The sequence below is a fragment of the Bacillus massiliigorillae genome (assembly GCF_000380245.2).
GTDB lineage: Bacteria > Bacillota > Bacilli > Bacillales > DSM-1321 > Bacillus_AD > Bacillus_AD massiliigorillae.
Window position 1 is genome coordinate 51,311 of sequence record NZ_HG428746.1, and the last position, 57,671, is coordinate 108,981.

General features: G+C 35.5%; 57 protein-coding genes and 1 riboswitch (1 of these 58 cut by a window edge). Of the genes, 21 read left to right on the forward strand and 36 right to left on the reverse strand.

The annotated features are described in order from the left end of the window. Positions 1–69 precede the first annotated feature (69 nt). From TX86_RS23105 to TX86_RS23140, 8 genes are all read right to left on the reverse strand, one after another. Positions 70–1,029: a siderophore ABC transporter substrate-binding protein gene (locus tag TX86_RS23105; RefSeq protein ID WP_042352546.1), complete on the reverse strand. Its 960-nt coding sequence runs from the start codon at positions 1,027–1,029 to the stop codon at positions 70–72. A 13-nt stretch (positions 1,030–1,042) separates the two neighbouring features. Next, positions 1,043–1,801, reverse strand: coding sequence for an iron ABC transporter ATP-binding protein (locus TX86_RS23110; RefSeq protein WP_042352548.1), 759 nt, complete (start codon positions 1,799–1,801; stop codon positions 1,043–1,045). Beyond that, positions 1,798–2,745 (reverse strand): iron chelate uptake ABC transporter family permease subunit, encoded by a 948-nt coding sequence (locus tag TX86_RS23115; protein ID WP_042352550.1) that lies wholly within the window; start codon positions 2,743–2,745, stop codon positions 1,798–1,800. Before TX86_RS23115 ends, TX86_RS23110 begins: the two co-directional genes overlap by 4 nt. Beyond that, on the reverse strand, positions 2,738–3,688 hold the full coding sequence (locus TX86_RS23120) for an ABC transporter permease (protein ID WP_042352552.1): 951 nt from the start codon (positions 3,686–3,688) through the stop codon (positions 2,738–2,740). The genes TX86_RS23115 and TX86_RS23120 overlap by 8 nt, the downstream gene beginning before the upstream one ends. A gap of 362 nt (positions 3,689–4,050) precedes the next feature. After that, positions 4,051–4,398, reverse strand: a complete 348-nt coding sequence (locus TX86_RS23125; RefSeq protein WP_052343864.1) for a hypothetical protein — start codon at positions 4,396–4,398, stop codon at positions 4,051–4,053. Between the two features lie 106 nt (positions 4,399–4,504). Then, positions 4,505–5,440, reverse strand: coding sequence for an ABC transporter substrate-binding protein (locus tag TX86_RS23130; protein ID WP_052343866.1), 936 nt, complete (start codon positions 5,438–5,440; stop codon positions 4,505–4,507). A 161-nt stretch (positions 5,441–5,601) separates the two neighbouring features. Continuing rightward, positions 5,602–6,234, reverse strand: coding sequence for an NAD(P)-dependent oxidoreductase (locus TX86_RS23135; protein ID WP_042352555.1), 633 nt, complete (start codon positions 6,232–6,234; stop codon positions 5,602–5,604). Positions 6,235–6,303: 69 nt separating this feature from the next. Continuing rightward, positions 6,304–6,714, reverse strand: a complete 411-nt coding sequence (locus TX86_RS23140; RefSeq protein ID WP_042352557.1) for an Rrf2 family transcriptional regulator — start codon at positions 6,712–6,714, stop codon at positions 6,304–6,306. Positions 6,715–7,086: 372 nt separating this feature from the next. Here TX86_RS23140 and TX86_RS23145 point away from each other — a divergent pair, with 372 nt between their 5' ends. After that, positions 7,087–9,933 (forward strand): YhgE/Pip domain-containing protein, encoded by a 2,847-nt coding sequence (locus tag TX86_RS23145; RefSeq protein ID WP_042352559.1) that lies wholly within the window; start codon positions 7,087–7,089, stop codon positions 9,931–9,933. Between the two features lie 78 nt (positions 9,934–10,011). On the opposite strand, the gene TX86_RS23150 is transcribed toward TX86_RS23145, so the two are convergent. The 3 genes from TX86_RS23150 to TX86_RS23160 form a co-directional block, all read right to left on the reverse strand. Then, positions 10,012–11,652 (reverse strand): glycosyltransferase, encoded by a 1,641-nt coding sequence (locus TX86_RS23150; RefSeq protein ID WP_042352560.1) that lies wholly within the window; start codon positions 11,650–11,652, stop codon positions 10,012–10,014. A gap of 42 nt (positions 11,653–11,694) precedes the next feature. Next, a complete protein-coding gene (locus TX86_RS23155) occupies positions 11,695–12,783 on the reverse strand; it encodes a tetratricopeptide repeat-containing glycosyltransferase family 2 protein (protein ID WP_042352561.1) in 1,089 nt (362 codons plus the stop codon). A 338-nt stretch (positions 12,784–13,121) separates the two neighbouring features. Beyond that, complete coding sequence (locus tag TX86_RS23160) at positions 13,122–13,541, reverse strand: hypothetical protein (RefSeq protein WP_042352563.1); 420 nt, start codon at positions 13,539–13,541, stop codon at positions 13,122–13,124. A gap of 238 nt (positions 13,542–13,779) precedes the next feature. Here TX86_RS23160 and TX86_RS23165 point away from each other — a divergent pair, with 238 nt between their 5' ends. Further along, positions 13,780–14,568 carry a DUF4240 domain-containing protein gene (locus TX86_RS23165; RefSeq protein ID WP_042352565.1) on the forward strand — a complete coding sequence of 263 codons (789 nt, stop codon included), beginning with the start codon at positions 13,780–13,782 and terminating at the stop codon, positions 14,566–14,568. Positions 14,569–14,657: 89 nt separating this feature from the next. Here the strand turns inward: TX86_RS23165 and deoD are convergent, their stop codons facing one another. From deoD to TX86_RS23200, 7 genes are all read right to left on the reverse strand, one after another. Then, entirely contained in the window at positions 14,658–15,368 is a 711-nt protein-coding gene (gene deoD, locus TX86_RS23170; RefSeq protein WP_042352566.1) for a purine-nucleoside phosphorylase, read from the reverse strand. 42 nt (positions 15,369–15,410) lie between these two features. Then, positions 15,411–16,799, reverse strand: a complete 1,389-nt coding sequence (locus TX86_RS23175) for a purine-cytosine permease family protein (protein WP_042352568.1) — start codon at positions 16,797–16,799, stop codon at positions 15,411–15,413. Positions 16,800–17,236: 437 nt separating this feature from the next. Next, positions 17,237–17,464, reverse strand: coding sequence for a sulfurtransferase TusA family protein (locus TX86_RS23180; protein WP_042352569.1), 228 nt, complete (start codon positions 17,462–17,464; stop codon positions 17,237–17,239). Between the two features lie 39 nt (positions 17,465–17,503). Next, complete coding sequence (locus tag TX86_RS23185) at positions 17,504–18,568, reverse strand: YeeE/YedE family protein (RefSeq protein WP_195892945.1); 1,065 nt, start codon at positions 18,566–18,568, stop codon at positions 17,504–17,506. A gap of 164 nt (positions 18,569–18,732) precedes the next feature. After that, positions 18,733–20,352, reverse strand: a complete 1,620-nt coding sequence (locus TX86_RS23190) for an MDR family MFS transporter (protein WP_500676236.1) — start codon at positions 20,350–20,352, stop codon at positions 18,733–18,735. A gap of 128 nt (positions 20,353–20,480) precedes the next feature. After that, the gene (locus tag TX86_RS23195) at positions 20,481–21,335 is read right to left on the reverse strand and encodes a TetR/AcrR family transcriptional regulator (RefSeq protein WP_042352570.1); all 855 of its coding nucleotides are present in this window, start codon (positions 21,333–21,335) and stop codon (positions 20,481–20,483) included. A gap of 367 nt (positions 21,336–21,702) precedes the next feature. Continuing rightward, positions 21,703–22,188, reverse strand: coding sequence for a DinB family protein (locus TX86_RS23200; protein ID WP_042352571.1), 486 nt, complete (start codon positions 22,186–22,188; stop codon positions 21,703–21,705). 163 nt (positions 22,189–22,351) lie between these two features. Between TX86_RS23200 and TX86_RS23205 the strand changes: the two genes are divergently transcribed. Continuing rightward, positions 22,352–22,807, forward strand: coding sequence for a GNAT family N-acetyltransferase (locus TX86_RS23205; protein WP_042352573.1), 456 nt, complete (start codon positions 22,352–22,354; stop codon positions 22,805–22,807). A gap of 47 nt (positions 22,808–22,854) precedes the next feature. Here TX86_RS23205 and TX86_RS23210 read toward each other — a convergent pair whose 3' ends face one another. After that, complete coding sequence (locus TX86_RS23210; protein WP_042352575.1) at positions 22,855–23,163, reverse strand: hypothetical protein; 309 nt, start codon at positions 23,161–23,163, stop codon at positions 22,855–22,857. A 145-nt stretch (positions 23,164–23,308) separates the two neighbouring features. Here TX86_RS23210 and TX86_RS23215 point away from each other — a divergent pair, with 145 nt between their 5' ends. After that, positions 23,309–23,764 (forward strand): 2-thiouracil desulfurase family protein, encoded by a 456-nt coding sequence (locus TX86_RS23215; RefSeq protein WP_042352577.1) that lies wholly within the window; start codon positions 23,309–23,311, stop codon positions 23,762–23,764. 34 nt (positions 23,765–23,798) lie between these two features. Here the strand turns inward: TX86_RS23215 and clpP are convergent, their stop codons facing one another. From clpP to TX86_RS23230, 3 genes are all read right to left on the reverse strand, one after another. Beyond that, complete coding sequence (clpP, locus tag TX86_RS23220; protein WP_042352578.1) at positions 23,799–24,377, reverse strand: ATP-dependent Clp endopeptidase proteolytic subunit ClpP; 579 nt, start codon at positions 24,375–24,377, stop codon at positions 23,799–23,801. A gap of 25 nt (positions 24,378–24,402) precedes the next feature. After that, positions 24,403–25,074 (reverse strand): sigma-70 family RNA polymerase sigma factor, encoded by a 672-nt coding sequence (locus TX86_RS23225; RefSeq protein WP_052343868.1) that lies wholly within the window; start codon positions 25,072–25,074, stop codon positions 24,403–24,405. Between the two features lie 192 nt (positions 25,075–25,266). Continuing rightward, positions 25,267–26,064 (reverse strand): GNAT family N-acetyltransferase, encoded by a 798-nt coding sequence (locus TX86_RS23230; protein WP_042352579.1) that lies wholly within the window; start codon positions 26,062–26,064, stop codon positions 25,267–25,269. Positions 26,065–26,251: 187 nt separating this feature from the next. On the opposite strand from TX86_RS23230, the gene TX86_RS23235 reads away from it, so the two are divergent. The 5 genes from TX86_RS23235 (at position 26,252) to TX86_RS23255 (ending at position 31,196) form a co-directional block, all read left to right on the forward strand. Continuing rightward, positions 26,252–26,920: a lysoplasmalogenase gene (locus TX86_RS23235; protein WP_042352581.1), complete on the forward strand. Its 669-nt coding sequence runs from the start codon at positions 26,252–26,254 to the stop codon at positions 26,918–26,920. A gap of 101 nt (positions 26,921–27,021) precedes the next feature. After that, entirely contained in the window at positions 27,022–28,008 is a 987-nt protein-coding gene (locus TX86_RS23240) for a Gfo/Idh/MocA family protein (protein ID WP_042352582.1), read from the forward strand. Positions 28,009–28,528: 520 nt separating this feature from the next. Next, complete coding sequence (locus tag TX86_RS23245; RefSeq protein WP_042352584.1) at positions 28,529–29,050, forward strand: PadR family transcriptional regulator; 522 nt, start codon at positions 28,529–28,531, stop codon at positions 29,048–29,050. Positions 29,051–29,397: 347 nt separating this feature from the next. Then, the gene (locus TX86_RS23250) at positions 29,398–30,519 is read left to right on the forward strand and encodes an ABC transporter permease (protein ID WP_042352585.1); all 1,122 of its coding nucleotides are present in this window, start codon (positions 29,398–29,400) and stop codon (positions 30,517–30,519) included. Continuing rightward, positions 30,519–31,196 carry an ABC transporter ATP-binding protein gene (locus TX86_RS23255; RefSeq protein ID WP_042352587.1) on the forward strand — a complete coding sequence of 226 codons (678 nt, stop codon included), beginning with the start codon at positions 30,519–30,521 and terminating at the stop codon, positions 31,194–31,196. The genes TX86_RS23250 and TX86_RS23255 overlap by 1 nt, the downstream gene beginning before the upstream one ends. Positions 31,197–31,308: 112 nt before the next feature. Here the strand turns inward: TX86_RS23255 and TX86_RS23260 are convergent, their stop codons facing one another. After that, positions 31,309–32,043 (reverse strand): SDR family oxidoreductase, encoded by a 735-nt coding sequence (locus tag TX86_RS23260; RefSeq protein WP_439096876.1) that lies wholly within the window; start codon positions 32,041–32,043, stop codon positions 31,309–31,311. Between the two features lie 530 nt (positions 32,044–32,573). Further along, positions 32,574–32,772, reverse strand: a riboswitch (cobalamin riboswitch). Positions 32,773–33,050: 278 nt separating this feature from the next. On the opposite strand from TX86_RS23260, the gene TX86_RS23265 reads away from it, so the two are divergent. The 3 genes from TX86_RS23265 (at position 33,051) to TX86_RS23275 (ending at position 35,509) form a co-directional block, all read left to right on the forward strand. After that, positions 33,051–33,437: a MerR family transcriptional regulator gene (locus tag TX86_RS23265; RefSeq protein ID WP_042352588.1), complete on the forward strand. Its 387-nt coding sequence runs from the start codon at positions 33,051–33,053 to the stop codon at positions 33,435–33,437. 18 nt (positions 33,438–33,455) lie between these two features. After that, positions 33,456–34,136 (forward strand): zinc metallopeptidase, encoded by a 681-nt coding sequence (locus tag TX86_RS23270; protein ID WP_042352589.1) that lies wholly within the window; start codon positions 33,456–33,458, stop codon positions 34,134–34,136. An 83-nt stretch (positions 34,137–34,219) separates the two neighbouring features. Next, the gene (locus TX86_RS23275) at positions 34,220–35,509 is read left to right on the forward strand and encodes a hemolysin family protein (protein ID WP_042352591.1); all 1,290 of its coding nucleotides are present in this window, start codon (positions 34,220–34,222) and stop codon (positions 35,507–35,509) included. A gap of 144 nt (positions 35,510–35,653) precedes the next feature. On the opposite strand, the gene hflX is transcribed toward TX86_RS23275, so the two are convergent. Beyond that, the gene (gene hflX / locus TX86_RS23280) at positions 35,654–36,931 is read right to left on the reverse strand and encodes a GTPase HflX (RefSeq protein WP_042352593.1); all 1,278 of its coding nucleotides are present in this window, start codon (positions 36,929–36,931) and stop codon (positions 35,654–35,656) included. Between the two features lie 580 nt (positions 36,932–37,511). Here hflX and TX86_RS23285 point away from each other — a divergent pair. Together TX86_RS23285 and TX86_RS23290 are read left to right on the forward strand one after the other, a co-directional pair. After that, positions 37,512–38,099 (forward strand): NAD(P)H-dependent oxidoreductase, encoded by a 588-nt coding sequence (locus TX86_RS23285; RefSeq protein WP_042352594.1) that lies wholly within the window; start codon positions 37,512–37,514, stop codon positions 38,097–38,099. 292 nt (positions 38,100–38,391) lie between these two features. After that, a complete protein-coding gene (locus TX86_RS23290) occupies positions 38,392–39,006 on the forward strand; it encodes a nitrous oxide reductase accessory protein NosL (protein WP_052343870.1) in 615 nt (204 codons plus the stop codon). A gap of 133 nt (positions 39,007–39,139) precedes the next feature. On the opposite strand, the gene TX86_RS23295 is transcribed toward TX86_RS23290, so the two are convergent. From TX86_RS23295 to TX86_RS23330, 8 genes are all read right to left on the reverse strand, one after another. After that, positions 39,140–39,865, reverse strand: a complete 726-nt coding sequence (locus TX86_RS23295; protein WP_042352595.1) for an ABC transporter ATP-binding protein — start codon at positions 39,863–39,865, stop codon at positions 39,140–39,142. Then, the gene (locus TX86_RS23300) at positions 39,858–40,679 is read right to left on the reverse strand and encodes an ABC transporter permease (protein WP_052343872.1); all 822 of its coding nucleotides are present in this window, start codon (positions 40,677–40,679) and stop codon (positions 39,858–39,860) included. Before TX86_RS23300 ends, TX86_RS23295 begins: the two co-directional genes overlap by 8 nt. Then, positions 40,676–41,137, reverse strand: coding sequence for a nitrous oxide reductase accessory protein NosL (locus TX86_RS23305; protein ID WP_042352596.1), 462 nt, complete (start codon positions 41,135–41,137; stop codon positions 40,676–40,678). Before TX86_RS23305 ends, TX86_RS23300 begins: the two co-directional genes overlap by 4 nt. Then, positions 41,134–42,489, reverse strand: coding sequence for a nitrous oxide reductase family maturation protein NosD (nosD, locus tag TX86_RS23310; protein WP_042352597.1), 1,356 nt, complete (start codon positions 42,487–42,489; stop codon positions 41,134–41,136). Before nosD ends, TX86_RS23305 begins: the two co-directional genes overlap by 4 nt. A gap of 167 nt (positions 42,490–42,656) precedes the next feature. Continuing rightward, positions 42,657–43,994, reverse strand: coding sequence for an MATE family efflux transporter (locus TX86_RS23315; protein ID WP_042352599.1), 1,338 nt, complete (start codon positions 43,992–43,994; stop codon positions 42,657–42,659). A gap of 370 nt (positions 43,995–44,364) precedes the next feature. Next, on the reverse strand, positions 44,365–45,195 hold the full coding sequence (locus TX86_RS23320; protein WP_042352600.1) for a MerR family transcriptional regulator: 831 nt from the start codon (positions 45,193–45,195) through the stop codon (positions 44,365–44,367). A 92-nt stretch (positions 45,196–45,287) separates the two neighbouring features. Beyond that, on the reverse strand, positions 45,288–46,484 hold the full coding sequence (locus tag TX86_RS23325) for a class I SAM-dependent rRNA methyltransferase (RefSeq protein WP_042352601.1): 1,197 nt from the start codon (positions 46,482–46,484) through the stop codon (positions 45,288–45,290). Positions 46,485–46,695: 211 nt separating this feature from the next. After that, positions 46,696–47,544, reverse strand: a complete 849-nt coding sequence (locus TX86_RS23330) for a methyl-accepting chemotaxis protein (protein WP_042352603.1) — start codon at positions 47,542–47,544, stop codon at positions 46,696–46,698. 299 nt (positions 47,545–47,843) lie between these two features. Between TX86_RS23330 and TX86_RS23335 the strand changes: the two genes are divergently transcribed. The 6 genes from TX86_RS23335 (at position 47,844) to TX86_RS23360 (ending at position 53,902) form a co-directional block, all read left to right on the forward strand. Beyond that, the gene (locus TX86_RS23335; protein ID WP_042352604.1) at positions 47,844–49,043 is read left to right on the forward strand and encodes an NAD(P)/FAD-dependent oxidoreductase; all 1,200 of its coding nucleotides are present in this window, start codon (positions 47,844–47,846) and stop codon (positions 49,041–49,043) included. 39 nt (positions 49,044–49,082) lie between these two features. Then, the gene (locus TX86_RS23340) at positions 49,083–49,652 is read left to right on the forward strand and encodes a hypothetical protein (protein ID WP_042352605.1); all 570 of its coding nucleotides are present in this window, start codon (positions 49,083–49,085) and stop codon (positions 49,650–49,652) included. A gap of 20 nt (positions 49,653–49,672) precedes the next feature. After that, complete coding sequence (locus tag TX86_RS23345; protein WP_042352606.1) at positions 49,673–51,094, forward strand: MBL fold metallo-hydrolase; 1,422 nt, start codon at positions 49,673–49,675, stop codon at positions 51,092–51,094. Between the two features lie 301 nt (positions 51,095–51,395). Continuing rightward, entirely contained in the window at positions 51,396–52,433 is a 1,038-nt protein-coding gene (locus TX86_RS23350) for a PAS domain-containing sensor histidine kinase (RefSeq protein WP_042352608.1), read from the forward strand. Beyond that, the gene (locus tag TX86_RS23355) at positions 52,430–53,074 is read left to right on the forward strand and encodes a response regulator (protein ID WP_042352609.1); all 645 of its coding nucleotides are present in this window, start codon (positions 52,430–52,432) and stop codon (positions 53,072–53,074) included. The genes TX86_RS23350 and TX86_RS23355 overlap by 4 nt, the downstream gene beginning before the upstream one ends. A gap of 51 nt (positions 53,075–53,125) precedes the next feature. After that, a complete protein-coding gene (locus TX86_RS23360) occupies positions 53,126–53,902 on the forward strand; it encodes a sulfite exporter TauE/SafE family protein (RefSeq protein ID WP_042352611.1) in 777 nt (258 codons plus the stop codon). A 59-nt stretch (positions 53,903–53,961) separates the two neighbouring features. On the opposite strand, the gene TX86_RS23365 is transcribed toward TX86_RS23360, so the two are convergent. Further along, positions 53,962–54,210 (reverse strand): DUF3951 domain-containing protein, encoded by a 249-nt coding sequence (locus tag TX86_RS23365; protein WP_042352613.1) that lies wholly within the window; start codon positions 54,208–54,210, stop codon positions 53,962–53,964. Positions 54,211–54,331: 121 nt separating this feature from the next. Continuing rightward, positions 54,332–54,766 carry a hypothetical protein gene (locus tag TX86_RS23370; protein ID WP_042352615.1) on the reverse strand — a complete coding sequence of 145 codons (435 nt, stop codon included), beginning with the start codon at positions 54,764–54,766 and terminating at the stop codon, positions 54,332–54,334. Between the two features lie 280 nt (positions 54,767–55,046). On the opposite strand from TX86_RS23370, the gene TX86_RS23375 reads away from it, so the two are divergent. Next, positions 55,047–56,432 carry an L-cystine transporter gene (locus TX86_RS23375; protein WP_042352616.1) on the forward strand — a complete coding sequence of 462 codons (1,386 nt, stop codon included), beginning with the start codon at positions 55,047–55,049 and terminating at the stop codon, positions 56,430–56,432. A 59-nt stretch (positions 56,433–56,491) separates the two neighbouring features. Here the strand turns inward: TX86_RS23375 and mnmH are convergent, their stop codons facing one another. Both mnmH and TX86_RS23385 read right to left on the reverse strand, forming a co-directional pair. Further along, positions 56,492–57,532 (reverse strand): tRNA 2-selenouridine(34) synthase MnmH, encoded by a 1,041-nt coding sequence (gene mnmH / locus TX86_RS23380; protein ID WP_042352617.1) that lies wholly within the window; start codon positions 57,530–57,532, stop codon positions 56,492–56,494. A gap of 90 nt (positions 57,533–57,622) precedes the next feature. Then, a protein-coding gene (locus tag TX86_RS23385; protein ID WP_042352618.1) for a protoporphyrinogen oxidase crosses the window boundary here: on the reverse strand, positions 57,623–57,671 show its 3' end. 1,352 nt of this gene lie beyond the right edge of the window; only the last 49 of its 1,401 coding nucleotides appear in the window; the start codon falls outside the window, past its right edge — the gene reads right to left on this strand; its stop codon occupies positions 57,623–57,625.

Here is a 57,671-nt window from a genome sequence, read left to right on the forward strand (position 1 = left end):
ACAACTGATGGGTTTTAACATACTATCAATTTTTAAAAAAAGAGGGGTTCTTTTCATTATCATCAGGTTTTATTTACTAATACCTTCTGAAACTTCTTTCACCATTTGTGCTACTGATTCTAAACCGCCACCAGCTAAATACCAAATTTCTGGATCTAAGCTAATGATCTTATCATTTTTAGCAGCGTTTGTTTTACCAACGATTTCGTTTTGAACTGTTTCTTTTAATGTTGATTGTTCACCAACTGCTGCATCACGATCAATTACAAATAAGTAATCTGGGTTTTTATCCAATACATACTCAGCTGTTACGTCATTACCGTGAGTAGATTCTTTAATATCTTTATCAGCAGGCGTTACACCTAATACATCATGGATTAATCCAAAACGAGACCCTGCGCCATATGCGCTAAGTTGTTTTGCATTTGAAAGAACGATTAAACCTTTTTTATCAGCTGGTACTTTTGCTTTTGTATCTTCAATTGCTTTATCAATATCAGCAAGTTTTGTTTTTGCTTCATCTTCTTTACCGAAGATTTCTGCTAAAGTTTCAACGTTTTTCTTAAATGAATTGATATAATCTGTTGTATCTACAGCTTGATAAATAGTTGGTGCGATTTCTGCAAACTTATCATATGAATCTGCTTGACGTCCTGAAATGATAATTAAATCTGGCTCTGCTTCTTTAATTGCTTCAAAATCTGGCTCTTTTAAACCACCAGCATTAGCAATCTCTTCTTTATCATATTGAGATAAATAGCTTGGGATATTTTGTTTTGGTAAACCAACTACTGAATCACCAACGCCTAAAGCATCCATTGTATCAAGTGAACCGAAGTCAAAAACAACTACTTTTTTAGGGTTTTTCTCAACTTTTGTTTCACCATATTCATGCTTAACTGTTACTACTTCTTCTTTCTTGTCATCACCTGATGTTTTTTCGTCTTCTTTTGATGTATCGTTGCTGCCACAAGCTGCAAGTACAACTGTAAATAATGCTAATAAGAATACTAACAATGATTTCTTCATGTCTTCTACTCCTTTATGAAAAATACACACATATTTTTTGACAATTGAAATTCTGGATAGATATGTCCATATCATAAATCTCTTTCAAAATTGGCGAGCTTATAATTTCATCTGCAGGTCCTTCTTTGATTACCTTGCCATCCTTTAGGGCAACAATATAATCAGAATATACAGAAGCAAAGTTAATATCATGAATAACGATAATAATCGTCTTATTTAATTCATCCACGAGCTTGCGAAGAATTTTCATGATTTGTACAGAATGTTTCATATCTAAATTATTTAAAGGCTCGTCTAATAAGATATATTCGGTATCTTGTGCAATAACCATTGCAATATAAGCACGTTGTCGTTGACCACCGCTCAATTGATCCAAGTATTTATTCTCAAATTCCTCTAATTCCATATAAGCGATAGCTTCATCTACCTTTTCCCAATCCTCTTTATTCAAGCGACCTTGAGAATATGGGAATCGCCCAAAGGATACTAGCTCGCGAACGGTTAATCGAACATTGATATGGTTAGATTGTTTAAGAATCGAAATCTTCTTAGCTAACTCACTGCTTTTAACTGTGCTAATATCATTACCTTCAATGATTACTTCACCTGTATCCGCTGCAATTAATCGGCTAATCATAGACAAAACAGTACTTTTCCCCGCACCATTCGGACCGATGAAAGACGTTATTTGTCCTTTTTGAATTCTAATCGATACATCTTCTACAACGCTCTTTGACCCATACACTTTTGTAAGATTCGATACTTCTATCATTTGCGATTCTCCTTTAGTAAAAGGTATATAAAATAAACTCCACCGACAAAGTTAATAATGACACTTAAAGTTGTTGAGAATGTAAATACTCTCTCAACGAGTAATAAACCACCAACAAGAGCGATTATACTCACCAAAATCGAGCCAACAATGACATAAGAATGCTTGTAAGTATGTATCACCTGATACGCCACATTCACAACTAACAAACCTAGGAATGTGATTGGACCTACAAGTGCTGTACTGATGGAAATGAAAATCGCTACAACAATGAGCAATCTTCGTACCACATAATCATAATTCACACCTAAATTAATAGCGGTGTCTCTTCCTAATGCCAAAACATCTAAATATTTCAAAAAACGCAATGCATAAAGTGTTACAACAACAATACTTATGACAGAAATCCATAGTAAATCAGTCTGTATATTGTTAAAGCTTGCAAACATCTTTCCTTGAATCGATTGATATTCATTTGGATCAATCAATACTTGCAAAAACGTCGACATACTAGAGAATAATGTTCCAAAAATCAAACCTAATAATAAAAGAAAGTATAGGTTTTGTCCTTCTCTTTTAAATAGTAGGCGGTAAAGCAAACCAACGAACAAAATCATAATCGCAATTGTAATAAAAAAGTTCACGTTCTTATTTACAATGGTTTGACTTGTTGAACCTAATATAAAAATTAAGGCTGTTTGTATTAACATATATAGCGAGTCTAAACCGATAATACTCGGCGTTAATATGCGGTTATTCGTAATCGTTTGAAAGATTACTGTTGAAAAAGCAATACATCCACCTGTAATCACGATAGCAAAAATCTTCAGCCCACGTTTAGGCAAGACATAGTCTGGAAATCTTCCCACGTCTGTAAACATGAAGACGCCTACAAGGGCAATTGCAATAATTGCTAATAATCCAATTCTAGCTTTATCATTCATACGCCTTTCTCCTCAAAAGTAAGTAAGCAAAGATGGCACTTCCAATTACACCTACTGTTAGACCAATAGGAACTTCATATGGATAAATAATTAATCGCCCAAAAATGTCACAGCCTAGTATGAAGATGGCCCCTAACAGTGCTGTGTGAGGTAAATTGTTCTTCAAATGATCACCTCGATAAATAGAGACGATATTCGGAATGATTAATCCTAGAAACGGAATACTACCAACAGTTAAAATAACAACAGCTGTTACCATCGCTACAATCGCAAGACCGATATTAACTACACGCTTATAATTCAAACCTAGGTTTACTGCAAACTCTTCACCCATACCAGCCACTGTAAATTTATTCGCAAATAAGTATGCAATAATCATTAACGGTACGCTAATATAAATGACTTCATAATTACCCTTCATCACACCAGAAAAGCTACCTTGCAGCCATGCTGACATGCTTTGCATTAAATCTTGCTTATATGCAAAGAAAGTAGTAATGGATTCAATAATTCCGCCAAACATAAGTCCAACTAACGGAATAAAAATCGCATCTTTAAACTTAATCTTGTCAAGAATCTTCATGAATATAAAGGTACCTAGTAACGCAAAGAAAAAGGAGATAAGAATCTTTTGAGTCATTGTTGCTGATGTAAACAGCATCATACTTACTAAGATTCCTAATTGTGCTGAATCCATTGTTCCAGCTGTTGTAGGTGAAACAAACTTGTTTCTCGTTAACTGCTGCATAATTAAACCACAAACACTTAAGCTAACCCCTGCAACAATAATACTTATTAATCTTGGAATACGACTAATAATTAATACATCCCACTGATCATTACTCAAGTTAAACAAATCAAGTGGAGAAATATTTGTCACACCAATGAATAGGCTTGTTATTGATAATATTATAAGTAGTACAACTAGATATCTCTTCTTCATAGGTAGCCTCTCTTTAACATTCATCTCTTGACTAGGATGTTTAATTCATTTAGTAAAGATTATCATTCTCAATTACTTTTGTAAAAAATTTAGGCTGCTATAGCGTTTAATCGCGAAGCCACCATTTTTCACGTGTGTATACTGAAAATATAACTTACATATCAAATGATAATGATTATCATTATAGTTTGTCAATGATTATTTACTTATTTATCAATAATTTGAATAAATATTCTTTCAAATCCCGACTTATTTAACACTAAAAAGAAGGCTACCCAAAAGTGATTTCCATTCACTTTTAGATAGCCTTCATCTAATATTGGCTTGTAGTTAAAGAAAATAATTCTTTTCTCCCTAATACATTACTCATCATAATGCGCCATATTTAATTCGTGACTTCCTAAAATATTCATTGACTCAATATAATTCCGAGTTCCCTCATCTCCTAATTCATAAAGCTTTTCATATAACTGAATTAAAGAGTGATCATATTGATCATTTGCTTTATCATGATGATATTCTAAAAAAGGTATATGTGATCTTATATATGTTTGCACATCATGATGATAAAGTTCATTTACAATTTGATTAATCTCTTCATATTGCTCATTTGTTGCATGAATAACAAAATGTCCACCTTGTTCTGGTGTGTTCACCGAAATCCTTCCACTCTGAACATCCACATAATAAACATTCTCGTCCTTATCCAAAACCAACATCTCCTTTATTAAGAAGATTTACTATAGGAGTATATTTTACACCTTTTACTTTTTGGTAAATAAACAAGATATACAAATACAATACTTTATCTTTACTCTACTGGCTTTGGGTCAAATCTTTTACGATTTTATCCATCATTTTATCAAGAGTAATCGGATCAGAGAAAGAAGCAGTACGTTCATCCAAAAGGAATACACGATTGTTTTTAACGGCTGGTAAGTTCATCCAAATTGTACTATTCTGGACTGGGTTGTTATTCGCATCAGCACTGGTACTTAAATAGATATAATCTCCAGCATAATGAGGGATACTTTCTATTGGAACTTCCAATAAAGGTACCCTATCAATGATATTGTGTTGAACAAGCTGAGGGGCTTTCAATTCTAAAGCATCATAAATCACTTCTCCCCCATGCCCTGCTTGATTTCCATATACATTTACTCCATTAGCTGTTTGTTGCATAATAGAAATCGTTTTGTTCCCTATAAACTTTTGCACGATATCTTTATTGATGGTTACTTTTTCTTCCCATTTAGCCAACCAAGCTTCTGCTTCTTTTTCTTTTCTGACTAAGTGCCCAAGTGCCATCATTTTCTGAAGATAATTCCTTTTATCCCAATCAAAAGCCACAGTAGGAGCAACACCCTGAAGGTCTTCTATACTTTCATCTGATATTTCTGCAATAATTAAGTCGGGCTCTAGCATCATAATCTCTTCTAATGCATCGCTTGAAACAGCTTCTGTTCCCTCAAGCATCCCTTTAAAATATGGATTTTCAAACGCTAGTTTCGGTACAGCTACTGGGTGAATACCTAATTGCAAAAGATATCCAACATATGGCGTTGATAAAACGACTATCTTTTGTGGATTTTCTGGTACATCAATAATTCCATTATCAGCTTCGAATGCAAAAAATGGATTTTCTTTCTTTACATCCTCAACTTCTTCTTCATCCTTCTTATTACTACAAGCACTCACGGTTACACATATACATACAAGCAGGAATATCCATGCGTTTATTTTTCTTTTCATAACTGCGTTCAACCTCTTCTATATAACTCACTGCCCCTATTGTATAGTAACCTTAACGCTTATTCTAATGTGAAACTTTGGAAAAATTGAATAAAAATCAGAAAAACCGATTTCTCATCTAGGAAGAAATCGGCTTTTAATATATTCGGAAAGATATCTATTTAACTCTTCTCACTAACAACAGTGAAGCGCTTATTTACATATGCTGCATTTTCAATCTCATCTACTAACGCAATAGCAAAATCAGCATAACTAATATAGCTATCACCTGTGCTGTTTACTAATAAATGATCTTGACCAATTGAATAACTGCCTGTACGAGCACCTTCTGGATCAAAGAATGCAGACGGGCTAATAAACGTCCACGTGATGTTAGCTTCTTGTAAATCCAAAAAGTTTTTGAATTGATTTTTTGCTGTTGGGACGAATATTTCTGGAAAATCAGGAGTGTCAACAAGACGTATTGTGTTAGCTTTATCAACAAATAGACTGCCTGCACCACCAACCACGATTAAACGAGTAGAAGCACCTTCAAAAATGTCAATTAAGTGTTTGCCGACTATAACGTGCTGTTCCTCATGACCAATTGGTGCACCAAATGCATTAACGATCACATCAAATGCTTTAACATCATCTTTCGTTAAAAATAAAATATCTTTTTCAATATATGGCACATCTTTCGTTAGTTTTGATGCTGAACGCACGATAGCTGTAACATCTAGCCCCCTTGAAAGTGCCTCGTTTACAATTTTCGAGCCTGCTTTTCCTGTAGCACCAATGATTGCAATTTTCATTATAAATGCCCCCTATTTTATTTTTTGTAACAATAATTGTTACATAAGTGATGAAATGAAAACCAGTTATTAATCAAACTGGTTTAACACTTGATTTAGCGATTGCTTCGCTAGATCCTTTTCTGTATTTTGTTGAATGTTTTGAAACATGGTTCCAAGTGTTGATTCAATTTGGCGACCAACATTGCAATTCATGTTCGCATTTTGATGTACGGAAAAAAGCGTATTTTTCGGATCTACTGCACGCAAAATATCTAAAAACGAAATGTCTTCTGGCGATTTACACAACTCAAGTCCTCTATTACCGTGAACAGCTCTTAGCAAACCTGCCTTTTTTAAGGCACTAATCATACGGCGAACGACAACAGGGTTCGTTTGAATACTGCCTGCAATCCATTCAGAATTGAGCCTCTCCGAATCATTCGACAAAGCGACTATTGATAAAATGTGTATACCGATTGCTAATCGAGTATTAACCATTTCATCCACCACCTTCTGTAACTATTATAGTTACTAATGTTGCAACATGCAAATCTTTGGATCACTTGCGGAAATAACTTAACCATAAAAATTCTTTACATATTATTATACAAGGTAGTATCTTACTATGACTTTCTTCGTGATGCTAGAAAGTAATAATACCTCTATCCTAAAAGACCTTTTTATTTTTATCAATAAAAGAACGATTTCAAGAATAAAGGACTAGGAATATGGATGCGTAATAGCAAGAAAAAATATTTATAAAAAGAAGGATTTTTCTTCATTTGTAAGAATATATACATTTAACAGATAAAATGAATGACCATTCATTTTATCTGTAGCTTTATCAATCTAACTAAATGGAGGTTATGTATGAACGAATTTGCTATGTCATTAGCAGAACTTAAAAAAAGGAAAGGAGTGTTTATTGCCCTAATAGCTGTATTACTTGTTCCGCTAATATACGCAGCCATTATACTAACTCCATCATGGGGACCTTATGACAACTTGTCTAATTTACCTGTTGCGGTAGTTAATAAAGACAAAGGAGCTATGTCAGGGAAAGATTCAATTAATGTTGGAGAAGATTTAATAGCTGATTTAAAGCAAAGCAAATCGTTAGGTTGGCATTTCGTTAGCCAAGTAGAAGCTGACAAAGGGATGAAAAATTTAAAGTATTACATGGTTATTGAAGTGCCGGAAAACTTCTCACAAGATGTAACAACAGTATTATCGGAGAACCCAAAAATTCCAGAACTAATCTACACGCAAAATGAAGGACTACATTTCATGGCAGCACAAGTAACCAAGAGTGCAACTGAAAGAATTCGTGAGCAATTAGCAAATAAAATTACAGAAACCTATGCCAAAAATATGTTTGCTCAACTGAAACAAGTTGCAAATGGATTCAAAGACGGTGCTAATGGTTCTACGAAGCTACATGAAGGTTCTGTTGCTCTCCAAAAAGGTACTGGACAAATCTTACAATCTCTTCAATCAAAGTCCGGTGATATTAACAAACTAGCTGCTGGTACACAAGAATTAAAAGCTGGCACTGGCACTCTCCTACAAAACCTTCAATCAAAATCAGGTGATATCGCAAAACTAGCTGCTGGTACGCAAGAATTGAAGGCTGGTACCGGTACTCTCCTACAAAATCTTCAGTCAAAATCAGGTGACATCAACAAATTAGCTGCCGGAAGTGCGCAGCTCCAAAATGGTACATCACAATTATTGAAGGCTATGCAAGATGGCTCGGGCAATGTAAATAAATTAGCAAATGGTGCAAAAGATTTAGCAGCTGGTTCAACTGGATTAGCATCTGGAGCACAAAGTTTAGCTACTGGTGCTGAAACGTTCGCTAACGGAGCAAAGTCATTCACATCAGGTTCCAAAACCTTCGTTGATGGTTCTAAATCATTTGCAACCGGTGCAAAATCATTTGCCTCAGGAGCAAAATCTTTCGTTGATGGCTCCAAAGGACTTGCAACCGGTGCAAAATCTCTGCAATCTGGTTCAACTCAAGTATTAGAAGGATTAAAACAATCTCAATCTGGAAGTAATGAGTTAGCTCAAGCACTGAATAAATTATCCCCTGGTAGTAAACAAGTAGCCGATGGTGTCGCAGCTGTTAACGCAGGAGCGGATCAACTTGCTGGTGGTGCAAATCAAGTAACAGCTGGTTTAGAACAACTAGCTAACCACCCTGAACTAGGAGCTATTCTAAGTAGTAGCCCTGAATTTCAAAAGCTATTGCAAGGAAGTAAGTCTGTATCAAATGGACTTAATAAGTTAGCTACTGACTCCAATACGTTAAAAGCTGGTGCTAACCAAGTTGCAGACGGTCTTGCCAAAGCTTCAACTGGAGCTCAAGCATTAAACGATGGAATCGACAAACTAGTAGCAGGGCAATCTCAAGTTACACAAGGCGCAAATCAATTAGCTTCTGGAGCTGGACAATTAGAAGCTGGTGCTGATAAATTAGCTGCCGGCGCAAACCAATTAGAGCCAAGCGCCTCACAATTAGATACTGGTGCTAATCAACTTGGTACTGGAGCTACTCAATTGGAACCAGGTGCATCTAAATTAAACGAAGGTGCTAATCAACTAAATGTTGGCGCTTCTAAATTCTCAGAAGGTGCTACTACACTCGCTAATGGAAACGCTTCCTTAAATGCCTCTTGGGGTACAATTACTAAATCTGTAGCTGCAATTGATGGCAGTATGAAGACCGTTAGTAATGGTAATAAAACAGTAAGTCAAGGTTGGAGTGCGCTAACAGATGGGGCAAGAAAGTTAGACAGCGGCATGGTTCAAGTGAATTCTGGAAACCAAACTGTGAAAGCCGGTTGGAGTGCACTAACAGATGGGGCAAGAAAATTAGACAGCGGCATGGTTCAAGTGAATGCTGGAAATCAAACTGTGAAAGCTGGCTGGGGCACTTTAACAGTTGGCGTAAAACAAGTAGATAACGGTATTGGCAAAATTGAAGGTGGTAGTCAAGAACTAGCAACAGGATTAAAAGGCGGCGCTGATCAAGTAGGCGCACTACATGTAACAGACAAAAACATTACACAGTTCTCATCACCTGTTGAATTGAAAGGTAAAGCAATAAATACATTCCCATTCTATCGATATGCCAATGCACCATATATCCTTTCTTTAGCTCTATTCGTAGGAGCATTAGCATTAACATTATTGTTCAATGTTCATAAACCTGAAGATAGTGCTCTCTCTAGTGCTAAGTGGTACGGAACAGTCTTTGCGAAAATGGCTGGCTTTGCTGCTATTCAAGCAGTAGTTATGAGCATCTTTACATTATTCTTTATAAAATTAAGCGTTATGAATGGTTTCTTATTAATTCTCTTCTCCATCTTAGCGAGCATCACGTTCCTTGCAATAACCTTCTTCCTTGTAGCGCTAGCAGGCAATATTGGTCGCTTTATCGCTGTTGCCTTCGTTGTTCTGCAGCTATCAACAACTGGATCAAGCCTTCCAGTTGAGATGCTGCCGGAAAGCCTACGAAACTTAAGCAATTTCTTACCAATGAGGCATTCGATTGCTAGCTTTAGATCACTCATTTCGTTAGACAATACAAGCGCTGCATGGAGTAGTATTACAACGCTTTCCCTGTATCTTGTACTTGCAGCTGTGCTTATTGCCATCGTAGCTGTCATTCACGCAAGAAAAAAAGAATCTAATACTTCAATTGAAGCATAATACTATTTAACAAAAGATGGGGAGTTCAAACAATGATTAGAAATCACCGTTTGAACTCCCCTAACACTTTTTATCCATTCAAAGTGATTTTGAATAGGAAACAATTTCTCTCATATACTCTTCTAATTTTGGAATAACTTGATCATAACTAAATTTTCGTGCAGTTGCTCTTCCATTTATACGCAAACGATCTTTCATTAAAGGATTACTTAATACTTCAGTCACGCTTTTAGTTAAGCCTTGCACATCACCAGGTTCATTGAGTAAACAATTGTAACCATGAAGTGCATATTCTTGAACTCCCCCGCTATTTGTAGCCACAACCGGCGTACCACAACTCATAGCCTCTAATGGTGGCATGCCAAACCCTTCATACCAAGAAGTGAATAAAAGCACATCTGCCTGCTGATAACATTCTACGATTTCTTCCTGTAACGGTTGAATCATATAATGTACTGGAAACACTGTATTAACCTCTGACTTCTGCTGACAAATCCATTTCACTTGAAAACGCAGTCCATTTGCCCACACTTGCTCTAATGCCTTTAGCGCAGCAGGGAAACCTTTAAAACGTAAAGATGGACTTCCAACTAAAAGGACCACTGGTAATATCGCAGGTACGCGCTCTAAATCTGGCTTAAATAAAGATATATCAATTCCATTTGTAATGACAGGAGTATCGATCCCATATCTTGCCTTCAACACTTTCGCAACGAATGACGAGACACTAGCAATCGGTATTCCGGCATTATAACAAAGATCTAAACTACTTCTAATTCCTGGAATATACGCATAGTCTGGAATATCCCCAAATAAGGATTCGTGTCCTTGCTCCCAGTAAAAAACGTTCGTGTCCTTCCCTTTAAACTCTAACAATTGATAAATCCATCCAACTACTACAATGTCACATTCCTTTGTATGAGCCTCTAGTAACTCTAACGGTGAAACTAGAACCTCTTCATCTACTGTAATCTCGCTCCAAGCAGGTAGAACTCTACTCCCTTGTTCTCCTTTAAAGAAAGCTGTTATATGATGTCCACGTTTTCTCAACATTTGCATTTGTGTAAGAAGCATTTTTAGTCCGCCTGTTAAGCTATGGTGCGGCAAGACATAACCGATTTTTAATGGTTCTTCACTTGTGCTAATTATTTCAACTGGTTTTTGAACTTTCCGAGGATATATTTTAATAATATTTGCACCGTTGTCACCCACATTGACTTGACTAAAGTGGTAATCAAAATCAACAAAGTCAACAACTGTCCATCTACTTTTATGTCTTTCTAATGTATTGCCTAAATACTCTTCTTGAGGTGCTGGATTAATTGGTGTAGAAACGATTAAAGAGGTATTTGTTATTTTTAATAGGTCTTCTAGTAATTTCAGACCTTCCTGTTTGTCGAAATGCTCTAGTACATCAATAAGAAGAACTGTATCATATTTTTGTTCTAATTTAGGCAATATCGTATAAATTTCACCATAGTACATTTTATTGTATACATAATCATGGATTGGATTTTGATAAGCCTCGAATCCTTCGATACCATCAATTTTTACAATCCAATCTTTCTTCTCATAACGTTCATACGGTATGTCAAATGCTTCACGTAATAATACACCATATTTTCCAAAGCCGATGCCAATATCCAAAATCGACGTTGGATGATCGAGTAATACTAAATCAATTATAGCCGGAGTAGCTTGATACCAGCTTGTTGGCATTACTTGTTCACCTCATTTATTCATCATTTACAAGTAGAAAGACTATTCTTTATGCTGTAATAACGTTTCTAAATAACGTTTATTATGCAAAACACTTTCATGACCTGGATTGTAAAGTCTCGCCATTTCATTATGATAAAACGCTCTTTCATGCTGCTGTAGGGTATCATAGCAAACGCATAATTGAAGATGTGGAAGCCAAGTGTAATAAGCATAATCTACTAAACCACCTGTACTTTTCACTTTTTCAACATCGCATTTTAATGCGGCTTCATACCAATAAACCGCTCGGTCAAATTCTTTTTGTTCCATATATAAATACCCTAGCTTACAACAAAGATTGGCACGAGGAATAGCATATGAAAAAGACCTTAGAATGAGCATAATTGCTTCCTTAGTGTTACCTAATCTGATGTAAGCCTCAGCTCCTTGGTCACATGCCCTAATACAATCATCAAACCAACCTCGTTCCGTATCTAAAAACTTCTTATAATAAGTAATCGCTTCTTCATTCAAGTTATGCTCATAGCATTCATTCGCGTAGTAAAATAAATCTCTTGGGGTAAACTCTAATCCTTTCTCCATTTGCTTGCGATAAATTTTGATATTACGATCCGTTTTTCCCGTCTTTATGCTTTGATGTGTAATACAGATTTCACTCAAAATAATATTTCCGCCTACCTCTACATACTCATGTACAGCCCCAATCCATTTGAACTTGTTCGATGTTTTTAAAAGACGATTTCTATTTAAGCTACTAATAATGGCGCCATGCTCATCCTTCAACAGAACATATTTCATCTGTACAGAATCAACCGAAGAATCTAGCGTTTTCTTTAACTCTTTAAACTTCTCTTGATCCGGTTCCAATATGACATCATCTGCATCAAGCCAAAGTGTATATTCCTTACTTGCCTTACTGAATGCAAAATTTCTCGCCTTAGCAAAATCATCTTCCCATTCGAAATCATAGATTTGATCTGTAAATTTTTTCACAATTTCTTTAGTACGATCACTTGAACCAGTATCTACAATAATAATTTCATCAACTAAAGGAGCCACACTTTCTAAGCAACGTGCTATCACTTTTTCTTCGTTTTTCACAATCATACATAAAGAGATCGAAACCACTTGATCCCCTCCTATTTGCTATTCATTTATATGTATGCAAGAAGCATAGTATTATTTCCTGTACAATTTTCATATGTGGCTTTTACATAAGAAAAAAAGTCATCGGTCCTTTTTGATTTAGAATTTACTTCTTGTTTTAGCTTCTAATTAAAAAGGAGACCTGTGGCATAAGACGAGCTGTTCTCGAAAACCTGCTTTTAGTTTTCAAAACAGAACGGCTTATGACCGAGTATGTCAGGTGTAAGGTTAGACAACACGAAAAATTATTTATTTTCATATCTTTTCGGAAAAACGTAAAGAGGCTGTTTGAAAATATTTTTTCAAACAGCCTCTACCTCTTATTTATTAAGTTCCTTATAAGCCAGCACTTTCAACGCCAGAATTTCTTCATCCGTTAATTTATCCTGGACTTGATTCATAATTTCTTCTTTAGAAGCAGTTCCATTTTGAACTTGCTCTTTTATATTATTAAGCTTACTAATTCCTACTTTTCGAACTAGCACCCTAGTAGCTTCTTCTTTCGTAGTAAACGGTAATTTACTTTCATCTACATTTGCGCCCTCTTTAACCATCTTCTTCAAATCTGGGTCCTTTTCGATTTCCTTCTTAACAGCCTCTATTTGCCCACTATTCTCTAATTCTTTCGATACAGCATCCATTACCTTCTCAGAAGCCATATTCGTTCCAAAATAATATACACCATATCCGATTCCCGCTAACACGATGACAATAACGGCTAATACTTTTATAAATTTCATGAGTAAAATAAACCTCCCTATATTGGTCAGATGCGATTAAACAGTTGATTCAAAGAGGAACCTATATCTACTTTAACGCTAATTAGAATTCACCTATAAGTTATTCCATAATACCATATTTACACTAAACTCCGCTCAAGATGGTTACTATCTTCATATCAAAAATGATATATTCATAGCTTTATAGCCTATAGCCCTGTACAATTAGTGTTAACATAGCATGCTAGGAGTGACATTCTTGGAAACATTACTCATTTATAATGATGATTTATCCAATAAATTTTGGAAAATCCATGTATCAGGAAACACTTTTACCATAACCTACGGAAAAATTGGTACGAGTGGATCGGTGAAAACAAAGAAATTCGAGACTAAAGAAGATTGTAAAAAGGAAAGCGAGAAACTAATCAAAACTAAGATTAAAAAAGGTTATAAATTTTCACAATCTTCCCAATTAGTCGTGAAAGAAAGTTCTATGACGGAGGCTCTCTTCTGGGAATTATTAAAGAAATGTAAACTCAAAGGTGAATATGCAGAAGAACAAATCGAATGGCTTATCACTCATTTATCGAAAAAATCTATTAAAGATATTGTTAAATTCGATTATATATTCAACACCTACTATAAAACATCGTACACATCAGAACTGTGGGCTGCCGCTTATATTATTTTAGGCGGATGCTCAGATGATTGCTTTGATTATTTTCGAGCATGGGTGCTTTACTTAGGAAAAAAAGAATATGAAACTGCCATCAATGATCCACAGACATTACTACCTTATTTACAACAATTGAATGGATATGATGATATTCCCCAATTAGAAGAATTAATTTCGGTAGCTATCTTAGCTTATGAAGAAAAAACAGGATTAGATGATGAATCGTATTATGATATATATAGTCAGCTAACGAATGATAGTCATGATAATCCAGATATTGATCTTGATTGGGATGAAGATGATGAAGAACAGTTACGCAGTATGTTTCCTCTTCTATGGGATGTCTATGGTGAAAATCCCTTAACATAACTCATTCAATAAACAATCATATACAGCAAAAGGCTTCCCCTTAAAGTGCATAAATTACATTTTAAAAGGGAAGCCTTTATCTTTATGATTTATTCATTAACTAGCGTTTCTAACGCAACTGTAATCATGTCATTGAACGTTGTTTGGCGCTCTTCTGCAGTTGTTTCTTCACCAGTAATAACGTGATCACTTACTGTCATAATACTTAATACATCAACACCATATTTCGCACCTAATGTGTAAAGTGCTGATGTCTCCATATCTACACCAAGTACTCCGTAATCCGCTAGCTTGTGAATCATTGTTTCATCATCTTCATAGAAAGAATCACCCGTAAATACGTTACCTACACGAACTGTCATATCCTCGTATGCTTTCGATAAGCGATAAGCTCTCTCTAAAAGAGTGAAGCTAGCATTTGGCGCATAATTAATTTGTGGGAAAATGATATTTTGCATTTTCGAATCATTTGTTGCAGCCATTGCCATAATGATGTCACGGATTTTCACTTCACGCTTCATTGCGCCGATTGTACCGATACGAATGATGTTCTTAACACCATAATCTTTAATCAACTCAGTAGCATAAATGCTCATTGATGGAGCACCCATTCCAGATGATTGGATAGAGATTTTCTCTCCTTTATAAGTTCCAGTATAACCATACATTCCGCGAACTGTGTTGTGGCATTCTACATTTTCTAAAAATGTATCTGCAATATATTTCGCACGAAGTGGATCTCCTGGCATTAATACTTTTTCTGAAATTTGTCCTTCTGCTGCATTTAAATGAATACTCATTGTGAATAACCTCCTAAAAATCCGTTCCTAATTCTTCTATAATTAAGCTACTTTTCCGCCTTGTTTTGCTTCTGTTGCTTTCAATTGTTTTTGAGAATAAATCCAACTGAAAACAAATCCTACTGCGAATGTTAATAATACACCTAAGCTATTTCCTTCAAAAATACCTTTTGCAAATGGTGCTGGGAATAATGGATTTTCTGTAAATAATAGACCTGTAATAACACTTGCAAACCAAATGATTACATTTCCTTTATTTACTGCAATATTTTTATCACCAGAAATGATTTCTGGATCATAGCCTTGTTTCTTACGTAAGATGATGTAATCTGCTACGAATACTGCTGTCCAAGCTGCTAAACCGATACCAACTACTCCTAAAAACATTTGGAAAGAACCTAAGAAATCACCGTTTATGAATAATACGTATGTTGGTAATAAAATCATTATCGCACCATGGAAAATGATTGAAGTACGATCTGATAATTTAATGTTAGTTGCTTCTAATGCCGTACGACCTGAGCGTAAAGAAATTACAGCTGGAGGAATAATTCCACCTAATGCCGTAATGAAGTATGGAATTACCATCCATTTAGGCATTTGTAATGCTAATGCAGCAATCGGGTCAGCTGAACTTACTAGCTCTGGATTTGTTGCATTCATAAGAATCCCTAAGAACATAATTACGAAAAGTGGTGTTGCAGACGCTAACGTCGTTGTAATAAAAATAGATTTATTAGATGAATTTGGGCTTTGGTAACAAGAGTAATCACTCGCACACATTGCCCAACTTAATGCCGAACCTGCAATGATAATAGAGATTGCTGGTAATACGCCACCGATCCAATCACCGTTTGGCATATTTACTAGTGCACTCCAATCAGTTTGTGGAACTAAAATGAATAGTACTACTACTGTAAGAGCACCAAAGATATATGTGAAAATTGTTTGAGCTTTAACTAATGTTTCTTGCTTCACAAGTGATAATGCCATAATTGCAATTGATAAACCAATTAAACCAATGATCTGCGTAGTTGTTGTAACTTCAAAGCCTGCTGCTGTTACGATTGCATTAAGTGAGAAGATACCTGTCGGAACGTTACCAACACTTAACCAACCAATTAAACAAATCCAAGCTAAAACGGCAGGAATTAAATTCCCTTTCGAGCCAAAAGCCGCACGTGATAAAACGAAGGTTGGAGCTTTACCTAACTTACCTGGTAAGCTTAAGTAACCAATCAGTGCAAATGAAGCTGCACCCAATACAGCTGCTACAACTGATTGCACGAAGTTTAAGCCATAGCTTACGATAATACCTCCGTATACTAGACCCATAACACCAATATTTAATGAGAACCAAATCCAAAATAGCTGTTTCGGGCTTCCGGTTCTTTCTTGTTCAGGAATTAAATCTGGATATTTTTTACTCATCGTCTCTTCCTCCCTTTCACTCTCATTTGCTAAAGAATAAGTATTCCGCCACCAGCTGTTGACTTTGTGAATTACTATTAATTGCAAACATTATGAGTAACTTTTATCTAATCTGTAAAATAATGTAGTAGTATGTCTGATGTCAGACATCTTAAAATATTAAAAAAATAATAACGCATTTGTAAATGCGAAGTACATCTTGTAGGACTAGTTCTTACCTTTATTATAACTAGCCTATCCTCTTAATCTGTAAGCGGTTTCAGCATTTACAAAACAATCATAACATCTTAATTAGTATTTTGGAATAGTAATTTACGCAACCTATAATTGAAAATAAATTCTAAATATTGAGATTATAACTCATTTACTTTGTAATAAAGTAAAAAGTCTACCCAAAGTGATTCGCATTCACTTTGGGTAGACTTTTTGCTCTCTTTCTATTTACCCTTCTTCACAATAATCTGCCAGCTTGCTTCACTCAATTGCTCAAATTCTGTGATTTCATGACCAGCTGTTGCTGCCCAACGTGGAATACTTTCAGTTGCCTGTGTGCAATCAAAGTTAATAATTAGTTCCTCTCCGATTTCCATTGTCTCAATCGCGTTTTTTGCCTCTACTAGTGGAAACGGGCATACCATACCTGTAGTTTCTAATAGTTTTGTCATTTTAATTTCCTCCTTCAAAATCCTTTAAGTTTTCTTATATTAAGCCGAAACTTTTGTAGATGAACCAGCTTTAGATTTTTTATTTTTACGAATAATTGTAAAATATACTGCAATCCAGCTTCCTAATAAGAAGCAAGCCATCGCTACCCAGCCTTGCCATGCGAAAATCGCAGAATTTACAAGACCATTACCAATTGTACATCCCCCAGCAATACTCGCACCGAAGCCCATTACTAAACCGCCAATTGCGTTATTTCTTAATGTTGCTTTATCTGGTAAACGGAATCGGAATTCTCCACTTCCTTTTGCCGCAATGAAAGAACCAATAAAAATACCTAATACTAAAAATACACCCCAATCTAATAATGCATTGTCACCTGTTACTAAAAATTGAAGTGTTTTTGCTGTTGGTGTCGTAATTCCTAAACCAGCATTACGACCTGTTGCCTCACTTAAAGGCCATGCAATTATAGCAATTAAACCAACTAGAGCAGCCGTCACAAATGGATGCCAAGCTTTCTCAAATAAAACATGAGAAAGACCTGTTTTCTTTGGCTTCAATCTTGCAACAAACAATTTTGGCTTTCTCAATTCACGAATTACTAATGCACCAACAATACCAACCAACAATACAACTAAATACCACTTTGAAATTCCCAATGTTTCGAAAACATAAGCATCACTTGCCTTATAGGACGTTAACTCGTCAGCTACCGGCAATAAAACCCCAAACTTTGTCATCGCCGATCCTAACATATAACCAAATAAAGCAATCCAACTTCCGATTAAACCTTCACCTGCTCGATACCATGTTCCTGTAGCACAGCCGCCAGCTAACACCATACCTACTCCAAATATTAGCCCCCCAACAATTGTGCCAAGCCATGGAAACAGACCTGTTTCTAGTACAAGGTTTCCTGTATCCCACAACAGAAACACACCGACACTTTGAATTGCAATAACAATGAATGTTGCTAAAAACATTCTTCCATCTCTAGCTAAAATCAGGTCGCGATAAGCTCCTACTATACAAAATCGTCCTCTTTGTAAGACGAATCCTAATAATATCCCACATATAATTCCAGTAATAATCATTTGAGCCATGTTATTCCACCTCTTTTGCTATTTTTTACAATATTACTACAATTCTCATGAAATTACTAGGATTAAATTCAAAATAATTGAATTGTCTATTTTTTTACCACTTTTAACTTAGATAGAACAAAAAAGACTGTTCCAAAGTCTTATCTTCAGAACAGCCTTTTTACCTATTGTGCTTGTCTTTCTTCTATCTCAACTTGAGGAGTCTCCTCATCATGAATATCTAATTTATCTTTTAGTTCTTTATCTCTCTTAATACGACTTTTGCCCATTGCAAGTGCTGCAAATACACCTGTCACGATAAATACTAAGCCTGTTAAGAACACTAAAGAGAAGGATTCAGTCCATGCTGTAGCTATTCCCTTTACCACTAATTCCTGTAGCTCTACTGGAAATGGTAATGCTGATGGATTAATTAACAAACCAAACAATGCATCTGTTTTTTCAGATAGTGCATGAAGTGCTTGTTGTACAGCAGGTTCCGTTGCTGCTTTACTTGCTTCACTCATTTTTGTAACGATTGATTGATTCATAACACTATTCAAGACAGTAACACCAATCGTTCCTCCAATTGAACGGAAGAATGTTGCAGCAGATGTTACTTGTCCTAACTGAGAAGTTGGAAATTCATTTTGAATAGCAATTGTAATAGTAGGCATAACTAATCCCATACCAAGACCTAGAACAATCATGTATAAATACACTTGCCATTGAGTAGATTCTAATCCCATTGTACTCATTAAATAAAAACCAACTGAAGCAATTACCATACCAGTTGTTAACACCGTACGGAAACGCAATTTTAATAATAATCTTCCACCAACTACACTTGCAATAATAAGTGCAATCATCATCGGTGTCATAGCAGACCCTGCTTCAGTTGGTGAAACACCTAATATACCTTGCATAAACATTGGAACGAACATAATCGCACCAAACATACCAAGACCTAGTAAGAAACCAAGCAAATTCGATACCGCAAATACACGATTTTTAAAGAAACGGAAATCTAAAATCGGATCAACCGCTTTTCTTTCAATAAATGCAAAAGCAACTAATAAAACAATGACTGCACCCATAATGGCCATTGATGTACCTGATGCCCAAGCAAATTTATCTCCACCGAAAGTTAACCATACTAAGAAAAGAACGACTGCCGGAATCAATGTAGCTATTCCTAAATAATCGATACTTACTTTTCCCTTCTTAATTGGTTCATGCTTCATACCTACATAAATTAAGATGGCAGATAATAACCCAAATGGTAAATTAATAAGGAAAATCCAATGCCAACTTACGTAATCAACGATTACACCGCCAAGAAACGGTCCAAAAACAGAACTTAAACCAAATAAAGCACCGAAAACACCTTGCCATTTTGCTCTTTGTTCAGCACTAAAAATATCACCGATAATTGTTTGTGATAGTGGCATAATCATACCGCCACCGATACCTTGTAATCCTCTATACAGTACAAGCTCTTCCATTGTATTGGCAGTAGCACAAAGTCCTGAACCAAGAATGAAAATAATTGTACCGAGCAAATATAGCTTTCTTCTTCCATATAAGTCAGATAGCTTACCTACAATTGGTACTACTGCAGTAGATGCAATCATGTAAGCTGTTGTAACCCAAGCAAAAATACTAAATCCATTCAGTTCCGCTACAATCGTAGGCATAGCTGTACCTACAACAGTTTGCTCTAAGGAACTGAAGAACATTCCTATCATTAAACCAGCTAGCACTAAGTTTTTCTTAATGCCTATATTTTGATGACTTAGTTCCAAAGCAATCACCCTTTACTATAACTTATGTTACATTTTTCACGTAAAAGAATTATAGTTAAGAGTGACCAGTCAGTCAACGTCCAAAAAAAGGAAGCGTCCATTATCTAAATGAACGCTTGAATAGTTCTCTATTGTATTTGAAAAAACGCAGCAATCTTATTTCGATATACTGTTAGTTCTGTAATTTCATTAAAATTAGAAAGCATTCCTTGAATAACAGGAATTCTAGGCTGTTCCTTTTGAAGCTCTTGTTCTAATACTTCTAAAGAAATCATTAAATCTTCTTTAGTATCAAGCTCTGCAATGATGCTCTTCATTTTCGATAACACATCATAAATATCCGTTTGGAAACAGCTATGTTTACTATTAATGAGCTCTTGCATTAAGCTTTCATCTAATAAAGGCTTATCGTTCATTAGACCACTCACGATATCATCCATACGACGAATCATAAATTCCATTACAAAATCTACTCGAATCATCTCATTATTAAAAAACATGATTCTTAAATAGGAATGAAGCATCCCTTCTAACATTAATGAAAGATCCCAAATAAAAGGTTTAACACGTTCACCATATATATTTAATAGCCCTTGTTGTAAGAAATGATGCATTCTAAGCTGCATGTTATACAACTCTTCCTTAATTCTTTCATTTAAAGGGATAGCTTGCTCTCGTGTTTGCATAATCATGAATTCTTTATTAGCGATAACACTTTCTAGCACCGATTGAAGTTGTTTTATGAACTTTTCACGAGATGGTAAATCCTTATTCTCATAGAACAACATTTTATTCTCTAATTGCTCAGAGTAATGTTGGAAAATAGCAAGTAACAACGCATCCTTCGACTTAAAATATAAGTAAAAAGCGCCTTTTGATATTCCACTTTCTGCAACGATTTCGCTTATAGAAGTAGAAGAGTATCCTTTAGCAGCAAATAATTTAATAGCAGATTTAATGATTATTTTTTCTTTTTCTTTCATGCTAATTCTCCCTATCCTCTATAATCTTTCTCTACAAAAATGAATACGTTATCATTAGTCCAAGCCACAGGACCGACTAGTCAGCATTTTACAGTACAGGAACATTTCAGTCAAGAAAAGGTAGAGCGTCAATTTCATCAAGTACCAACTAATTAATCGTTTGATTAGTAAATAGAGGTAAGCGCCCATCTTCCTTTAGCGCTTACCCTTCCCATTATTTATCCCGTTCAAACTGGCGCTAAGACTCCCACTTCAAAACGTAGCGTAAGCAGAGACGTTTATGTGGGGAGATCAAGCACCAATAAGAACCCGATTGGTTCAACTAATGCTCAGTTGGAATAAGCACCCCACCGAGCAAAGTTTCACTTTATTTTCGTTCATCTTTATCGTCTTTTGATGGTCCATAAATACCCGGTACCTTCACACCAGCTTGATGCATTAGTACACTCATTTGACCACGGTGATGGATCTCATGAGAAACCAGCATAGACAAAGTAGCACCATTTGCTTGAGGCTGTCCAAAAATTGCGCTTTCTGCAAGTAAATCTCCATCTTTCCATTGTTTCTTCACTGCTGCCAAAATGCCTTGGCTCATTTGCTGATAGCCTTCAGCTATTTCTTTTGCTAAAGCTGGAATAGGCGATTCAGGAGATGGAGAATTAAAATCAAGCCCTGTTTGTTTGGCGATAAGTCCTCCAACAACTACGATATGCCATGCTGTTTCACCTAGTGACCAATAGCCAGGTGCAATTTCTTGTTTTAATGACTCATCAGTAAGTTGATTCATTAATTTCTGTGTAAGACTAGATTCCATTTGCCATACATTTAAAAATCCTTCAACAGTTTGATACATATAAACTCCTCCTTCTTTATTTACTCTATCATTATTACACATAATAGTCTGAAAACCTTTTAACTTTGTTCACCCTATCCTGAATTATTCAAATACTCTAATAGTAATTATGATGAACATGTTACAATTAAAACAGTATTTCACTCTAATTAAGGAGACTGCTATGATTACACCAATCGATATTACTCAAAAAGAAATTGCGTCAGTTGTTTTATCAATTCAAATACCTGCTTATCAAGTGGAAGCTGAGCTACTGAACGTTCCAGCCCTTCCTCCCTTACAAGATACAATTGAGAGTTTACAAAATTGCGGTGAAACATTTTATGGTTATTTCATAAACGAAACATTAGCCGGATTTATATCGTATAAGTTTGAAGATCATATGCTCGATATTCATCGTCTTGCCGTTCATCCTACATACTTTCATGAAGGCATTGGAAAATCACTACTACATTTTATAGAAGAAATAGAACCATCTGTAGATAAAATTCAAGTTACTACTGGCACAGGCAATAAACCTGCTACTACGCTTTATAAACAATTCGGCTATCAAGAAGTAAAACAAATTAAAGTTTCAAACCAACTCTCTTTAACTAATTTTGAGAAAGCACTAACTTAAATAAAAGAAATGATCCCAATTATGTGTGGGATCATTTCTTTTATTTATTAGTATGTCATAGCTTTTTGATTTTGAGCTGCATCGAGTAAGATAAAAATCGCTGATAAGATATGAAGAATCATGCCCACGATAGGAATCCATCCGATACATGAAGTGACAATTCCAAGAATGTTTCCACTTGCTTTTACACCATTTCTAGAAGCAAATACAACGATAACAATATGTAGCACTAACATAATAGCTAAAGGCGCCCACGCTAAACTAAGAATAATAGTACCTCCCAGAATAGGAATACCAAGCAATGCCTCCAGACCTCCAGCAACCCATTTCAATGTGTTCAGATCCTTAGGGCCCATCGTCTTTTCCTCCTCTTAATCTATCGTATACATTTCTTTTTTCCTTTTTCTAGATTCATTAAACATTCTCTATATATTGAGGGGAGTTTTTCATTATGTTACATTAGCCATAGAAACATATAAACCATACTAAAGGAATGATTGCATGATTCTCGTTAGCTCCTGCTTAGCAGGATTATCCTGTCGTTACGACGGAAAACATCAACTTCAAGAGAAGATTCGCATTTTAGTAGAGAAGAAGAAAGCTATTATGGCATGTCCTGAATTATTAGGTGGATTCACTACTCCTCGTGAACCCGCTGAAATAGTGGATGGTACAGGAGCAGATGTTATTCTTGGCAAGGCAAAAGTGATTTCTCGCTCAGGCGAAGATGTAACGAAGCAATATGTAGATGGTGCCTATCAAACACTAGCTATAGTCCAACAAACACAAGCAACAACCATTGTATTAAAAGAAAATAGCCCTTCATGTGGAAGTAAACAGATTTATAATGGTACATTTTCTGGAGCAAAGATTGCAGGTGAAGGCGTGACAACCGCCTTATTGCGTAGTAAAGGGTTTCAAGTTATTTCCGAAGAAGAATTTATGGCGAAATATTAAAAGAGGCTACCTTGTGCGATAGCCTCTTTCTTCACTATTGACCTATAATCTGATCTACAATTCCATATTTTTTTGCTTCATCCACACTCATAAAATAATCTCGTTCTGTATCTTCACGTATTTTTTCAATCGGCTGTCCTGTACAGTCGGCTATTATTTGATTTATATGTTCCTTCAACTTTAAGATACGACGAGCTGTAATTTCGATTTCTGTCGCTTGCCCTTTCACGCCACCTAATGGTTGATGAATCATAATCTCACTATTAGGTAATGCGAATCTTTTTCCTTTCGTACCAGCTAGCAACAAAAGCGCTCCAAAGGAAGCAGCCATTCCTGTGCAAATGGTACGAATATCAGGTTTTATATAATTCATCGTATCAAAGATGGCAAAGCCAGCTGAAGTTGAGCCACCAGGGCTATTTATATAAATTGATATATCTTTCTCTGGGTCCTCTGCCGCTAAAAAAAGCAACTGAGCAATAATATTGTTTGCCACTTGATCATTAATTTCATCACCAAGCATAATAATCCGATCTTTCAATAGGCGTGAATAAATATCATATGAACGCTCACCTTGCTTCGTTTGTTCAATTACATAAGGAATCGTAGCCATTTGTAAAACCTCCTATAATTATTGGTTATGCAACCATAGAGAGTGTAGGAGAAGTTGATATCTTACTAGGCTTGCAAGTAAATCTCACAACATTTGCCTCTGTAGCAAGTGATGGAATCGATGGTATGTGCTGGATGAGTATTGTTGGATCTTGTTGCTCAATTGCATATTGTAGAAGCTCTAATAAGTTACTCCGATCTTCCTCATCACCTTGTTCAAAATCTGCCGCCTCTTCATTCATATCCGCTATTCTTTTCTTCGTTCGATGCAATGAAGCCTTCACAGCCGTTTCTGTCGTTACCATCATCAGCGCAATTTCTTTCACTTGATAAAGAAACACTTCTTTCAAGATAAAAATAACCGATTGCTTAGGTGTTAATTGATGCAACAGCAATTCCAGTGTTTCAGCCAATTGAGATGCTGAAGAAACTTGTTGTTCTTTTTCTTCTATTATATCGCTATCATTTACTTCAAATCTTCTCTTACGTGTCCAATCAATCCATTGGTTATAAGCCATTTTGGTCAACAATGATTTTGGAATATGTCCTTGATCTGCATAATGGTTAATGGCCTTCAATATGGCTTCTTGTGCAAGATCGTCACCATCCCACGTATTTTTTGATAAATAACGGCAGTATTTAATCAGATCATTATAATGTTCAAGTATTGGGCTGTATTCCAATTCCAGCTTATTCATTTCCATCCACTCCTTAAATACCCTCTCTACCTTTAAAACGAATTAGGATTGAAAAAAGATACGGGGGCCAAAAGTTTTTAAAAAGGAATTTTTTTGAACTTCACTCTTATTTCATCGTACCCGAATGCAAGAAAAGTAAACAATGATATCTATACATATGAAAAAAGCATCGATACCGATGCTTTTTTTCACTTATTGATAATCATAGTAATCTTGTGTTTGATAAGAAACAAATCCGCATTTCTCATATAAGGAAAGCGCATTTTCATTTTCTGTTGCTACTTCTATATAAACATCATTATTCTCTTCTAATTGTACAAGCTGTGTAAGCGCGCTTCTACCATAGCCATTTCCTTGATATTGTGGATAGATAACAAACCCATAAATCCAACTTTGATCTTGTTCACATCGAATATGTATTTTTCCAACTGTCTTTCCTTCAACTTCTATTATATATACGGTTCCATCTTCTACTTCTCCACGATATTCTTCTTCATCATCAAACTCATAACCGAATCCAATTACATTCAATTCCATCATTGCTTTCATATCAGTAACGTTTCCAGCACGCAATTGAACTAATGAATTATCTAGCAACAATTGTTTCTCCCAATGCATTTGATGTTCTGAGAATGCATAGCTGCAAGGAATCGTATTCAGCCAATCTTTAGCAGTCTTTGATTGAGCAGGTGCATTAAGTAAGATTGGCTCACTTTCATCAATTGTAGCAAGTGCCTGCTTCCATAACGCTGTAAAAATTCCTTTTCGGCGATATTGTGGATGAACCATTCCACACATTTCATATTCTAGCCCTATTTTATACACTCCTAAAAAACCAACAAGTACGTCATCTTCATAATGTAAAAAATCAAACTGCTCATCCTCTTCTCTAGTCTTAAGAAGATCCCAGTTCAGTTTTAGATTCAAATTATCGTAGCTTTCACAAATATCTTGTAGTTGAATTAACTCTAAAAGTTGAATGTCATTCAAGCTTGTTTTCCTCCTTTAAAAAACTTATATGTACTATACAATTTTAACATGATACTAAATCATTATAAGTAATATGACCTAAGCCAAAACTCCTCTAAATTAAATGAGCCTAAAAAAAGAGAGGTAAATCCTCTATTTGCATAGAATATACAAGAAATACTTTTTTGTCATATAAGGGGGTTTTTTGATGAAACGCTTCATATTACCTTTAGCAATTATTCTTTCAGGATTATTATTTATTTTTGTTATCCCAAAAGATAATGAATTTATAAGACTTATCTTTAAGCTAATTCCTATGGTACTCATCTTAATTTATGCATACAAACGGCAAAATACCTACTATACAATTATACACGAACGACTAATTCTAGCTGGATTATTCGTTTGTATGCTCGGAGATGCGTTTATCATTTTTTCATTTCTATTGGGATTAGTGGCTTTCCTAATCGGACATCTCTTCTACATCGGAGCATTCCTAAAACAATGGAAGTTCTCAAAGCTACGAGCTTTAGCAGCTCTACCAATCATTATATATGGAATCTTCTTTGGTAATAAAATTACCACAGCACTTAGCCTTGATGGTAACACTGCACTCATAATCCCCGTTATTATATATGTAATTGTATTATCGATAATGGGCTGGACAGCATTTATGACAGGCAATAAGTGGGCTATTATCGGGAGTATCTTGTTTATTGCTTCTGACACCATTCTATCTTGGAATCTATTCGTTTCAGACGTTACCTATTCAACAGCACTTATTATGCTAACTTATTATAGTGCACAATTGCTCATAGCCAAAAGTCTAATCTATCGTAAGCCTGCGTTATACGTGTATCCATCTAGGCCATATTAAAACTATAGAGGAAAACAATGCTTAAAGAGTAGCTTTGTTCTCCTCTAAAACCATGCTAACATGGTAATACATATTATTTATGACCACTAGGAGGATGCATCATGATTAAGTTCGGTATTATCGGTACCAATTGGATTACTGAAAGATTTATTAATGCAGCAAAACAAGTAGAAGGTTTTTCACTTACCGCTGTATATTCTCGTACTGAAGAAAGAGCAAATGATTTCGCTTCACAATTTAACATTCCCTATACTTATACAAGTATCGAGGACATGGTTCAATCAGATACAATCGATGCGGTTTATATTGCAAGCCCCAACTCGCTACATGCAGAACAAGCTATTCTTTGCATGAATCATGGTAAGCATGTCTTATGTGAGAAACCACTAGCATCTAATGTAGTAGAAATCCAAGCTATGGTTGCTGCCGCCAAGCAAAATCAAGTATTACTAATGGAAGCGTTAAAGACAACATTCATTCCAAACTTTACAATTATAAAAGAACACTTACATAAAATCGGCCCAGTTCGTCGCTATTTCGCAAACTTTTGCCAATACTCCTCTAGATACGATGCTTATAAAGGGGGCACGGTATTAAATGCTTTCAACCCTACCTTCTCTAATGGCTCATTAATGGATATCGGCGTTTATTGCCTTTACCCACTAGTTACGTTATTCGGTGAACCTATGAAAGTTCAAGCTAATGGATTGATGCTAGAATCAGGTGTCGATGGTCAAGGTAGTATCACTTTACAATACAAGGATATGGAAGCAATCATTATGTATTCGAAAATCTCAGAATCTCAACTTCCAAATGAAATCCAAGGAGAACTAGGGCGCATTGTTATTAATAAAATTAGTTCCCCTTCACAAGTTCAAATCGTTTACAACGATGGAACAGTCGAAGACATTACACAGCCGCAACTAGAAAATACAATGTTCTATGAGGTCCAAGAATTTATTGATTTACTTCATAAGCAACAACTCGAATCAACAATCAATACTTACGAAAATTCTTTTATCACAATGAAGATAATGGATGAAGCTCGCAAGCAAATTGGCGTTACATATCCTGCTGATCAAAAATAGTTAAAAAATAAAAAGCTCAGAGTCTTTTTGAACTCTGAGCTTTACATGTGTATATTATAAAAGTTCCAATCTATTGTTGGGATTTTTTTTTTCATTCGAGAAATATTTGCACATCCAGTAAGGTATGAATAAAAGTGATGCATAACCGCCAATATAAATTGTTGAAGCAATAATTTCAATAACTCCTGCGCTCGTCATCTAATCACCCCTAAATATTTACTTCTTTTCCTTATTTTATGACAAACTTGTGAACTTTGCAAGCGCTTTCCTTCTAAATTTTGTAAAAATATAAAAAAAGTCAGTTCAAATCCTTGCTTTTTTTATATTTTTAATACTTTATTACTATTTCCAAGTGAGTTAAATAACATACATCATCTTGTTTCCTATTATCTCAGCCCCTTCTCTAGCATTTTCATTAAATATAGAGTGAGCTATTAGTCAATAATGAATAATCAATTTAATTAATCTTTTAAAAGATGTTATACTAATAGGAAGAAAAGATGAAAAGGAGGTTCACACTATGGATCACCGATCGTTAGTTCTATTAGGATTGCTAATGGCTCAAAGCCAGCACGGCTATCAAATAAATGAGTTTATTGAAAATAATTTAGGTATGATTACCGATATGAAGAAACCTACTGCATATGCCACTTTAGATAAATTAAGTAAAAAAGGATACATTGAAGTTCACATGGAACAAGAGGGAAATAGACCTCCACGTAAGGTGTATACAATCAATGAGAATGGTAAGAAGTATTTCTATGAATTACTTTACGATAATCTTTCTTCAGCCGAAACAGTGCATTATCAAGGAGATTTAGGGTTAATGTTCATGGATCATCTACCACTGGATAAGGCACTGGATGCTTTGCATAAAAGATTAGAAAGAAACCACAATCTACTTGTTGCCTTAAAACAAACGCCTAGTCATGGAAAAGCGACAGCTGTTGACTTAGCCGTCAAACATAAAATAAAAATGGCAGAAGCAGAAATAGCCTTTCTAGAATCTACTATCGAAGATTTCTCTATTAACCATTCATAAACCTACTAAAAAGGGCTGTCCCAAAAGTGATTTTCAATCACTTTTGGGACGCCCTTTTACGCTTTTTGTACCATTCGAAGTTGTGTTCATTTCAATCGCATTTTTGCTTAGTAAACTAAAAAAGCTGGTTTTTAGCGCTTTTGGTCAAGATGAAACTCAAATGACTCCTTAAAAAGTCAAAATATTCTTTACTTGCACACTAAATGATATAACGGATTCAACTGATTGAATATCCCCCTTTTTTTTGCACCAATTAGTCAAACTTGACTAATCATATATATTCTAATTATAATTTGTTTAAATAGTCAGAATTGACTAATCATACTGAAACTAAGGGGTGACTATCAATGTTTCTTGCTTTAAAGGAATTAAAGCATGGTAAACTACGTTTCTTAATGATCGGAATCATACTAATCTTAATCTCCTGGTTAGTATTTATTCTTTCTGGTTTAGGAAATGGACTTAATACGCTGAGTGCTGCTGTATTTAAAAATATGGATGCACAATATATAGCATTCGAAGATGGTTCTCGTGCATCGCTAAGTCGTTCTATCATTGGCGAAGAACAAATTGCAAAACTAGAAAAACAAAAAGATGTACAAGCTGCCGCTCCAATCGGGAACAAAATGGCAACCATTCAAAAAGAAAAATCTACGAAGGATGAAGATAAAGTAGATGTTGCTATTATTGGGGTAAATCCAGGTACATTTGTTGAGCCAAAAATTATTGAGGGATCTGCATTATCGGAGAAGAACTCTACTAACATCATCGCAAATATAGCATTGAAAGATAAAGGCTTTAAAATTGGAGATACAGTAAGAATCGAAGGTTCACATGAAAAAATGAAGATTGTAGGCTTTGTAGAAAACCAATCTTATAATCACGTATCTGCTGTTTTTACAACGATGGATAAATGGCGTGCTATTAACTTTGCTGCACCTGGTTCGGACAATGGGGTCCAGAATCCTGTTAATGGTATTGCTTTAAAAGGAGAAAATATTAATCCTGACAGCATCAATAAACACCTTGATTCTACGGAAGTTGTTACAAAATCCGAAGCTATACAAGGTATGCCCGGCTATAAAGAGGAAAATGGAACGATTACAATGATGCTTGCATTCTTACTAGCCATTTCAACATTTGTCATTGCTGTTTTCTTCTATGTATTAACATTACAAAAATCTAATCAATTTGGCATTATGAAAGCAATCGGTGCAAGTAATGGTTTTCTAGGAAAAGCCATTGTATCTCAAGTATTCGTCCTATCGCTATTCAGTATCTTAGTCGGAATGGGATTAGCTTATGGCGTTGCAGCCGTATTACCTAAAGAAGTGCCATTTCTACTAGATATTAAGCTTGTCATGATTTATGGACTTGTTCTTTTAGTTGTTTCTCTTTTAAGTTCATTATTATCTGTCCGTAAAATTACAAAGATTGATCCACTTCAAGCAATTGGGAGGGTTGAATAATGTCTGGAATAGCATTAAATCACGTATCGAAATTCTATCATGAAGGTGAACATAAAGTTGTAGCTCTTAATGATGTCTCCTTACATGTAAAACCAGGTGAATTCGTGGCTATTATTGGCCCATCTGGTTCTGGTAAAAGTACATTCCTATCAGTTGCTGGCGCCTTACTACAGGCTTCTGAAGGTGATGTTATATTAAATGATAAAAAAATTGCTGGATTATCTCCTAAAAGTCTATCAAAAGCAAGATTGGATGAAATAGGATTTATTTTACAAACATCTAATCTAGTTCCTTATTTAACTGTTATTGATCAGCTGTTATTAGTTAAGAAAATGACAGGCACTGTTACACATGCAGATAAAGTATTCGCTAGGGAGCTACTAACAGATTTAGGTCTTGGAACAAAGCTGAAAAAATTCCCTGATCAACTTTCTGGTGGTGAGCGCCAACGTACAGCTATTGCTAGAGCATTTATCAATGATCCAACGATTATTCTTGCAGACGAGCCAACAGCTAGCCTAGATACGAATCGTGCTCATGAAGTAGTTAAACTAATAGCGAAAGAAGTAAAAACAAGAAATAAGGCAGCTATCATGGTTACGCATGATGAACGGATGCTGACGTACTGTGATAAGGTATATCGTATGGAAGATGGTTGTCTTACTTTACAATCATAAGACATTAAATAAATTAGAAGAGCTGTGTTCGAATTCACTTCGAGCACAGCTCTTTTTATATTATCTTCTTGAAGACAGTTTTAATATTAAGTTCCCAACCCGCTTAGTATTCTTATTCTTCATATATCATTTTCTTCGTCATTCCACCATCAATTACAAGATTTGTACCTGTAACGAAGTCATTCTCTGGAGAAGTTAAATACAAGCAAGCTCGTGCAATATCATCTGGCTGCCCAACTCGTTTTGATAAGTGTTGCTCATGGTCACGTTCCGTTAACTGCTCATAATCCCCTGTTTCAATCCAGCCTGGAGAAATAGCATTAACTGTTATGAAATCTTTACTAAAGGAAGCTGCGAAAGCATGTGTTAAAGCAACAATTCCACCTTTCGAAGCAGCATATAATTCTGTGTATGGTTCCGACATAAGTGCTCGTGTAGATGCTATGTTCACAATTGAACCGCCCTTCTCATTCAACTTCATATATTTTGCAGCTTCACGTGATGCAAGAAAGACACTTCTTAAACTCGTTTGTAGCATGTCATCCCATTCTTCCAACTCAATATCATAAGGAGATTTATAAAGCATTTTACCGGCATTATTAATAAGAATATCAATTCTTCCATATGTATCAATTGTTGTTTTCATGAGATGAATAAGATCGTTTTCTTTCCTAACGTCACATTTCACAAAGAGAACTACTTTCCCGTCCTCCTGCCACTGTCTTACGAACTCTACACCTCTCTCATCCACATCAGCAACTACAACACAATCTCCTCTACTTGCAAATGCGAATGCTACAGCACGTCCAATCCCATTTGCCGCTCCCGTCACAATGACTACTGCCATATTCATTCTCCCGCCTTTCATTTGTTTTACTATACTTACATTATTATCATACAAGAAAAAAGCCCACTCTATTGAGTAAGCTACATGCATCGTTATTATTATATATCTACATGCTCAGCTTAACCTCAAACGATAAGTTGTTCGATACAATTTCATAAACTTCGTCAAACTGAAGGATCCTCTTCATAATATGTTCATGGCTCATGTGGGAATGCTCTTTACACTTACGATACCAAGTCACCGCATTGCTTTTTCAAAAGAGAGTAATATGGTTTTAGTTGAATGGAGAAATAAGAAAGAAGAGCAGCAGTTCCCTTTTATAGCCTCTATCTAAAGTGGGAAGATTGAGCTGTTAGCCTGGGGGAGGCCTCTAGTCATGATGGCAGAGAACTGCTACTAGTCATAAAAAAAAACAACTTCCAGTGGAAGTTGTTAATTCACGTAAAAAAATAAAATCCACATGCACATTTATTCAAAAATGTTCATGCTCCAATACTTCGAATTAACATCTCCTATCCTCGTAGGTACTTGATGCATCTAATAAATAGGCAGGTCTCCTGGCTTATGATCATCACAATTCGAACCTTCCCATTTCTATTCCCTAGAAACAGTGGTATATTCCGAATGGCTCCCAAATACAGTTGCGGGACAGCGTCGGGCTCTAACCGACTTCCCTTTTAAGCAGATAAAATACAAACGATTATCTACACCTAATTATTCATTTATTCAATTTCTCATTTAATATATCAGATTATTTTAATTATTACAATTAAAAACCTTCTTTTCATCATTAGATACTCTCTTTTTAAAGTCCATACCACTTTATTAAAAATCTTAAGCTTTTTTTAAGAAAACTTGTTTAAGATGTTATTAATAGAAAAAATTTATATAAAAATGAAACTTATATCATACTTCTACGTATTGATTATCAGCAGATCTATTCTGAGAAATATTTTAAACAAACCATCACGTGACAGTTAGGAGGCGCTTTAGTTGGGATTGGTAGAATGCGAATTGGAGAGTTAGCGCAGTTATCAAATGTTTCTAAGCGAACCATTGATTATTATACGAATATCGGATTAATTGAAGCAGAACGCACTGCTTCAAATTATAGATGTTACACACAAGAAGCTTATCAAAAGCTAAAAATCATTAAAGAACTTAAAAATAAGAATATGTCACTTGATGAAATAAGAGAATTTTTTCTTGAACAAGATACTCATAATCTTGATTTAAACAAGCTAAAACAAAAGCTAGAAGGATTAGAGAAAGACGTTTCAGAAATTGTAGAGCTAATTCAAAAAAACAAGTTAGATAAAACAGATTTGGTAAATAAACAAATTTCACACGAAACAATCACTTTAATTCAAACTCTATTAATATTATTGCTATAAAATAAAGGAGGATTTACTTTGGGATACATTGTGTACTTTATTATCATCATGGCTGCACCACTATTGGTACAACTGTATTTAAAGAAAACTTATTCAACCTATTTAGAAGTGCCAGCTTCTTCAGGATTAACAGGTGCTGAAGCTGCAAGAAAGGTACTAGACGATAACGGCTTATATCATGTAGCTGTAGAAGAAGTTCACGGTCACCTTTCAGACCATTACGATCCAAGAGACAAAGTTGTTCGACTTTCAAGTGCTAACTTCCATGGTACTTCTATTGCTGCCATCTCAGTTGGTACGCATGAAGTAGGACACGCTATTCAAGACCAAGTTGATTATGCACCATTACGTTTTAGACATTCTTTAGTTCCAGTTGCAAACTTCGGTTCAAGCATGTCTTTCATCGTTATACTAGCAGGTATCATCCTACAAAGTGCTAACTTCATTTTGCTTGGTATTGTCTTAATGGCTGCGGCAGTATTATTTCAAGTTGTTACATTGCCAGTTGAATTCAATGCATCATCTAGAGCTCTATCACAAATGGTGGGTTCAGGATTAATTAGAAATGATGAAGAGGGTGGCGCACGAAAAGTATTAAATGCAGCGGCTCTTACGTATGTTGCAGCTACTGTAGTTGCGATTGCTGAACTCCTTCGCTTTGTTCTAATGTTCATCGGTATGAGAAACGACGATGAATAAACTAGATTACTAAGTTACTAAACAAACACAATAACTTCACACATATAACAGGAGGTGTACACCTTACTAAGGTAAGGTAAAATTTGGACATATTAAACTTAACACTAGTAGCCATACTAATTGCTCTTACAGGCTTTTTCGTAGCTACCGAATTCGCTATGGTAAAGGTCAGGATGACGAGAATTAATCAATTGATTGAGGAAGGTAAACCAGGTGCAATTGCAGCAAAGAAAGTAGTCACTCACTTAGATGAATACTTATCAGCCTGTCAGCTTGGTATTACTATTACAGCTTTAGGTCTAGGTGCATTAGCCGAGCCTACAGTTGAACGCTTATTACATCCCGTGTTTGATAGCATGAATCTCGATCCGACATGGAGTAGCGTATTATCTTATATCATTGCATTCGCATCCGTAACGTTCCTGCACGTAGTAGTTGGTGAATTGGCTCCAAAGACTGTAGCCATCCAAAAGGCTGAAACAATCACATTATTATTCGCAAAACCAATTATTTGGTTCTACAGAATTATGTTCCCTGCTATTTGGTTACTCAATGGCTCAGCTGGTCTACTAGTTAAAATGTTCGGATTAAAGCAAGCTTCAGAACATGAAGTTTCGCACTCGGAAGAAGAATTACGCATGATTCTTTCAGATAGTTATAAAAGCGGTGAAATTAACCAAACTGAATTAACATACGTGAACAATATCTTCGAATTCGATAATAGAATTGCTAAAGAAATTATGGTTCCTCGTACTTCTATCATTGCCGTATCCATAGATGATACATTAGGAGATGTGCTTGACTTAATGGACGCAGAGAAATACACGCGTTATCCAGTAGTTGATGGAGACAAGGATAATATTCTAGGAATCATTAACGTAAAAGACATGATGAAAGCTCAAAGAAAATATGCGATTACAGATTGTCCAATGCGTGAATTAATGAAGCCTGTCATTAGCATTATTGAAACTATCCCTATCAATGAATTATTGTTAAAAATGCAGAAAGAACGTACACATATGGCTGTCCTCTATGACGAATATGGTGGTACGTCAGGTATTGTAACGGTTGAAGATATTCTAGAAGAAATCGTCGGTGAAATCCAAGATGAATATGACACTGATGAAGTGGAAGATATTCGTAAAATCAAAGAAAATCATTACCTTGTAAGTTCTATGGTATTAATTGAAGACGTAAATGATTTACTTGGAACACATCTTTCTGAAGAAGAAGTCGATACAATCGGTGGCTGGATTTTAACAAGGAAATATGAAGTTGAAGTTGGCGATATCATCGAAGAAGAAGGCTTTGAGTTCACAATTAAAGAAATGGATGGGCATCAAATTCTATTTATTGATGTGAAAAAAGTATAAAATAAAGGTGTCCCGAAAGTGATTGTAATCACTTTCGGGACGCCTCTTTTTGATTAATTCTGTCGAGTATTGTCCGGGAAATATATTCAAAATGAATTTTCATTGAGAAATTTCCCATATTCACGAAAACATTGTCGAACAGCCTTAATCCTGCACTTCATATTCCTTATATTTCTCATAATCAGCTTGCTTACACTCTACCTTTATCATTGTTCCATTTTCTTCGTAGCTTGTTTGAACTACATGTGCATGTTCATTGAAATATGAAATCAGATTTCCTTTTTCATACGGAATTAATAAATCACATACGACATAATCCTTAAAGATATGCTTACGAATGACATTAGTTAATTCTGTTATACCTACCTTTTGCTTCGCTGATAAATAGACAATATTACCTTCAACCTTAGGATAATCATCATCCACCAAATCGGCTTTATTAAAAGCAAAAATAGTTGGAACGTCTTCAACTCCTATACTTTTCAAGGTCTGGTTTGTCGTTTCAATCAATTGCTCATAATGTGGATTTGAATAGTCTACAACATGAATCAGTAAATCTGCATTGGCTGCTTCTTCTAAAGTCGAACGGAAGGCTTTCACCAAATGATGCGGTAGCTTCTTTACAAATCCTACTGTATCTGTAAGCAAAAATGATTTATGATCTTCTTGCTCAATATGACGAATTGATGTTTCAAGTGTGGCAAATAACATATCTTTCTCAAAAACTTGTTTATTAACAGCTTTATTAAAAATTTCAAGCATACTATTCATGACAGTCGATTTACCAGCATTCGTGTAACCAACTAATGAAACAACGGGTAGTTCATTCTTCTTTCGTTGTCTACGCTGTACTTCTCGTTGTGCTACAAGCGTTGCTAATTCTTTGCTTAAAACTGTAATTTTCTCTTCAATTCTTCGGCGATCTAGCTCTAATTTAGTTTCACCAGCCCCTCTATTCTTTAGACCAGTTCCTCCGCCACCACCTTGGCGACCTAACGATGCACGAAGACCTACTAAACGCGGAAGCATATATTGAAGTTTAGCCACTTCTACTTGAAGTTGAGCTTCTCTTGTTTTTGCACGTCTTGCAAAAATATCTAGAATTAAAATTGTACGATCAATTACTTTACAATCTAATTCAGCCTCTAAATTACGTATTTGTGAAGGGGATAATTCATCATCAAATATCACTGTATCCGCATCGAACATAGCTATTAGATTGACGATTTCCTCAATCTTTCCCTTCCCTACATAATGAGCTGTATTAAATCGCTCTAGCTTCTGCGTGATTTGCCCAACAACTTCAACATTACAAGCAGCGGCTAATTCGCCCAACTCCTCCATTGAATACTCAAATTCAATTTCGTCTTCACTTTTTAAATGTACTCCAACTAAAATCGCTTTTTCACGTTGTTCCATCATATATATTTTCCTCCTCTTCTTATAAAAACAAAAAAAACACAAGTAGGGTACCTGTGTTAAAGATAAACGGATGATGATACGTATAAGCCAGTGAATAGTACATACTCTCTGACAAATAAGAAGCGGTCTCCAAACTAAAAAGTCGACATATCGCCTATCATCATTTGTAATGCATAACGAATGATTCTAAAGATGGCGTACTTTTAGTTGAAATATTCTCTTTTCCTTTTTTAAAGATACAAAAAAGAGGCAGAATCGTCTCCCCCTCTTTCCTTGCATTTGCAAAAGTAGGTACCTTAAAAATAGGCAGACCAGTCCCGTTTACCCTGCACACAAGCAGAGCCTTTGAACACTATTCAGTTAGCGCCGTTCAAAGCTTGGAATCGTAATCTGCAATAATACATATTAAGGATACCCTCCGTTCAATTTTAAGTTACTGCCATGATACCATTTACAACTCTTAATTACAATATAATCATTTCACAAAACCGTTATTTAGCGATTGTATATAACATGCTGTTTTGTGTTAATTTAGAATATATGTTCATTTTTTCACATTATTCAAGGGAGGGAGCAACGAATGAACCATCTAATCGTTTTTGCGCATCCTACTGCTAATAGTTTTAATGCAGCAATTAAGGACAGCATTATTAAGCAAGTAAAAATGCACAAACAAGAATTTAAGATTCGTGATTTATACGCAATCAATTTCAATCCCATTCTTCAATATAATGAGATACTTGATTTCCAAGATAAACAATATAGTCCAGACATTGCTTTTGAACAACAACAAATTCAGTGGGCCGATGTTATCTATTTCATCTACCCAACATGGTGGTACTCTATGCCCGCTATATTAAAAGGCTACTGTGATCGTGTATTTGCACACGGCTTTGCATTCACCTCAACTCCAGATGGACCAAAAGGATTATTACATGGCAAGAAAGCTTTCATATTTGAAACTGCCGGTGATTCTGAACAGTCATTAATCCAGCGAAATTTAAAGCAATCCATGGTGCAGGTACTAGATGTTGGTATACTACAGTATTGCGGTATCGAGGTGTTACAACATAAAATAATGCCCAGTATTCATGAAATTCATACCAATCAACATGAACAATACTTACGAGAAATTGAAATTACAGTACAACAGCAAATTAATTTATAACGGCTGTTCGACAATTGATTTACAATCACTTGTCGAACGCCCCTTTTTATTTAATCGTCTAACGCTCTCATAATTGAATTAGGATCGTATCCTTCAACCCATCTGCCATTTATCTCTGTTTGTGGTACATTATTCCCCCCCGTCATTTGAATAAGTTTCTGAGCTAATTCGATTCACTGCGCACCTTTAATTGATAAACATTTCCAATTACCATCAAAAGAACATCGAAAATTCTCAAAAATAACACAATTGGTTGTTATTCTGATAGAGAATAAAGGATGGAGGGAAAAAAATGAAGAAACTCGCAATATTATTTTTATCTGCCATATTAATGATTTTTATTTCAGCTTGTGGTGATAAAGAAGCAACTAATAAAGAAACGGACAAAGCCACTGATACACCAAAGGTGGAAAAAACAGCGCATGAAAACGATCCTCAGGAGCCACATGACCAAGAAAAATGTGCTTTCTGCAACATGAAGGTATATGCACGAGATGATGAAATGGGGGAATTCACTACTCAAGCTCTTACGAAGGATGGAAAGCATTTATTTTTTGATGATTCTGGCTGTTTATTAAATGGCCCAAGAAAAGCAAATGAACAATATGAAAAAACATGGGTTAGAGATGCTAACACAAAAGATTGGATTGAATCTGATAAAGCTATCATCGTTAAATCAGATACAATGACACCAATGAAATACGGCTATTCCTTCTTTAGTACACAAGAAAGCGCCGATAAGTTTATAAATGACAATAAAGATAAAAATGCTGTAATTGCCACATGGGATGATGTTGAAAAAGTTTCAAATGAACGTTACCAAATGAAAATGCAAAATATGAAGCAACACAATACAAATCATGAATCTGAATCCATGCACCACGATTCAGAAACTCAACATAATTAAAGGGCTATGCAAAAAGTGATTCAATATCACTTTTTGCATGCCCTTTTCTCATTTATCCCGTTCAAACTGGTGCTAAGGTTGGTTCAACTAATAATCGGTGGGGATGAAGGCCCTCACCAATTAAAGTTTCACTTTATTGCTTTTGTAGCATTTGTTTTTCAAAAAATACCTTCTCTAATGAGACCTTTTCGCCATCTCTCATCACTAAATCTTTCACACAATCAAAATGAAGAAGTTCTCCACCTTCGATAAAAGCAGCTTTATCAGCTATTTCTTCTACGAGTGTAAGGATATGCGTTGTAAACAAAATGGCCTTTCCCTTCGCCTTCTCATCATGCATAATTTCTTTAAAACGATATACCCAATACGGATCTAACCCATTTGTTGGTTCGTCTAAAATGAGAAGTGGTGTGTCTGCTAGCAAGGCTTGTGCAAATGATAGTCTTTGTTGCATCCCTTTTGAGAAATGTTTAATCAGTCTATTTTTATCTTCATACAAGCCAACAATCTCTAATACTTCTCCTACTTTTTCCTTTGATACCTTGCGCAGGTTAGCAAAGAAATTCAGTACTTCTACAGCCGATAGTTGACGCGGAAATAACATATCGTCTGGCATATAGGAGAAGCTATTACGATAATCCATGCTAATCGTATTAACAATATTTCCGTCTATTTCGATATGGCCACTTGTTGGTTTAATAATTCCTGTAATCATTTTAATAAGTGTACTTTTCCCTGCACCATTCCCACCACATAAAGCGACAATTTCACCTTGGTGAATGGGAAAACTGATATCTTCCACTCTACTTTTTTCTGAATATATCTTTGTCAGTGCGACTAGTTCTATTACTTTATTCATTGCCTATTCTCCTTTTCAACACAAAGCTACTAGCTAATAACGGTACCGCTAACCATAATAAACTTGAAGCGATGAATAGTACTTGCCCCTGAAAGCCGCTTGCCCAAATCGTTAAATCATAAAGACTTGGTCCAAAGATAGCCGACCCATCTAATGATAGAATCGACCAAACTCTCACTAGCTCGACGGGATTAATAAAAATAGAAATAGACAACATTGATAAAACATATTGCTTGGGAATAATTAGACTAATACCCATTACTAAAAATTCAAAGAAAAGCACTGTAAACGCCCAAACAATTAGACTTGAGCCTAATGCCTGAAATCTCGTCTTCGCTAATAAACCTACTAACATTGAAATAGCTAGAAAAATAGCCGCTAACAGTAAAGAAAACAAATAGAATTTCAGAATAATAAGTAATGATACATCTACTGCAGCAACATACATCATTAATAGAGCAGCTCCATACCCAAATGTAACAACAGACCATAGTGCAGTTAGCAATCCTATGTATTTTCCGATAACAACTGAGTAGATAGGAACGGGATAAGTGAGCATAAGCATTAGTCCTCTGTCTTCTTTTTCCCCAGATAGAAAGAGACCACCCACTAATAAAGAAATAAGGGGAATGAGCAATAGGTTTAAGTTCAGCAAACTCGCCGTCATCCGATTAAACCCTAAATATCCAGACTCACCCGAGTTCCCAAAATAACTAATGAAAATAGCTAAAAAAGCAAATAACAATCCAAATGTGATTAACCATTTACTTCGGAGAATCAGTGTAAATTGTTGTCTAGCAAGATTTATAATCATTTTTCCCATCCCCACTTATGTTGTGATAACTGTTTGAAATCGTATAATTCTCCTTTACCTTGTTCTTTCAAATATTTCTCTGCATCAGCTTGTTTTTCAAATACAACGACCCCATAAGCCATCGGTGTCCAAAAACCTTTATTATAGGCATAATGTGCTTCTTTCGCTTCAAGCCATTTGCCGCTTTCCATATCACGTACATATTGTTTCGCGATATCTTTCTCTGCTATTCTTTTATCTTTATAGATAAATTCGTACATACAACCAATATCATCGAACTTATATACATCTCCATCTTTGGAGAATAATTGTGTCGCAAAGTTTTCTTCCGCAATGCTCATATTACAAATTTCACAAACATCTACTTCTGGATTAATTTTAGCCGGCTCAAAGGACTGTTCCTTCCCACACGCCGCAAGTAAAAACACTACTATTAATAAACTACTTAGTTTTTTCATGATAAACGCCTCCCTGACCAAATGACTAAGATTGAGAACCAAAGAAATGGCAACGCCAGTAACAATGCACCTATATTCCGCTCACTGCTCGTCTTTGCAGAATCCTGACTTAACTTTACAGGCTCAACTAAAGGTTTCTCATCATATACATCCGCAACACCTATAGATGGAAATAATGTCTCTGCCTTGCTCCACAATTTAATAGACGGACTTTCAAAGAAAAATTGCCAATACGGCTCTCGATCAAGCAATTGATCATAGAGAGAACCAGCTTTATACGTAATTTCTCCTATCCCATCACCCGTTACATCATAGCTTGAATAGTCATCCCAATAGTTTCCCCGTACCCCATTGTCTAATTTCATCTTATTATTAGTAATTTTTGATTGTACAACATTACCGATAAAGTTGTTTTCCGTAAAAATATTGTTCTTATTTTCACCAATAAATTCTAACCCTACTTGATTACCCGAAATAACATTTCTATTAATTTGTACATCTACTGTTTTTTCTAATGATAGCCCTGTACTATTTTGTTGAACTTTATTACTTTGTAATAAAATAGATTTACTATCATAAATTAGTATACCGAAGCCGCGAACATGAAATTGACGACTTACAGAATTATCAATAATTTTAACATTTGATGAATCCATAATCATAAGACCCGTAATATTAGCTACCAGTTCGTTTTGGTTAATCTGAATATCTTTACTGAACATGAAGTGAAAGCCATATCTAGAACCAATGACTTTATTCTCCTTCACCTTAATATTCTTTGTATGATCTAAATACACACCATCTTGCACTTGGACAATTGTGTTCTTTTTAATTTCGTGACCTTCTCCATTATAAAGATGAATGCCACTACCTCTTTTTGAAAAATGAACAGCGTAGCTGCTAATATTATTATTAATGATGTGGTGGCTTTCCCCATCTTGAACATAAATACCATACATAACTTCATGAATCATATTATTCTCAATAGTATTGTTTCGGCCATCCTTTAAATAAATGGCACTTTCATTTTTTCCCGTACCACTTTTCTGAATGGTTAATCCTTTAATTGTTACGTCATCCGCCCCAACTGTAATTACATGCCCTTTTCCTTCACCATCAATGATTGCCCCTTCTTCGCCTTCTAACGTAATCGATTTCTTGATAATCAATGAACCTTCATACTTCCCTTTCGCAAGCTTAATTACATCTCCTGGTGCTGCACTGTCAATAATAGATTGCAATGATTGTTTATTAGGAGAAACTTTTATTTCAACCGCTTCAGTTGGTCGAGGAACAATTGTACATATGATGATGACCCCCAAAAGTATAAATCCCTTTAACACTGTTTTCATGCCACACCACCCTTTTTACTCCTAATATTACCAAGTAAATGTGTGATAATTTTGAAAAGTAAATGTTATTTTGATTGAATAATGACATAAATATGAACAAAAAGGCGTTTACTTGCCAAAAGAACCTGTTTGAAACAGTAAATTTCAAACAGGTTCTTTATCCTAATCTATGCAGTTTGTGGGACTGGACTTCTTCCACGATGCCATAATACTAAACATAATGTTGTGATTCCTTCAGAAACTGGGAACGCAAGCCATATTCCGTTTACTCCAAGTAGCTTTGGAAGTAACCATAATAGAGGAATTAACAAAAAGATACTACGTGTTAATATAATGATGATTGACAAGCGAATATTTCGGATTGCTTGATAATACTCTGCATAAACCAAATTGTATGCGAGGAACAAATAGCTAATAAAGAATAAAGCAATTCCTTTCACTGTAAAATCACGTACTTCCTGTGACTCTATTCCAAACATGGATACTAAGAAATCTGCGAACAGCACGCCCAATGCAAGTGTTATAAGCCCGAATACAATACCTGTTCGGACAGATAATTTCAAACAACTACGTAATCTTTCGAATAGTTTCGCACCGAAATGAAAGCTCGCAATTGGTTGTAATGCTGCACCTACACCTAGGAACAATAACAGGAACATAACATGAATATAATTTACAACCGCAAAGGCTGTCACACCAAGTTCTCCTGTATAATGCATGAAGGTAATGTTATAGCCCATCGTAAGAATAGCAGCTGAACTTTCGACAATAAAACTTGGAAAGCCAATGGTCATAATTTGCTTTACAATCTCATACTCGAATTTCAATTTCACAAACTTTAGCGTACTATTTTTACGTAAGAAATGCGTTAACATTACTAGGAAACCAATAAATGTCGCTAATACCGTCGCATAAGCAGCACCACTGATGCCTAAATCCATGATAAAGATAAAGACATAGTTAAAGATAATATTTAAAACCGAAGTGATAATTAAGCCAATCATCGCTAATTTTGGGTTACCATCATTTCGAATAAAAATACTTAAAACATTCTCAAATACAAAAACGATTCCGTACAATAAAATAATGTGCAAATAATCCAGCACATACGGAAGAATACGCTCATTTGCTCCAAAGAAATAGGCTAATTCGGTTTCCTTCCATAAACTTAAAAGTACAAGTACTCCAACAATTGAAATAGCTAGAACAAATGACTGTGTGAAAATCGATTGAGCTTTCTTTATTTCATTTCTACCGAGTGAAATCGAATATAGTGTCGCCCCACCCATTCCAATCCACAAGGATATAGACAAAAATATAGAGAATATTGGCACAGCTATATTCACGCCCGCTAATGCATCTTCTCCAACTCCATGACTAACAAATATACCGTCCACTAATATGTTAACTGACATAAGTAACATTCCTAGAACAGAAGGAATTAAATAAGAAAGAAATAATTTAGTAACTGGTGTTTCTCTAAGTTTTAACGATGTCTCCGTCATGAGTGAACCTCCTTCATCAACGTTATTCAGTTTAAACTTTAAAGTAACTTTAAGGTCAATAGATTATTTTAAAAAAGTAAAAAAACCTTTACTAATCACTTTTGAATATAGATGAAATTCGCTCAAAAACCTAAAGAATAGCTACATCTCATTTCTGATAAAAAAACCATCACCAGTCCTTTTTAATAGGCTCTTATTCCTTGTTTCACTTCCATAAAAAATAAGCCATACTATGAGCGTAAGACAAACTGTTCTTGAAAATCCATCTTGATTTTCAACAATAATTGACTTACGATCGAGCATGGCTTTGAGAAGGTTGAACTTATATCGCTAACACTAATAGAATTCCTCTAAATATCACCAACATACGTTATTTTACAATTTTTTTCACTGGAATTTGGTATTCTGTTATAAACTCTGTTTCATCCGCTATTACAGAATGATCGACAAGACCTATTTCAATCGCATCTCCAATTGCCTCATAACCACTTTTTTGAATATCCTTTATTAACCGTTTAAGTGCTAGATGCGTGTCATTATATGAGCCTTTATGATAGGTGCATGCATAATATCCTTCACGTATATAAGAGTAATTTTCCACTGCTGTTTGCATATCTTCCATCGAAATAAACAGGCCATTATAATCATAGTAATTACCTTTTAGTATGCTCTTGATGGAAATCGTCGTTCCAATTTTTTGTGAAATAGAAGCAGGTGCTGCAACATGCATTTTTGTCTGTAATTCATTTAAGCTCATAATGAATAGCTCATCTGATAAATCACTTTCTACAGGCATAAAATGAATTGGCCTTTGTTTTATTTTTTGATAAAAAACGCTCGAATAATCTTGCTGGAGTCCTTCTTTAATGATTTCGATTTTCTTTTGCATCATCGAAGTCATATATTCGATTTCTCGTTGCTTTTGTAAAAGAAGTTCTGTTTGTTTTTCAAATAATTGGAGTGCCGTTTCAGGTGTTCGATGCTCTACATATTGCTTTACTTCACTTAACGATATATCCAAATGCCGTAAAAATTTGATAATTTCCAACATTGAAAATTGATCAATTGTATAGTACCGATATTGTGTTTGTGGATCGACCGTCTTTGGTTGAAAGATTCCTTTTTGGTCATAATAGCGAAGGGTGGATTCAGGGATATTATGTAACTTTGCGATTTCTCCAATCGTAAATCGTTGCTTCATGGTATTCACCTCTTTTTGAATCTAAAATCTCAAAATTACATTAAAGCGAATAAGATCGGATGAAGTGTCCGATCTTATTGTTACTGTTTTAATTATTTCTTAATTCGTATGAAAACAACTTTTAAATAATCGCCTTCTGGAAAAGAACGGAGTGTGCGAAAATCACTAGGCAGGCTATATTCTTCAAGAATAGAATAAGAAGTTTGTGTTTCTTTACAAGCTGTTTGAATAAATTGCTTAAAGCGTCGCATATTAAAAGCACTACTATTCGTTGAAGCAACAATAACACCTTCATCCTTCGTAATAGCAATCGTTTCCTTTAACAATTCTGTATAATCCTTAGCTGCGCTAAATGTACGTTTTTTCGTTTTTGCAAAACTTGGTGGATCTAATACGACTAAATCGAATAATCGACCTTTTCTAGCTGCATATTTAAAGTATTGAAACACGTCTTCTACTACGATTTGTTGTGTCTCATAATCAATATTATTCACTGCAAATTGTTCATTCGTTTTTGCACGGCTACGGTTAGCCACATCAACGCTCGTTGTCATACGAGCACCACCAAGAGCCGCATTAACAGAAAAAGCCCCTGTATAAGAGAATGTATTAAGCATTTCTGCACCATTTGAATATCGCTTACGAATGGCTTGTCTTACTTCACGCTGATCGAGAAAAATCCCCGTCATTGCTCCATCGTTTAAGTAAACTGCAAATTTCACACCATTTTCCTTAATAATTAGTGGGAATGTACCACGCTCACCTGTTACAAAATCATCTTCTTCGATATATTTTCCTTTATCGTCAAAGCGTTTCTTTTGATAAATACCTTTATATTCTACAGTTTGCTCTAGTGCTTTTATAATATCTTCGCGGAACGAATAAATTCCTTCACTATACCATTGAATGACATAATAACCATCATAGTAATCAATGATGATTCCGCCAAGGCCATCGCCTTCACCGTTGACGACACGAAATGCTGTCGTCTCAGGGTCTTCAAACAGTGCTTTACGATGCGTAATAGCTGTTTCAATTTTATTAGCGAAAAAAGCGACATTTATTTTTTCATTCGCTTTTCTACTTAAAACCCAGCCGATTCCTTTATTTTGCGAACCGTAGTATCCAATACCAATAAATTTATTTTGCTCATCCATTAGACGTAATAAATCGCCTTCTGTCAGCTTTAATTTTTTATCTACAACAGCATCCTTTTCAATTAAAGGATAATCTTTTTGCATTTTAGCTGCATATTTTTGTTTAATAATGATGTTTTGAAGTTTTGTCATATTTCCTCCATAATGCCTTCTTCTATAAGTACATATAATTACTATCCTTCTAGTGTATAGCTAAGTTTAGCATTATACAAATTTACCTAATAGAACTATCTGCTCAACTATCATGAGCCGCAAAAAAAATGTCTAATCTTAAGGATTCCCCTCTTAATTAGACTCTATAACTTCAACATTTATACCATTTTGACAACAAGCGTACCTCAAACTATTGTTTGTTAAATGAGGTGCCTGCAAGTTCAGATAAATTTTGTGCGTTTCTACTAATTTCATTAATGGTAGAAGAGATTTCTTCAATCGCTGCCGCTTGATTATCCGACAACTGATTGATGCCCGAGAATGCATCATTAAGATTTTGGATAGAACTTTGAATCCTTCTAGTTAACTCATCAATTTGAGTAACATTTTCCTTTGAATTATTGGCTAGCTTACGTATCTCATCCGCTACTACCGAAAAGCCTCGTCCTGCTTCACCAGCTCTAGCTGCTTCAATAGCCGCATTCAAACCTAGTAAATTACTTTGATCAGATACCCCTTTAACGACCGTAGAGATTTGACCAATTTGATTAGCTCCAAGGCTTACTTCCTTCATATGAGAAGAAACCTCCGTTACTCGACCCGCTAAGTTTTTCACAGAACCTGTAATATCATCAATAGAAGCCGCTGTTTCTTCTACTATCGCAGATAGGTTTTCAGCCACTTCATAAAGTTGATTAGACTTTTCCAAACTCACACCGATGCCAACGCCGCCTATCACTTTATTGTTAAAATCATGAATTGGAATAGAGTTTGCAACAATCGGGAATCCAAATACTTCTTTCGGTACGATATCCATAACTTCACGATTTCCTCTTACAGCAGCTGTAATTGCATCTCCCTCTTGCAATGGACTGCCTAACTTAATATTTAGAGAAAACGTTTCTCCCGGTATATAACAAACTGCCTTTTCCGTATCATAGATCCCTACAGTTATATCCTCATGAATTAATTTGTTAAGATAAGGTGCTACTTTAATGAAAGCATCTAATAATTCATGACCCATATCTTTATTACTCATTTCCCTCACCTATTCCTTTCATTCCCTGAATCAATATATGCCACATTCTGTCTTCAAACAACGATTATGATGACAAATTATATCATAAATTTTCAGATTTCAACTTATTAGCCATGACATTTCTCCTATTTTTACAATAAATGTGTCGAGATAATCTACAACCAAAGGCCTAATCAAGAGCCTATATTGCTAGTTAGGGGAAAACCCCTATAGAAACTGTAAGCGTTTTCCACTATTATTAATTTGAAAATTCAGTTAATAAATGTTGTTATCAAAAAGTCATTGCCTTAAGGGAGGATATGCAATTGAACAATAATTACAAGGTTGTCATCGTCGGAGGAGGTTCTGCAGGCATTTCTGTAGCAGCTCGTTTATTACGTCAATCGCATTCATTATTCAACCAAATTGCTATTGTTGAACCTGCTGATAAACATTATTACCAGCCATTATGGACATTGGTTGGCGGCGGTGCAGCAAAAAAAGAAGTTACAGAACGAGAAATGCAATCTGTCATCCCAGAAGGTACAATTTGGATTCAAGAAGCAGTAAATACATTCTTGCCAAATGAGAATGCCATTACTACAGATCAAGGAACACTCATCACATATGAGTACTTAGTAGTGGCAGCTGGTATCGAAGTTAATTGGAACGGTGTAAAAGGCTTGCAGGAAGCACTTGGACAGCATGAAGTATGTAGTAATTACTCCTATACTCATGTGGACTATACATGGGAAACCATTCGTTCCTTTAAAGGCGGAACAGCTCTCTTTACTCATCCCGCAACGCCAGTTAAATGTGGAGGCGCTCCACAAAAAATCATGTATTTAGCTGAGGATTATTTCAACCGCTCCGGAGTAAGAAATCAAACACAAGTTGTTTTCGGCTCCGCAAATCCAGCTATTTTTGACGTAGCTAAATATCGTGCAACATTAGAGAAAGTACTAGAGAGAAAACAAATAGATGCTCGTTTTAGAAGAAATTTAATAGAGATTAATGCAGAAGAAAAAATAGCAACTTTCGAACATTTAGATACAGGTGCAAAAGAAACTGTAGCTTATGACATGATACACGTTACACCTCCTATGCAAGCTCCAACTTTCATTAAAAATAGCCCCCTATCAGACGCAGCTGGGTGGCTAGATGTTCACAAGCATACACTGCAGCACAATCAATTCGCTAACGTCTTTGGCTTAGGCGATTGCGCTAATTTACCAACGTCGAAAACAGGTGCAGCCATTCGCAAGCAAGCTCCTGTTGCAGCGACTAATATCATCTCTTTAATGCGTGACCAACCACTAACTGCTAGCTACGATGGTTATTCCTCTTGTCCAATTGTTACAGGCTATAACAAATTAGTTCTAGCAGAATTTGATTACACGAAAGAACCTTGCGAAATGATGCCGTTTAACCAAGCGGTCGAACGTCAGAGCATGTATATATTAAAGAAAGATTTACTACCTGTTATGTACTGGAACGGTATGTTAAAAGGCACTATGTAATGAATTCTAGCAAGTCTTGAGAGAAGGAGGTTCTTAAGGATGATAGAAGCAGACACACAACATAACAATATGACATTAGATTGGTTAAACGAGTTGGAAGATCCGCGTATTCAACAATCTATGATTGAACTAATACGCAAACTACCTGAAATTCAAACAACACTACAATCTGTTGAGGACATAGTTTCATTTGGTAAAGCAACTATTCAAGATAAACAAACGACAGCCATGCTTGAAGAAAAACTCTCCACTTACAATGTGAATGGGGAAACGTTACAAGCTCTTTTCACGCTCTTAGAAAAGCTCCCTGCCATGGTGAAAGTTATTCAGCAATTCGAAGAAATTAGCGCTTTTCTATTAAGCATTGTACAAGATAAAGAATCTTCCGCTTACTTAATAAATAACTTGAAAGAATATGCTGACCCTGTTCTTCAAGGAGGAAAAAATGGTCTAGCGTTTATCCAAGAAGTAAAAGAACGAGCAAATTGTAATCCTCAGTCCATTACGATTTTCTCTATTGTAAGATGGCTGAAAGAGCCCGCTGTTCAAAAATCTTTATGCTACGTCCAAGCTGCCATAGATGTTTTGTCAGACAAAAAAACACGTTAAAAAGAAAGGAGAAATAAACTATGCTATTACGCTATTTTTATGATGAGAAACTAGCTCATGCATCATATCTTGTTGGATGCCAAGCTACTGGAGAAGCAGTAATTGTTGATCCAATGAGAAATATTCTACCTTATATCGCTACAGCAAAAGCAGAGAATGTCAAAATCGTTGGTGCTCTTGAAACTCATATCCATGCAGATTTTGTTTCAGGATCACGAGAATTAGCCAATCGTTTTGATGCAACGCTCTATATTTCTGATGAAGGAGGCGAAGACTGGACTTACCAAAACCTTGATACTATTAAACATCAATTATTAAAAGACGGTGATGTTTTCAAAATTGGTAACCTCGTATTTGAAACGATGCATACTCCAGGTCATACGCCTGAAAGTATTTCCTTCTTATTAACGGACCGAGGCGGTAAAGCAGATAAGCCAATGGGTATTTTCTCAGGTGACTTTGTATTCGTTGGTGATATTGGACGCCCTGATTTATTAGAGAAAGCAGCAGGCATGACGGGTACGGCAGAAGCTGGTGCCAAAGTTATGTATCACTCCGTAGAACGCTTTAAAGAATTACCTGACTACTTACAGGTATGGCCAGCTCATGGGGCAGGAAGTGCTTGTGGTAAAGCATTAGGTGCTGTCCCTTCATCTACAGTAGGTTATGAAAAACGATTTAACTGGGCTATGCACTATGACAACCAACAAACATTCATGGATGATCTATTAAATGGTCAACCAGAGCCACCTTATTACTTCGCTATTATGAAGCATGTAAATAAGGTTGGAATCAAATTACTTAAAGAATTACCATCATTAAAAACCATTTCTTCTTTTAAAGAAGTGCAAGCTTTAATCGAACAAGGCGTACAAGTCATTGATACTCGCCAAGCAGGTTCATTTGCCAATGCTCATATTGAAGGAACCATTAATATTCCTTTCAATAAATCCATTACGAATTGGGCTGGCTGGCTTGTTAACTATGAACAACCGCTTTATTTATTAACTAATCCAAAGCACTTAGACGAGATCTTAATCGCTCTACGCTCCATTGGAATTGATAATGTAATGGGCTATGGAGATATCACAAATATTCTCCTTAATCTCCCTGCTCAACCTTCTTTAGAGTCTTATGATAGCGTGACTCCATTACAAATAGCTGAATCAGTGGCTAATGGTGATGTGCACGTACTAGATGTGCGAAATCAATCTGAATGGAATCAAGGTCATATCGAAGGTGCCCAACACATTATGATAGGTACTCTTATTAAGCGAATGAATGAAATTATTGATGACAAACAAATCATCGTTCAATGCCAATCTGGCGTTCGTTCCGCTATCGCTACAAGCGTATTACAAGCACAAGGCAAGAAGAATTGCGTAAATCTCTTAGGTGGTTATAATCGTTGGCAAAAAGAAGCTCAAACGCAAAATGTATAAATAAAAAAATAGAGGATATTTGATGAGAGAGATTAATAATATTAGTTAGTTTGTAAGAAATTCTTTGTTTTAGTAAGTAGCCTATGGGGTTTCATCTAAATCAAAAGCGCCAAAAATGAACTTCTTTAGTCTACTAAGTAAAAATGAGATTTCGTTGAAAACAATTTGGAATGGCAAAAAAAGTGTAAAAGGGCGTCCAAAAAGTGATGAAAATTCTCTTTTCGGGCAGCCCCTTCTTCGTTAATATTCCAATCTTGTATTAAAATGTAATTATTAATTACATTTCGAGGTGTTCTAACATATGATTGAATCTCTCCATCTAGAAAATAAATATTTAAAACAAATTTTTCAAAGTATACAAGATGGCATTATTATTATGAATCAAGAAAGAACCATTCTGATGATGAATCCTTCCGCTGAACGATTAACTGGTTGGAAACTTCAAGGCAGTGTTCCCTACTGCTCTTTCTGCGAAAATCGCCAGCTACATAATAACGAGAATAAGTGCTATTTAATTCAAAATGATGAAGTACCTTATTTCTTGTCTGAAATGCCTACCTATCATGGGCAGAAAATAGATGTAGAAATGAGTACGGCACTTATGTTTCAAGATTCGACTAAAGAAGAAAAAGAATATTTACTCGTTTTACGAGATCAAAGTGTTAAGAAAAAAGAAGAAGAAGCACGCATATCAAAACTCATCATTAAGAAGCTTATTGAAGCAAAAGAAGAAGAACATAAGCGGCTCGCTCAAGAGCTTCATGACGGTGTTGGTCAATCATTGTTTACCGTATCTGTTGCACTCCAAGCCATAGAATCTTATGTAGATGATGAGCGCCTGAACACTTATATAGTAGAAGTACGCCAAGAATTAGAGAAAGCGATGAAAGATATCAAATCCTACTCCTACGAACTACGACCACAGAGCCTAGATCAGCTCGGACTTGTCGCAACCATCAAAAGTTTACTTACTTCCGTAAAACGTACTAATCGAGAAATTGATTTTATCTTTGAATCAAATACGGAAGAACGTTGTAATTCAACGGTTTCTATTAACCTATATCGTGTTGTACAAGAAGCCATTTACAATACGATTAAATACGCGGAAGCAACTAAAGTAACTATTACTCTCCAAGACTCTCATAATGGTTTACACTTAACGATTTCGGATAATGGCAAAGGCTTCAATATCGACACGATTACGAATGAAGGGCTCGGACTTAAACATATGTCGGAAAGAGTACATCAAATTGCTGGCGAATTTCTCATTCAATCTGAGCTAACAATTGGAACAAAAGTACTAATTACTATTCCCAATTGGAAGGAAGAGATCCCGTGATAAAAATTATGGTTGTGGATGATCATGTTCTAATTAGAAAAGGAATTGTATTACTATTAGAAAGCTATGCGAACTTTCAGATTGTCGGGGAAGCAGGTGATGGTGAAGAAGCCATTCTTGCTGCCGTACGCAACAAACCAGATGTCATACTAATGGACATATCTATTCCGAATGGATTGGATGGATTCACAGCTACACAGGAAATATTGAAAGAAGTAAAAAATGTAAAAATTGTTCTTTTAACAATGCACAATGAAGAAGTATATATTCAGAAAGCTATTGAAATTGAAGCACATGGTTATGTATTGAAGAATAGCCAAGGAGGCGAATTATATGAAGCTATTACATCCGTGTATAACGGGAAACGCTATTATAATGTCGGCCTTCCACAAGAGCAGTTGGAGAAGTTATTTCTCAATAAACGAAAAAGAAAAACATCTATTTTATCTGCTCGGGAAAAAGAAGTTGTACGCCTTACTATCCTCGGCTATACAAATAAGCAAATGTCCGAAAAACTACTCATCAGTGTAAAAACAGTCGAAAATCATAAAGCAAATATTATGCAAAAGTTAAATTTAAAGAAGAAATCAGAGCTCATTCAATACGGTCTCAGCAATAACTATATCCAATTAAGTCAGTAATCTTTGGCTACTTCTCTTGGAAGTAGTCTTTTACTTAGAAAGGAGGATATGATGGATTTCACATTCATACTTGTTATTTTTCTCATTGGATTTATCGGTTCATACATTTCTGGAATGGTTGGAATCGGGGGCTCAATTATTAAATATCCAATGCTATTATATATTCCTCCCCTACTTGGCTTTGCGGCCTTTAATGCACATGAAGTTTCAGGAATAAGTGCCATTCAAGTATTCTTCGCTACAATTGGTGGCGTGTGGGCATATCGTAAAAGTGGTTTTTTAAATAAGAATCTTATCATCTATATGGGTTCAGGAATATTAATCGGAGGTTTATTAGGAGGATATGGCTCCACTTATTTATCAGAAGGTATCATTAATATCGTCTATGCTATTCTTGCAACAATCGCTGTTATTATGATGTTCCTACCTAAGAAAAACAACGATGATCAGCCCATTGGAGAGATTCATTTTAATAAAGCTCTAGCTGCTCTAATTGCTTTCATCGTGGGTGCTGCATCTGGAATTGTCGGAGCTGCTGGAGCATTTATTCTTGTCCCTATCCTTCTCGTTGTATTTAAGATTCCAACGAGGGTAACAATTGCTACTTCTCTTGCTATTACATTCATCTCTTCAATTGGCTCTACCATTGGAAAGATTACAACAGGGCAAGTATTAGCAATTCCTGCAATTATCATGATTGTAGCAAGTCTTATCGCTTCTCCTCTCGGGGCAAAAGCAGGGCAAAAAATGAATACAAAAGTTTTGCAATGGATTTTATCCCTATTAATCTTGGCAACAGCGATTAAAATTTGGCTAGATATTTTATAATGAAAAGCGTAAAAGTCGCCCCAAAAGTGATTTTCAATCTCTTTTGGGACGACTCCTCTCTATAAAATAATATCAGATTTTCTTAACTTATTCTTATTCTTTTTCTTATCGTCACCCTGTTCATCATCTTCCGCTAGAACTTCTTGCTCTTCATGAAACGATACTGCCGTTTGTCCAGTTAATTCATCAAATGGTGTGTAATAAGCCGTAATATTTCTTTTTCGCACAAACAAATTAAATAATCCGATACATGTTAATATGAGAATGGCTAAAGGAAAACCAAGTAAAGCTAAATTAAGGCTATCCACAAAATCAACTCCTACCCGAGTCTATTGTACTAACCTCTATTATATCATTTCCTCAAGATACCAGTTAAAGCCTTCAAGCATCATTCATTTCCACTAATCGTTTGATTAACAAGTAAATAACTTATGCATCTTTGCTTTTATTCTCATTTTGAAAGGAAGGATTAACTGCCGCGTTGGATGAGATAAAAAATGTCGTAATCAAAAATAAAACAAAGCTAATGAGAAGAATAGAACCACCTACTATATAGAAAACAACTGCAAAGCTTTCAGGTACATTAAAAGGCTTTAGATTATTCAAATACATGCCTGCTGTCAATCCAATGCTCCCGATAATTGCCGTCCACACATGCCATTTCGCAAGCCTGCTTGCTGTCACTTGAAACACTTTATAATACACACTCCAAGCAAATAATGTTAACCAACCTACTACTAGAATATGAGCATGAATAGGTCGGAAGGCATACGCACCCGATCCTGCCATGTGAGAGCCTAGAAATGCACCGATTACTGCAAAAACAGCGGAAAAACGGACTAATAATACACTTTCTTTATTCATCAAACCTCCCCTTTCAACATCATAAATCTTGCAAAAATTCTCCCACTAAAATTCTCGTATTATTATAAGAATTGAAGATGAACGGAATATGAACAAAATATTACAAATTTAGTTTTTTATTACATTTATAGTGTCATTACCCACACTCCTAAAATAAAATATTCTAAATTTTATATTTTTCACTAGTAATTAATATAGAGATAGTGTTAAACTATAAAATAATTATTCCAATAAGTTTTATCGGAATAAGGTCCATCATTATGAAACAGGGGGTTAGAAAATGACTGGTTATGTTATTTTAAACATTGCAATTATGATTGTTCTTTTATTCGTGCTTTTCTTTATGCAAAAAAAGCATATTTCATTTACAAAAAGAGTATTTACAGCTTTAGGATTAGGTATCATTTTTGGATTATTACTGCAAACATTCTATGAACCGCAATCCGAAGCAATTGTTAAATCAACCGACTGGTTTAGTCTTGTCGGTAGTGGTTATGTGAAGTTTCTTCAGATGATTGTCATGCCGCTTGTTTTCGTTTCAATTGTATCTGCATTTACTAAATTGAAACTAACAAGCAATATCGGGAAAATAAGTGTACTTATCCTCGGTATATTAATTGGAACTACAGCAGTTGCGGCAGCAGTTGGAATCACATCAGCGACAATTTTCAATTTAGAAGCTGTTCAGATTGAACAAGGAGATGCCGAATCAGCACGTGCTGATCAATTGGAACAAACATTTGGCACTATTAAGGATCAAACCTTCCCGCAACAAATTCTAGAGTTGATTCCTTCAAATCCATTCTTAGATTTTACGGGAGCAAGACCAACTTCAACAATTTCGGTTGTAATTTTCGCAGCCTTTATTGGATTTGCCTATATCGGAATTAAACGTAAACAACCTGAACAAGCAGAGTTTTTTGCAAAAATCATTGATACTTTATATAGCATTACGATGAGAATTGTCAAATTGATTTTACGCTTAACGCCTTATGGTATTTTAGCAATCATGACAAAAACAGTAGCGCTTAGTGATTTTGATTCAATTATTAAGCTTGGCAAGTTTGTAGGGGCTTCTTATGTAGCCTTACTAATAATGTTCCTTATCCATTTACTATTGTTATCATTAGGTGGACTAAATCCACTCACATATATCAAGAAAGCATTCCCTGTTCTATCTTTTGCCTTCACATCTCGTACGAGTGCAGGAGCTCTTCCACTTAATATTGAAACGCAAAAGAAACTAGGGGTACCAGATGGAATTGCCAACTTTGCAGGTTCATTTGGATTATCTATTGGTCAAAACGGATGTGCTGGTATTTATCCAGCTATGCTGGCTGTTATGATTGCACCAACAGTCGGAATTGATCCATTAACACCTTCCTTTATTGGCATGTTAATTCTTATTGTGGCAATCAGTTCTTTTGGAGTTGCTGGTGTCGGTGGCGGAGCAACATTCGCAGCTATTCTTGTACTTTCTGCAATGGACTTACCAATTGCATTAGCTGGTTTACTCATCTCAGTTGAGCCATTAATTGATATGGGACGTACAGCATTGAACGTTAGTGGTAGTATGACATCTGGAATTCTGACAAGTAGAGTAGTTGGAGACTTAGATTCTGATTTATATAAAGATACCTCTGCTAAAATTGAAGCTGGAGCATAAAAATTATCAAAATAAAAACACAAGTTACAGATTCTCTGTTTTGTAACTTGTGTTTTTATTTATAATTGAAACTTCGTTTGTAGTAACTCTCGAATTGCATCTACCGCTTCTTGAATACTATGAACAGCAATGGTTATACTTCTTTCTTTTGGATACTGTTGAGCCGTATGTTCATATAACGGATCATAGTAATATTGCAACAATAACGCTACAGCGGAAGAAAAACGATCACAATATAGATGCTCTTCAATTTGTGCTGCAATTGGCGTATGAATACGCTTTTTTATCTTATGAAAAGCCTCGATACAAGCTTCCTTGTGCTCTACTGGATCATAGTCAGCTAGAATATGACGAACTCGTTCCTCAATCGGCATATCTATAAATATTTGAATACCTTTTTCCTTCTTCTCTACGAAGAATGGTGGCAAAACAACCTTACCAATTCGCTTACTTTCCGCTTCGAATAATATATATGGAGATTGCTTCGTTTGCGTTAGCTTTTGTAATAGCAACGTTTCGAATGTCTTTTGATTATTAGGTTCTAAGCCTATTTGCCCAAAAATAGAACCTCTGTGATTTGCCATTTGCTCTAAATCGAGAACAGGATATCCCTCTTGATGCAACTGTTGAAGAATAGCTGTTTTTCCCGCTCCGGTATATCCATTTAAAACCAATGCTTCTGCTTGTAAATCGAATTGCCCTAAAGATTCTACAACCCATTGGCGATATTCACGGTAACCACCATGTAGGCGACATACATGTATATCCATTAAACTTAATACAGTAGCGGTTGTTTTACTACGCATACCTCCTCGCCAACAAAAAACGATCTTCTCTCCCTCTATTTCATGAAACTTCTTCACAAAACTAGGGAGTTTAGCAGAAACGATTTCTAAACCTCGTTCCTTGGCAGCATCTATACTTACTTGTTTATACAATGTTCCTACTTCTGCTCGCTCTTGATCATCAAATAACGGAATATTGATACTTCCCGGAATGGTAGCATCCTTGAACTCAGATGGTGATCGTACATCGATGAATACTATATCTTGTTGATTTTGCTTTTGTAATAATTCATTTATCGTGATATCTTGAAACACTTTTCTTCCTTCTCTCTTACAAGTTAAACAGTACTTAAGAATGAAACTTCCCTTCTCAAGCAGTCATTAAACTTTTACGTTCATCATAGATTACTTTTTTACCACTTTTAATTCGGAAGCGATTTTTTCCGCTGTATGA

Excerpts from the sequence above, each read along its gene's own strand:
- TX86_RS23105 (WP_042352546.1), bottom strand. The coding sequence starts at position 1,029 with ATGAAGAAATCATTGTTAGTATTCTTATTAGCATTATTTACAGTTGTA.
- TX86_RS23110 (WP_042352548.1), bottom strand. The coding sequence starts at position 1,801 with ATGATAGAAGTATCGAATCTTACAAAAGTGTATGGGTCAAAGAGCGTT.
- TX86_RS23115 (WP_042352550.1), bottom strand. The coding sequence starts at position 2,745 with ATGAATGATAAAGCTAGAATTGGATTATTAGCAATTATTGCAATTGCC.
- TX86_RS23120 (WP_042352552.1), bottom strand. The coding sequence starts at position 3,688 with ATGAAGAAGAGATATCTAGTTGTACTACTTATAATATTATCAATAACA.
- TX86_RS23130 (WP_052343866.1), bottom strand. The coding sequence starts at position 5,440 with ATGAAAAGAAAAATAAACGCATGGATATTCCTGCTTGTATGTATATGT.
- TX86_RS23135 (WP_042352555.1), bottom strand. The coding sequence starts at position 6,234 with ATGAAAATTGCAATCATTGGTGCTACAGGAAAAGCAGGCTCGAAAATT.
- TX86_RS23140 (WP_042352557.1), bottom strand. The coding sequence starts at position 6,714 with ATGGTTAATACTCGATTAGCAATCGGTATACACATTTTATCAATAGTC.
- TX86_RS23145 (WP_042352559.1), top strand. The coding sequence starts at position 7,087 with ATGAACGAATTTGCTATGTCATTAGCAGAACTTAAAAAAAGGAAAGGA.
- TX86_RS23150 (WP_042352560.1), bottom strand. The coding sequence starts at position 11,652 with ATGCCAACAAGCTGGTATCAAGCTACTCCGGCTATAATTGATTTAGTA.
- TX86_RS23160 (WP_042352563.1), bottom strand. The coding sequence starts at position 13,541 with ATGAAATTTATAAAAGTATTAGCCGTTATTGTCATCGTGTTAGCGGGA.
- deoD (WP_042352566.1), bottom strand. The coding sequence starts at position 15,368 with ATGAGTATTCATTTAAATGCAGCAGAAGGACAAATTTCAGAAAAAGTA.
- TX86_RS23175 (WP_042352568.1), bottom strand. The coding sequence starts at position 16,799 with ATGAGTAAAAAATATCCAGATTTAATTCCTGAACAAGAAAGAACCGGA.
- TX86_RS23180 (WP_042352569.1), bottom strand. The coding sequence starts at position 17,464 with ATGACAAAACTATTAGAAACTACAGGTATGGTATGCCCGTTTCCACTA.
- TX86_RS23185 (WP_195892945.1), bottom strand. The coding sequence starts at position 18,568 with ATGGCTCAAATGATTATTACTGGAATTATATGTGGGATATTATTAGGA.
- TX86_RS23195 (WP_042352570.1), bottom strand. The coding sequence starts at position 21,335 with ATGAAAGAAAAAGAAAAAATAATCATTAAATCTGCTATTAAATTATTT.
- TX86_RS23200 (WP_042352571.1), bottom strand. The coding sequence starts at position 22,188 with ATGTATCAAACTGTTGAAGGATTTTTAAATGTATGGCAAATGGAATCT.
- TX86_RS23205 (WP_042352573.1), top strand. The coding sequence starts at position 22,352 with ATGATTACACCAATCGATATTACTCAAAAAGAAATTGCGTCAGTTGTT.
- TX86_RS23210 (WP_042352575.1), bottom strand. The coding sequence starts at position 23,163 with ATGGGCCCTAAGGATCTGAACACATTGAAATGGGTTGCTGGAGGTCTG.
- TX86_RS23215 (WP_042352577.1), top strand. The coding sequence starts at position 23,309 with ATGATTCTCGTTAGCTCCTGCTTAGCAGGATTATCCTGTCGTTACGAC.
- clpP (WP_042352578.1), bottom strand. The coding sequence starts at position 24,377 with ATGGCTACGATTCCTTATGTAATTGAACAAACGAAGCAAGGTGAGCGT.
- TX86_RS23225 (WP_052343868.1), bottom strand. The coding sequence starts at position 25,074 with ATGAATAAGCTGGAATTGGAATACAGCCCAATACTTGAACATTATAAT.
- TX86_RS23235 (WP_042352581.1), top strand. The coding sequence starts at position 26,252 with ATGAAACGCTTCATATTACCTTTAGCAATTATTCTTTCAGGATTATTA.
- TX86_RS23240 (WP_042352582.1), top strand. The coding sequence starts at position 27,022 with ATGATTAAGTTCGGTATTATCGGTACCAATTGGATTACTGAAAGATTT.
- TX86_RS23245 (WP_042352584.1), top strand. The coding sequence starts at position 28,529 with ATGGATCACCGATCGTTAGTTCTATTAGGATTGCTAATGGCTCAAAGC.
- TX86_RS23250 (WP_042352585.1), top strand. The coding sequence starts at position 29,398 with ATGTTTCTTGCTTTAAAGGAATTAAAGCATGGTAAACTACGTTTCTTA.
- TX86_RS23255 (WP_042352587.1), top strand. The coding sequence starts at position 30,519 with ATGTCTGGAATAGCATTAAATCACGTATCGAAATTCTATCATGAAGGT.
- TX86_RS23260 (WP_439096876.1), bottom strand. The coding sequence starts at position 32,043 with ATGGCAGTAGTCATTGTGACGGGAGCGGCAAATGGGATTGGACGTGCT.
- TX86_RS23265 (WP_042352588.1), top strand. The coding sequence starts at position 33,051 with ATGCGAATTGGAGAGTTAGCGCAGTTATCAAATGTTTCTAAGCGAACC.
- hflX (WP_042352593.1), bottom strand. The coding sequence starts at position 36,931 with ATGATGGAACAACGTGAAAAAGCGATTTTAGTTGGAGTACATTTAAAA.
- TX86_RS23285 (WP_042352594.1), top strand. The coding sequence starts at position 37,512 with ATGAACCATCTAATCGTTTTTGCGCATCCTACTGCTAATAGTTTTAAT.
- TX86_RS23290 (WP_052343870.1), top strand. The coding sequence starts at position 38,392 with ATGAAGAAACTCGCAATATTATTTTTATCTGCCATATTAATGATTTTT.
- TX86_RS23295 (WP_042352595.1), bottom strand. The coding sequence starts at position 39,865 with ATGAATAAAGTAATAGAACTAGTCGCACTGACAAAGATATATTCAGAA.
- TX86_RS23300 (WP_052343872.1), bottom strand. The coding sequence starts at position 40,679 with ATGATTATAAATCTTGCTAGACAACAATTTACACTGATTCTCCGAAGT.
- TX86_RS23305 (WP_042352596.1), bottom strand. The coding sequence starts at position 41,137 with ATGAAAAAACTAAGTAGTTTATTAATAGTAGTGTTTTTACTTGCGGCG.
- nosD (WP_042352597.1), bottom strand. The coding sequence starts at position 42,489 with ATGAAAACAGTGTTAAAGGGATTTATACTTTTGGGGGTCATCATCATA.
- TX86_RS23315 (WP_042352599.1), bottom strand. The coding sequence starts at position 43,994 with ATGACGGAGACATCGTTAAAACTTAGAGAAACACCAGTTACTAAATTA.
- TX86_RS23320 (WP_042352600.1), bottom strand. The coding sequence starts at position 45,195 with ATGAAGCAACGATTTACGATTGGAGAAATCGCAAAGTTACATAATATC.
- TX86_RS23325 (WP_042352601.1), bottom strand. The coding sequence starts at position 46,484 with ATGACAAAACTTCAAAACATCATTATTAAACAAAAATATGCAGCTAAA.
- TX86_RS23330 (WP_042352603.1), bottom strand. The coding sequence starts at position 47,544 with ATGAGTAATAAAGATATGGGTCATGAATTATTAGATGCTTTCATTAAA.
- TX86_RS23335 (WP_042352604.1), top strand. The coding sequence starts at position 47,844 with ATGCAATTGAACAATAATTACAAGGTTGTCATCGTCGGAGGAGGTTCT.
- TX86_RS23340 (WP_042352605.1), top strand. The coding sequence starts at position 49,083 with ATGATAGAAGCAGACACACAACATAACAATATGACATTAGATTGGTTA.
- TX86_RS23345 (WP_042352606.1), top strand. The coding sequence starts at position 49,673 with ATGCTATTACGCTATTTTTATGATGAGAAACTAGCTCATGCATCATAT.
- TX86_RS23350 (WP_042352608.1), top strand. The coding sequence starts at position 51,396 with ATGATTGAATCTCTCCATCTAGAAAATAAATATTTAAAACAAATTTTT.
- TX86_RS23360 (WP_042352611.1), top strand. The coding sequence starts at position 53,126 with ATGGATTTCACATTCATACTTGTTATTTTTCTCATTGGATTTATCGGT.
- TX86_RS23370 (WP_042352615.1), bottom strand. The coding sequence starts at position 54,766 with ATGAATAAAGAAAGTGTATTATTAGTCCGTTTTTCCGCTGTTTTTGCA.
- TX86_RS23375 (WP_042352616.1), top strand. The coding sequence starts at position 55,047 with ATGACTGGTTATGTTATTTTAAACATTGCAATTATGATTGTTCTTTTA.